Genomic DNA, 56,305 nt, shown 5'->3' on the forward strand with positions numbered 1-56,305 from the left:
ATTACTGTGGATATGTATAAGGACATATAGAACGACTTAAATTTGCTACTGCAGCACAAGCCTAAGCCCCATGCCACACGAGCCGCCGCCCACATGTCCCTTCATCAATCAACAATGTCAAAGAACCGACACCTTTAGGAGGACAGCCATCCTTCCTCGAAAATTCATCGAGGGAGTTGCTTCCCGTTCCTGTTGGCGACCAGCCGTTCGATGCCGCTGAAGGCCTCGTCCCGTCCGGTGAGGCGGCATATATGGACGGCAATCCGACCCGTCAAACCCTTTTTGCAATTTTATTTCAGAAAATTTTCGGAAGTTCCGCGCTACATCTGCCCCATGACCCACAGCCACCATGGAAAGGCGCACGGATGACCCTGCAGGATGCCGACGCCGAAGACGCAGGGTTCGGTTCCCGCATACGCAGCGCCATTTTCTGGCGTTCCGGAAGCCAGATCGTCTCGCAGATGGTGAGCTGGGTGGTGACATTGGCGGTCATCCGCCTGCTCGATCCCGCCGATTACGGCCTGTTCGCGATGACCCAGGTGATCCTGAACTTTGCCACCTTCCTCAACGGATATGGCCTGGTCAGCGCGCTGGTCCAATCCGCTACCGTCGAAATCCACAGGCTGCGCCAGGCCTTCACCATCATGCTGCTGCTGAATGGCGGACTGGCACTGGCGCAGTTGCTGATCGCCCCCCTGGCCGCCGACTATTACGACCAGCCGATGGTGGCGCATCTGCTTCGAGTGCAGGCGCTGCTCTATCTTTCGACGCCTTTCATCTCCGTTCCTGAGGCGATCATGGGACGCGCGCTCGACTTCAAGCGCCCTGCCCTCGTCAACCTGATCGCGGCGATCGCGTCAGCGGCGACGGCGCTGGTGGGTGCTTTGTCGGGATGGGGGGTGTGGACGCTGGTGTTCGCGCCGCTCGCGGGCTTCTGGATCAAGGCGGCCGGCTATGTCATCGCAACGGGTTTCCGCCCCATTCCAACCTTCGACTTCCGCGGCACGGGTGCGATGGTCGCCTATGGCGCTTCGCTCTTGGGCGGCCAACTGTTCTGGATCGTGCAGAGCCAGGCCGATATCTTCATCGGCGGCCGTATGCTGGAGCCACATCAGCTCGGCCTCTATGCCGAAGCGCTGTTCCTTACCCAGATTTTCGTCAGCAAGTTCGTGCCGCCGCTCAACGATGTCGCCTTCCCCGCCTATGCGCGCATGCAAAAAGACCTCAGCCGCGTCGCATGGTCCTTTTGCAAGGCGGTGAAGCTGCTGCTGCTGCTGACATGCCCCATCTATCTGGGCATGGCCGTGACGGCGGAACCGCTGGTGGAAACATTGTTCGGGCGCAAATGGCTGGACATGGCGCCTTTCGTGTCGATCCTCGCACTGGCCATGCCGTTCATGACGCTGCAGGTGATGTTCGCGCCGGTCAGCAATGCATTGGGCCGCCCAGGCACGACCGCCCGAGTCGCCGCCGTCGGCGCGGTGCTGATGCCGGTTGCTTTCCTGATCGGGATTCAGGCCGGCGCGATCGGACTGGCATGGGCATGGCTGGCAGCGTTCCCGGTGCTGACCGTGATGACCGCCGTCATGGCAGGCAGGCCAATGGGATTGCGCATCACTGACGTCGCGCGCGCCGCAGCGCCTGGGCTTGGCTGCGCCATCGTCATGGCGGCCATCGTCATGGCCGTGGACGCGATGTTGCCCCCCCTACCCGCTCCCGCACGCCTGGGGATATTGGTTCCAGCCGGCGGACTGGCCTTTCTGGCCGCGGTGTCCATGTTGGCGGGCGAAACACTCAGGGAACTGGTGGCGCTGGTCGTGCGGCGGGCTCCACCCATTCAGGCGGGATGATCCGCCCGGTCAGGCAGTCTGAATATAATCGCGCAGCGCCGCGGCTTCCGATTCGATGCTGTCGATTCGGAATTTGACCAGATCCCCGATAGATACCATGCCGGCGAGCGCGCCATCGACCACGACGGGCAAGTGACGGATGCGGCGCTTGGTCATCAGAGACAAGCCGTTCAGCACCGGCGTCCGATCGTCGATGGTGATCGCCGGCGCGGTCATGATCTCTCCCACATCATGCTCCAGCGCCGCAGCGCCGTCCCGGGCAATCAGATGGACCAGATCCCGTTCGGAAAAGATGCCGACGACCTCCCCATCCTCCACCACGGGGACGCAGCCGATCTTGCGATCGGCCAGCAACTGCACGGCGAATAGCACGCTGTCGGACGGCCGAACCTGGATGACGTCGCTTCCCTTACGCTGCAATATCGCCGCGATGGTCATGGCTGCTCTCCTATGTTGCCACAAAGGCTTCTGTCAGGACTTGATGATCCCACTTTCGCGGCCCAATGAAAAGGGATGACGCGCAGACAGGCCCTGGATGATCCCCAAATCGCCGCCATCGCCTGGAAACGGTTCCGGCGAATCATGGCATGGATGGCGGTGGGCGCGACGCTGTGCGTGGGACTGGCACTCCTGTTTCTTCACTGGAGCGTTGGTCAGTTGCCGATCCACATGGTGATCGCGACCGTTCTGGGTGTCTGGCTGACCTTCATGCTCGGAACGGGTCTGATGGCGCTGGCTTTCCTGTCCAGCGGGACGGGCCATGACGAACAGGTGATGGACAGGTTGAAGGACGAGGTGCCGCTGGATGACTGAACAAAGGGGTGAAGCAGCGTTGCGGGTCGTCCCTGGCCCGATGGACATCAACGCCAACGGGCATATTTTCGGCGGCTGGGTGCTCAGCCAAATGGACATTGCCGGTGGCATCATGGCGGCCCGGATAGCTCAGGGGCCCGTCGCCACCGTGGCGATCGAGGGCATGAAGTTCATCAGTCCCATCCTGCTGGGCGATGTCGTTTCGGTTTATGCGCGGGAGATGCGGCGCGGACGCACGTCGCTGGCGATCCACATCGACGTGGTGGCGACGCGCGGCGTCGCGCAGACGGAGGTGAATGTGACCAGCGGCGTCTACACTTTCGTCGCACTGGACGCCGATCATCGCCCCCGGCCGCTGCCTGAATAGGAGCAGCGCGGATACGGCAGATGCAAGAAGGGGACGGCGCCATGGACGCCGTCCCCTTTTCTTAATCCCTGCGGCGGGCCTTATTCGGCGGCTTCGGCCGTGGCAGCGCGGGGCCGGCGTCCACGCTTACGGGGCGCTTCTCCCTCGTCCGCCCCTGTGTCGTCGCTGCGGGCGATCGAGGGCGGGAGAACCGCCGCGTCGAAGCTCTCCGTCGACTCCGCAGGCACCGCCTTGCGCGGCCGGCCGCGGCGGGGACGGGCAGGCTCGGCAGCCTGCTCCGGCGCATCCGCGACGGGGGCCGGCGCTTCTGCCGCCTGAGGAGCGGATACCGGGTCCGCTGGCGTGCCGACCGGCCCTTCAAACCCTACCTCGGGCAGCAAACCGCCGTCCTCCTGAGGGGAGCCGCGGTCGCGGCGATTGCGGTCGCGGCGATTGTTGCGGTTGCCGTCGCGATTGTCGCGCGCCTCTTCCGGCCGGCGCTCCTGAGGGCGGGGAGCGCGGTCATAGGCCGGCTGCTCGCCACGGAAATCGTCCACGCCTTCATCCGCGCTGTCGAAATCGTCGCCATCTTCATCGAAACTGTCCTCACGCGGACGGAAGCGCTGCTGCTGCTCTTCCTGCCGGGCGCGATTGTCGGCCAGCACGCGGAAATAATGGTCGGCGAACTGCAGATAATATTCGGCGTTCACCCGGTCGCCCGCCATCTGCGCATCGCGCGCCATATTCTTGTATTTCTCAAGAAGCTGGGCCGCATTCCCGCGCGCGCGGTTGTCGATCCGGTTGCCGTTATCGCCGCCGCCCCGATTGTTGCCGTTGGGGCGACCATTATTATTCCGGCCGCGATTGCGGCGGCCGGCCTGCCGGTTGTTGATCAAGATATGATCCTTGCGTTCGCTGTGTCAAAGTTCACTGACAACACTGTTCAGTCGCCATCTCCAAGCACGGCCTGTCCTTCAGGCCGTATACGGCTCCGCCAGGCATGATCCTGCCCGGATCATCACCCCAGCTGCCAGCAGCGCTTGCGCAGCGAGCGCCGTCATGACTTTCAGGAGCAGGGAATCGGCTTTTTGTATCAATGGCCTAACAGGCCATGTCACAAGATAGAGCCGTCCCTGACGCTGATGTAGTGCCTTTTACCGCATAAACCAAGCCATTTTCGCCCGGAGAGGCGCAAATCAACATCAATCCCCCGTTACAATCAGGCAGCGGTCATGGCCGGCAAGGTCGCGCTTGACCCGAACATGCAGCCCTTCGGCCAAGATGAGCGCGGATACTCTATCCGCCTGACGATAGCCGATCTCGATCGCGGCCATACCGCCTGGCGCAATCAGACGAGGCAGGGCGGGCACGATCCGGCGGTAATCGTCCAGCCCATCCACCCCGGCGAACAAGGCTTTGGCGGGATCACGCAGCACATCGCCTGACAAGGGTTCGTCGAGAGCAATGTAGGGCGGGTTGATGAGCAGGAGATCAAACGGACCGTCCACGCCTACGGCCCAGTTACCCGGCCGAAAAGTCGCACGGTCATCCATGCCCAGACTTCCGGCGTTTTCCTGCGCAACCGCGAGCGCGGCAGGCGACGCGTCGATGCCGACGCCACGCGCCTGGGGCCATTGATCAAGCGCCGCCAACAGCAGCGCGCCCGACCCAGTGCCAAGATCCAGGATGGTAGACGGCGATCGGCCGGTAAAATGATCCACCGCCGCCTCTATCAGCGTTTCACTGTCGGGCCGGGGGATCAGCACATCAGGCGTCACGGCCAGGCTGATCGTCCAGAAATCGCGCGTGCCTGTGATATGCGCGATGGGTTCCCCCGCCAGACGACGATCTAGCAAGGCCAAGAAATCCTGAGGAACGGTCAGATCGCGCTGACGCAGCAGCATGTCCGCCCGGGACAGCCCGAGGGCATGCGCCATCAGCAATTCGGCATCGAGCCTCGGCGTGTCGCTGGAGGCCACGAGCCGGGCGGCCGCGGCGCGCAGCGCGTCTGGGATGGTCACCCCACTCCGTCCAGCTGCGCCAGCCGCGCGGCCTCGTCCTCCGCGATCAACGCATCGATCACCTCTGCAAGGCCGGGGCCTTCCAATATCTCGGGCAGCCGGTGCAGTGTCAGGTTGATACGGTGATCGGTCACGCGCCCTTGCGGAAAATTATAGGTGCGGATGCGTTCCGACCTGTCGCCCGACCCCACCATCGCCTTGCGCGCGCCGGCCTGCTCGCTCTGGGTGCGTTCCCGCTCGGCCTCGTAAAGACGCGCGCGCAGCACCTGCATCGCCTTCGCCTTGTTCTTGTGCTGCGACCGTTCGTCCTGCTGCGTCACGACGATGCCGCTGGGCAGGTGCGTGATGCGCACCGCCGAATCGGTGGTATTGACGTGCTGCCCCCCTGCCCCGCTGGCGCGGTAGATGTCGATCTTGAGGTCGGAATCGGCGATCTGAACGTCCACCTCCTCCGGCTCGGGGAGGACGGCGACGGTCGCGGCACTGGTGTGGATGCGTCCGCCGCTCTCCGTCACGGGCACGCGCTGGACGCGGTGGACGCCGCTTTCGAACTTCAGCCTCGCGAACACGCCAGCCCCGTTGATGCTGGCCACCACTTCCTTGAACCCGCCCTGTTCGGAGGCGTTGGCGGAGATCATCTCCATCTTCCACCCCTGGGTATCGGCATAGCGCTGATACATGCGGAACAGGTCGCCAGCGAACAGCGCGGCTTCGTCGCCCCCGGTGCCGGCCCGGATTTCCAGCATGGCGGGACGGGAGTCGGCGGCGTCGCGGGGCAAGAGCTGCAAGGCCAGTGCGCGCTCGGCGGCGGGCAGCTGGTTTTTCAGCAGCTGCATCTCCTCCTGCGCCATTTCGCGCATCAGGGGGTCGGCCTCTTCGCCGCCGGTCATCGTCTCGAGCGCGGACAGCTCCTGCCGCAGCCGGCGCAGTTCCCGCGCGGCATTGGCGACCGGTTCGATCTCCGCATATTCCTTGGAGAGTTTGACGAACGCATCGGCGGGAAGATCGGCGCGAGTCATCGACGCCTGCACCTCATCCCGGCGCGCCTCAATCTGCGCGATGCGTTCGGCGGAGATGTGCATTAGCCCTTGCGCTTCACCAGTGTGATGACCCGGCTTTCCTCATCTTCATCCAAAACAAAGCGCTGGCTAATCGCGTCTTTGAGAGTAGCCCGTATTGGCTTTGCTTCGTGCCAAATGTCACGCAATCTGAACGATCCTAAATTCCCTACGCCATCGCCGGCTTCAACAGAAACGACGCGCACCGCGCTTAGATCACGCTTTACTTTTTCAAATAGCTTTTTGGGAGATCCCCTGAACGCCATTTCGGCCATGATCCCGTTGCTGCGCGCAAGCCCTAGCAGCTCTGTCGCAAGTAAACGCGACTCTTCGTTAGCCGGAATGAAGTTGAGGTCAGGGGTTAGAATTGCAGGCTTACCCACCAGCATTGCCAGTCGTTCGATCCCAGCCGCCCAGCCGACCGCAGGCGTGCTAGGGCCGCCCAGATTCTCGATCAGCCCGTCATAGCGCCCGCCGCCCAGCACTGTGCCTTGCGCACCCAAGCGGTCGGTGACGAACTCGAAAGCGGTATGCCGATAATAGTCCAGCCCGCGCACCAGTCGGGCATTGCGTTCCCATGCCACGCCTGCCGCGTCGAGGCCCGTCGTCACCTTCTCGAAAAAAGCGCGCGCTTCGTCGGTCAGGTAAGCGTCGATATCCGGCGCGCTGTCAGCCACCGGGCGGTCGCGGGGATCTTTGCTGTCGAGGATGCGGAGCGGATTTTTCGCCAGCCGCTCGACGCTTTCCTCCGAAAGCTCGCCCCGGTGCGCCTCGAAATGGGCGATCAGCGCGGCGCGCCACGCGTCGCGGCTCGCCGCGTCGCCCAGCGTGTTGAGCGTCAGGGTCACGCCTTCGATGTTCAGCTCGCGCAGCAGCTGGTCGCCCATGACCAGCAGTTCCACGTCCGCGCCGGGCTCGGCCGCGCCGATGATTTCGGCGTCAAGCTGGTGGAACTGGCGAAAGCGGCCCTTTTGCGGCCGCTCGTAGCGGAACAGGGGGCCATGGGTCGCCACTTTAAGCGGCGCATATTGCTGCCAGCCTTCGGTGATGTAGGCGCGGCTGATACCGGCGGTGAACTCGGGCCGCAGCGTAATGGAATCGCCGCCGCGATCAAGGAACGTATACATTTCCTTGGAGACGACATCGGTGCTTTCGCCCAGAGAGCGAGCGAAAACGGCGGTCTGCTCGAACACCGGCACCTCGACCCGCTGGAAACCGTAGAGGCGGCGCACGCGATCGAAGGTCGCGACGACGTGCGCGAACCTCTCCTGAAACGCCTCGGCCGTTCCGCCCAGCAAGTCCTGCGTGCCGCGCACCGGGCGCGGCGTTTCTGTTTTTGCCATGGGGCTGCGCCTTTAACCGCAAAGCAACCCTGTCGAAAGCGCTTTTTCGAGCGCATCGTCTGGGGTGGACGCGTGCTTAAACCCGCGCCATGCTAAAGACCATAGGGCGCCCCCGCCTCCATTTCCTGTCGGAGACATCCATGATCCGCAGCCTTGCTGCCGCATTCTGCCTTTCCACCGCCATCTCGGCCCCGCTCCTGGCGCAGGAGGCCATCCGTTCGAAGCCGACCGCGCTGCCGGTGGACAGCGGGAAAGCTGAACCAAAGGACATCGCCTATCCCGGCGGCACGATCCGGCTGGAGGTCGACGCGAGCGACACCACGCAGCGCATCTTCCGTGTCAAGGAAACCATCCCGGTGGCGCAGGCCGGGCCGGTGACGCTGCGCATGCCCGAATGGCTGCCCGGCAACCATGCCCCGCGCGGGCAGATCGAGAAGCTGACTGGCCTTACCTTCACCGCCAACGGCCAGCCGGTCGCGTGGAAACGCGATCCGCTCAACGTCTACGCCGTCCAGATCGACGTGCCGCAGGGCGCGAGCGAAGTCGTGGCGCAGTTCCAGTTCCTGTCCGCCACGGCCGGGAATCAGGGCCGCGTGGTCGTGACGCCCAAGATGCTCAACATCCAGTGGGAAAGCGTCTCGCTCTATCCGGCGGGTTATTACACACGGCAGATTCCGATCCAGGCGACCGTGACCTATCCGGCAGGCTGGCAGGCGGCGACCGCGCTGCGCGGTACGCGCAACGGCAATGCTGTAGCCTATGAAACCATCGATTATGAAGCGCTTCAGGATTCGCCGGTCTTCGCCGGCCGCTATTTCAAGCCGGTGGACCTGGGCCATAACGTCACGCTGAACATCGTCGCCGACGACGCCGACGAACTGGATTTCAAACCGGAGCAGATCGCCAAGCACAAGAAACTGGTGGACGAAGCCGGGACGCTGTTCGGCACCTATCATTTCAACCATTATGACTTTCTGCTCGCCATCACCGACGAGATGGGCGGCATCGGCCTGGAACATCACCGATCGTCCGAGAATCAGGTCGAGCCGGGCTATTTCAAGAAATGGGATTCGGGCGACGCGCTGCTCGACCGCAATCTCTTGCCGCACGAATTCACCCATAGCTGGGATGGCAAGTTCCGCCGCCCCGACCTGCTCTGGACGCCCGATTTCAACGTGCCGATGCAGGACAATCTGCTGTGGGTCTATGAAGGGCAGACGCAATTCTGGGGCTATGTGCTGGGCGCACGCTCCGGCCTTTTCTCCAAGCAGGAGACGCTGGACGCCTATGCGCAGATCGCGGCGAAGCTCGACACGGCGGTCGGCCGCCAATGGCGCCCGATGGAAGACACCACGCACGATCCCATCATCTCCGCCCGACGGCCCAAGGGCTGGGTGAGCTGGCAGCGGTCGGAGGACTATTATAACGAAGGGCTGATGATCTGGCTTGAGGCAGACGCGATCATCGCCAAGGCGACCCGCGGCAAGAAGGGCCTCGATGATTTCGCCAAGGCCTTCTTCGGCATCAAGCCGGGCGACTGGGGCCAGGTCGTCTATAATCGCGGCGACGTCATCAAGACGCTCAATGACATCGCGCCCTATGACTGGGCCGGCTTCTTCCAGAAATATGTCGACAGCCCGACGCGCGAGACGCCCAAGGGCGGCTTCATCCTTGGGGGCTATAACCTGGTCTATGGGGAAGAACCGAACAGCATCACCAAGGCGTCCGAAGGTGCCAACAAGATGGTGGACCAGAGCTTCGGCATCGGCGCGATCGTCAAGAATGACGGCGAGGTGAGCGGCGTCATCTGGGACAGCGCGGCGTTCAAGGCCGGGCTGACGGTCGGCGCAAAGATCCTGGCGGTCAATGGCGACGAATTTTCCGGGGACGCATGGAAAGCGGCGATCAAGGCGAAGTCGCCGATCCAGATCATCCTGAAGCAGGACAAGTATTTTCGCACTTTGACGCTCGATTATTCGGGCGGCCTGCGCTATCCGCGCCTCGAAAAGACAGGAGGGGGTGAAGGCAGCCTGGACCGGCTGCTGAAACCGAGAACATAATCACCCGTAACCAAACAGGTAGGATAAGGGGTTTCCCATGAATATCGAACTGATCCCGGTCGGGGACGATCCGCCCAACAGCCTCAATGTCATCATCGAGGTTCCGACCGGCGGCGAGCCGGTGAAATATGAGTTCGACAAGGCGTCCGGCGCGCTATTCGTGGATCGCATCCTTCACACGCCGATGCGCTACCCGGCCAATTACGGCTTCGTGCCGCATACGCTGTCCCCCGACGGCGATCCGCTGGACGCGCTGGTCATCGCCCGATCGCCTTTCATCCCCGGGGCCGTGGTGGCCGCGCGCCCCATCGCGGTGCTCAATCTGGAGGATGAAGCAGGCGGCGACGAAAAGCTGGTCTGCGTGCCGGCCGACTCGGTCTTCCCCTATTATTCCAACGTGTCGGAGAAAGACGACCTGCCCGGCATCGTGATGGAGCAGATCGAGCATTTCTTCACCCACTATAAGGATCTGGAGAAGAAGAAGTGGGTCCGCGTCGGCACCTGGGGCGGCGCGGAAGACGCCAAGCGCATCACGCTGGAAGCGATCGAACGCTACAAGGAAAGCAAGAAGGCCGCCTGAGCCGCTCTTGCGACGAGTGACGAAAGGCCGCGCGGAGCGATTCGCGCGGCCTTTCTGTTCGTGCGCCTCCTCAGGCGGCTTGCGCTAGATCAGGCGATCCGCCTCCAGCGCCATGGCGAGCGAATCCCGCATGCGCGGCATCCGGGCATGCAGCCGGGCGTCGGCCTCCACCAGCCGGTCCACCCCCGCTTCAAGCTGCGCTTCGTCCAGCGTGAAGGGCAAGCGCAGGAAGCGTTCGAACGCTCCGCCCACCCCGAAACGGGGACCAGCGGCCACGCGCACCCCCATGCTCTCCGCAAGCGCGGCGAGCGCGGTCGCTTCCCCGCGCGGCAATTCGGCCCAGAGCGACAGGCCTCCCGACGGAGATTCCACGCGCCACTGTGGCAACCGCTGCTCGATCAGGCGCAACAGATGATCGCGTCGGTTGCGCAGCATATCGGCGCGCTCGCCCAGGCCGACATCGGCGTCGATAAGTTGCGCGGCCGCGATCTGCTCGATCACCGGACTCGCCATGTCCATCGTCGTGCGCAGGCGGCCCAATGCCGCTACCGTCTGCGCATCGGCCCTGATCCAGCCGACTCGCAGCCCACCCCAGAAAATCTTGCTGGCCGATCCAAGCGTGATGACCTGCCGCCCGGAAGGGTCATGGATCGCCACAGGTGGCGGCGGGGCGAAATCCAGTCCCATCGCCACCATCGTTTCGTCGATGATGAGCGGCGTGTGGCTGCGCGCCGCGGCGGCGACCAGCGCGCGCCGCGTGGCAGGGTCCATGCTCCGCCCGGTGGGGTTGTGGAAGTCCGCGATGACGTAGGCGAACCGGGGCGAGGTCTGCCGGAACGCCGCTTCCATCGCGTCGATGTCCCAGCCATGGGCGGGCAGGCCCACCGGCACCGGCACGACATGGGCGCGCTGCAACGCCTGAATGGCGTTATGGTAGGTCGGATGATCGATTACCGCCCTGTCGCCCGGTCCGGCCAGCCACTTGAGCAGCAGCGAAAAACCCTGCTGCGCGCCGTTGGTCACCATGATCTGGTCCGGGGAGGTAGGGCAGCCGCGCCGCTCATAATGCGCCGCGATCGCGCACCGCAGAACCTTGAGGCCAAGCGCGTCATAGCCAAGATCGCCAAGATAGGCGGGCAGGGCTTCCACCGCATGCGCATAGGCGCGCGCCACGCCCGGCGCGGCGGGGAGGGCGGCGTGCGTCCAGTTGAGCAGATTGCCGCCATGGGCGCTTTCCAGCTCCACGGGCGCGGTTTCCGCGCGTGCGGTCGGCAGGCGGGTGACGCTGCCGGATCCCTGCCGGCTTTCGAGAAATCCTTCGTCGCGCAGCCGGTCAAAGGCGGCCGCCACCGTGGTGCGGGACAGACCTAAAGCCGCCGCCAGTTCACGCTCGCCCGGCAAGCGCACGTTAAGGCCGATCCGCCCGTCCAGCACGAGCATTCGCAGCGCCTGGGCAAGCTGGCGATAGGCGGGCTCGGCGCTGTCGCGCGCGCGCCACGCGCCCAGCAGGCGCAGGAGAGAAGGGGGACGCAACAGCGAAGTGGACATGGCAGACTTCCCGCATGACTGTAGGCGACGTCCATCTACCGAGAATTGGCCTCTGTAAAAAAGGCCAATTATGCTGAACCTGCATTCCCCCTGTTCCACAGATCGCGCCATCAATACATCGAGCGGTTTTCACGCGATGGCGATTGACGGCTGCGAGCGGTGGGGCATGATCGACGGCCTCACCGTCTCCTTGCATGGAAAGTCCCGCATGCGCGCTTTCGTCCTTGCTGCCCTGCTCCTGTCCACACCCGCCGCTGCAGCCGATCCGCCGCAGCCGGCGCTAGCGCCGCTGGCGTTCGAGCAGGTCGCACCGGCGGGCACGAAGATGCCCCGGTTCAAGGTCGATGCAGCATGGCCAGCCATGCCTGGCGATCTACTGCTGGGGCAAGTCAGCGGCGTGGCGGTGGGGCCGGACGATTCGGTCTGGGTGGTTCACCGGCCTCATTCTCTCACCGACACGGATACCGGCCTCGCGCAGGATCCGCCGATCGCGATCTGCTGCAAGCCCGCTCCTCCGGTGGTGCGTTTCGGCAAGGACGGCCGCTACATGGCCGGCTGGGGCGGCACGGCGAGCGCACCCACCATCGAGGGCGTCAACCAATGGCCTGCCAGCCTGCACGGCGTGTTCGTCGACAAGGGCGGCACGGTCTGGTTCGGCGGCAACGGCAAGGGCGACCATGTCGTGATGAACTACACGCGGGACGGCAAATATCTTCGGCAGTTCGGGCGGCGGGACAAGACCGGCGGCAATGACGCCACCGACCAGCTCGGCAACCCATCCGACGTCAATCACTCGGACGGCATGGTGCTGATTTCCGACGGTTATGTGAATCGCCGGGTGATCGGCTTCGACGCCAGGACGTATGCATACAAGGGGCGATGGGGTGCCTACGGCAAACCACCTGCCGGGCCTGTTCTGCAGGGGGATTTCGACCAGAGCCACGCCGTCGACCCAAGCCGCACAGCCGATCCCAAGGCCGCGCTCTTCAACAGCATCGTCCATTGCGTGGTGCCGACGAAGGACGGCCATCTCTATATCTGCGACCGCAACAACAACCGCGCGCAGCTGTTCAAGCGGGAGAAGGATGGCGGGATGACTTTCGTGCGCGATCTCGCCATCGCGCCGGAAACCGGCGGCACTCACACCGTCACCGACATCGCCTTTTCGCCCGATCCCGAGCAGACCTATCTCTACGTTGCCGATATGATGAACGGCCGCATCTGGATCCTGCGCCGCAAGACGCATGAGGTGCTGGGCGCGATCGGCCGGGTGGGGCGGCAGGCGGGGCAGTTCACCTGGCTGCACAGCATCGACACCGACAGCGAAGGCAATATCTACGCGACCGAGGTGAACACCGGCAGACGCGTACAGAAGCTGGTGTTCACCGGTATCGAATAAGTTGGGTCAGCCGGCGATCAGCCGGACATAGGCGCTCGACACCCAGCCGCTGGGGCAAGGACCGGAGTAAGGCTGTTTTCGTTCGACGCGCCTTTTCAGGCCGCACTCCATTGCGGGAGTCGTAGCCGCTGGAACATTGGAAACGTCCAGCACAACGCCCAGCCACTTCTGGTCCAGCGTGCGTGAGCACACATATACCCGGCTGCCCGGAGCTAATCGCCCGGCACTTTTTGAATCCGCGAAAGGAGCCGCCCTCAATTGGGCCGGCAACTCGTCATCGCCTGCGGCAATGATCGTTCCCATTGTTTCACAAGCCGAAAAGCTCGCGCCGTCCTCGCCGATCATCACCGGCCGAGCCACCGGCGCGTCCATCCGACTTTCGGGCACATCCTCACGCGGCGCGCCAGCGAGCGAGCTGTTGGGCAGCTCCTCATAGATGTCGGTGCTTTTCGAGCAGGCCGACAGGAGCAGGAGAGGGATCAGGAGCGCGCATGACGCTGTGATAGACCGGCCCGAGCCCGCCCGAAAGACGCCATGTTTCGCTTTAGTTTCTTAGGGCGAGTCCCTATATGCTCGGCATGAGCGAAGAACCCATGAACTCCCCTAACAGCAATGATTATGGCGCCGACAGCATCAAGGTGCTGAAAGGGCTGGACGCCGTGCGCAAGCGGCCCGGCATGTATATCGGCGACACGGACGACGGCAGCGGCCTGCACCATATGGTGTTCGAGGTCAGCGACAATGCCATCGACGAGGCGCTGGCCGGGCATTGCGACCGGATCGTCATCACGTTGAACCCGGATGGGTCCGTCAGCGTCGAGGATAATGGCCGCGGCATCCCGACCGGCATCCACAAGGAAGAGGGCGTGTCGGCCGCCGAGGTCATCATGACCCAGCTGCATGCGGGCGGGAAGTTCGAGAATACCAGCGACGATAACGCCTATAAAGTGTCGGGTGGCCTGCACGGCGTGGGCGTGTCGGTCGTCAACGCCCTTTCCGAATGGCTGGACCTCAACATCTGGCGGGACGGCAAGGAACATTATATGCGCTTCGCCTATGGCGATGCGACCGCGCCCCTGAAGGTCATCGGCGACGCGCCCGAGGGCAAGAAGGGCACACGTGTCACTTTCCTCGCCTCGACCGAGAAGACGCCCGGCGACGGCGGCACCTTCAAGAACCAGACCGAGTACGACTTTGACAAGCTGGAGCATCGCTACCGCGAACTTGCTTTCCTGAATTCGGGCGTGCGCCTGTTCCTGGTCGATGCCCGACATGAGGAGAAGAGGGAGGTCGAGCTGTTCTACGAGGGCGGGATCGCCGCTTTCGTGAAGTGGCTGGATCGTAACAAGACGCCGCTGATGCCCGATCCAATCGCGATCGCCGGAACCCGCGACGACGTGACCATCGACGTCGCGCTGGAATGGAACGACAGCTATTATGAAAATGTGCTGTGTTTCACGAACAACATCCCGCAGCGCGATGGCGGCACGCACCTCGCCGCTTTCCGCGCGGCGCTGACGCGCACCCTCAACAATTATGCAGAGAAGTCGGGCGCGCTGAAGAAGGAGAAGGTGTCGCTCACCGGCGAGGATATGCGCGAAGGGCTGACCGCGATCGTCTCGGTCAAGCTGCCCGACCCCAAATTCTCCAGCCAGACCAAGGACAAGCTGGTGTCCTCGGAAGTTCGCCAGCCGCTTGAAAGCCTGATGGCAGACAAGATGGCCGAGTGGCTGGAGGAGAATCCGGCGCATGGCAAGATGATCGTGCAGAAGGTGATCGACGCCGCCGCCGCGCGCGAGGCCGCCAAGAAGGCGCGCGAACTGACGCGGCGCAAGGGCGCGATGGACATCGCCTCGCTGCCCGGCAAGCTCGCCGACTGCCAGGAGCGCGATCCTGCCAAATCCGAACTGTTCCTGGTCGAAGGCGACTCCGCCGGCGGCTCCGCCAAGCAGGGACGCAACCGCCACAATCAGGCGATCCTGCCGCTCAAGGGCAAGATCCTGAACGTCGAGCGCGCGCGCTTCGACCGGATGCTGTCCTCCAAGGAAGTCGGCACACTGATCCAGGCGATGGGCACGGGTATCCGCGACGACTTCAACCTGGAAAAGCTGCGCTACCATAAGATCGTCATCATGACCGACGCGGACGTGGACGGCGCGCATATCCGCACGCTGCTACTGACCTTCTTCTATCGCCAGATGCCCCAGATCATCGAGGCGGGGCACCTCTACATTGCGCAGCCGCCGCTCTACAAGGCAACGCGGGGCCGATCGGAGGTTTACCTCAAGAACGAAGCGGCGCTGGAGCAATATCTGGTCGACAATGGCGTCGACACGATGGTGCTGGAAACCAGCGGCGGCGCGCGCAGCGGCGACGATCTGCGCGGGCTGATCGAACATGGGCGACGGATGCGGGCAGTGATGCGCTATGTGCCGCGCCGCTACAATCCGCAGATCATCGAGGCACTCAGCCTCAACGGCGCGCTCGATCCGGAACTGTCGAAGGACGCGCAAGCGGAACGGCTGGCCGCGACCGTCGCCTGGATGGACGCGCAGGATTCCGAAGGCCGCTGGACCGGCCGCATCGCCGAGGAGGGGGGCTTCCATTTCGAGCGCCTATGGCGCGGCGTCACCGATCATCATGTGATCGAGGGCGGCTTCATCGGATCGGCCGAGGCGCGCAAACTGCACGCCATCGCCAGCGAGGAATCGGCAAATTATCGCAATGCCAGCCGCCTGGTCACCGCGAAGGCCGCTGCCGCAGCCGAAGAGGCGGGCGAGGATGAACTGCCGACCGCAACGAAGGGCGTCACCATCATTTCGCCCAGCGCACTGCTCGACGCCATCCTTGCCGCCGGGCGCAAGGGCCTTGCGATCCAGCGCTACAAGGGATTGGGCGAGATGAATGCGGAGCAGCTGTGGGAAACCACCCTCGATCCCGACAATCGCTCGATGCTGCGGGTCGAGGTCGAACAGGCCGACGTGGCCGACGAAATCTTTACCCAACTGATGGGCGATGTCGTCGAATCACGGCGCGAATTCATCCAGGACAATGCGCTGAACGTCGCAAACCTGGACGTCTAAGGCGATGACGCTGGCGGATCGTCCTCGCTGCAGCTGGGCGCAGGGCGATCCGCTCTACAGCGCCTATCATGACGAGGAATGGGGCGTTCCGCAGCGTGACTCGCGTATGCTCTGGGAAACGCTGATGCTGGAAGGCTTCCAGGCGGGACTCGCCTGGATCATCATCCTGCGCAAGCGGGACGCTTTCCGCGCTGCCTTCGCCGGATTCGATCCCGATAAAGTTGCCGCCTTCGGCGCGGCTGACGTCGAACGACTGATGGGCGATGCCGGCATCGTTCGGGCCCGCGCGAAGATCGGGGCGACGATTGCGGGCGCGCGCATTTTCTGCGCGATGCGCGACGCGGGGGAGGATTTCTCCGCCTATGTCTGGTCGTTCGTCCACGGCGTCCCGTTGCAGGGCGACGGCGTGACCGCCGCGACGCAGACAGCTTTGTCCGTCGCCATCTCCCAGGATCTGAAGAAGAAGGGGTTCAAGTTCGTCGGCCCGACCATTGTTTATGCCTGGATGCAGGCGGTCGGGCTGGTGAACGATCATGCCGCCTATTGCTTCCGCCGGGAGGCACTGAGCGCGTGAGGCGCGCGTCTATGCTCGCCTGCCTTGTTATGCTTGGTGGCTGCAGCGATAGGCAGGAGGCTGCTGAAACCAATCAGGCTGCGACGGCGAGCCAGGCGGACTCCGTCGTCGCCCCGATCCCCCATGGTGACGCAACCCACGACGTTCGCGAACCCGGACCTTCTAGCCTGACACCCAAGCCTTTGGTTTCACGTGGAACATCCACCACGGCGCAGACAAGCGTGGGCAAGGCAGTGCAGTATCGGGCGATCGGCACCGAGCCGTTCTGGGCCGTGACGGTACGTGGCACCATGGCGGTGCTGGAGCGGCCAGACCATATGCCGGTGCGCTTCGTGATCCAGCAAGACAGCGACGACAGGGCGATCCGCTATCAAGGTGATGGCTTTACCCTGACGGCGACGGAAGGCCCTTGCAGCGACGGGATGAGTGATGTCCTCTGGTCCGATCGGGTGCAGATTGCCTTTGGCGAAGGGACCCTGAAAGGATGCGGTGGCATTCGGGAGGACATGCGGGAAGAGCCACGCTGATCGTTATGCGGATTGGACCGCCTGAAAGAGGGACGATGCCATGACCGCCGATTCCACCCGTCGCGATGTGCTCATCGCCGCCGCCACGACCCTTTCGGCTTTGTCGATGACCACTGCCGCCGCCGCGCAGCTATCGACCCGGCCGCCCGTTCCGCCCAGCGGACCGAAGAAGACGTTGGGCATGATCCTGTTCGACGGCTTCGAACTGCTCGACGTGTTCGGACCGCTGGAAATGTTCGGGATGCTCAAGGACCGGGTGGAAATCGTCATGATCGCTCCGAAGGCAGGTCCGGTGAAAAGTGGCGCAGGCCCGGCGGCCATCGCCGATTTCGAATTCGCCGACGCGCCCAGGCTCGACATTGTGATGATCCCCGGCGGAATCGGCACACGGCGCGAGGTGAACAACGCTGATTTTCTGGCGGCGATCACGGCGATTGCACAAGCAACGCCCCAGGTGGCGACCATCTGCACGGGGTCGGGGCTATTGGCGAAAACCGGCCTGATCGACGGGATCAAGGCGACCAGCAACAAGATGGCATGGAAATGGGCGACGGCGCAGGGCGCAAAAGTCCTTTGGGTGCCGCATGCCCGGTGGGTCGAGGACGGCAAGTATATTTCCTCCTCCGGCATTTCCGCCGGGACGGACATGGCGCTCGGCCTGATCGCAAAGCTCTATGGCAAGGACATGGCCCAATGGGTCGCCCATCGCGCCGAATATCGCTGGAACGACAATGCCGGGGATGATCCCTTCGCGGCCATGAACGGCCTGACTGGCTAAGAGGGTCAGTCCGCGCGCATCGCTTCCGCGGCCAGCGTTTCGGCCTCCATCAGCAGCGCGTCTTCCGCCGCACTCTGCGCCACCTGCTCGCGCCCGATCAGAATCAGCACCGGCACTGCGAGCGGGCTCACCCGGTCGAGCGTGACGTGCAGCATCGTCTGGCTCGCCCGGTCGATCAGGTCGCCGAGCCGTCCCACATCGGTCATGCGCGCCCGCGCATCCGCCCAGGCGGCCTTGAGCAGCAGGTGATCGGGCTGATATTTGCGCAGCACGTCATAAATGAGGTCCGTGGAGAAAGTGACCTGCCGCCCCGTCTTGCGCTTGCCCGGATGCTGCCGCTCGATCAGGCCGGATATCACCGCGACATCGCGGAACGCTCGCTTCAACAGGCTCGACTGTTCGACCCAGTCGATAAATTCATGATCCAATATGTCGGCGGAAAACAGGCTCTGAGGATCAGTAACGGGCTTCATCCCGTAAACCGCAAGCGCATAGTCATTGGATACGAAACCGAGCGGCATCAGCCCCTGGCTTTCCATCCTGCGGGTAAGCAGCATCCCCAGCGACTGATGCGCGTTCCAGCCCTCGAAACTGTAGCAGACCAGATAGTGCCGCCCTTCGTGCGGGAAGGTTTCGACCAGCAATTGGCCCGGCTGGGGCAGGGCGGAGCGCAGCTTCTGCATCTCCAGCCATTCGCGCACGTCTGATGGGAATCGGAGCCATTCCTCCGGCTCCGCCAGAAAATGCCGCACCCGGTCTGCCAGCCGCGTCGACATCGCCATGCGGGTGCCGCCCCAGCTAGGGATGCGCGCTTGCTTGGACGTCGCCCGCACGACCAAGTCGGTGATATCCATCCGCACAACCTCCAAAGCCATGCCGGAAAAGAAGAAGCTGTCGCCGACACGAAGCTGCGCCGCAAACCCCTCTTCGACCGTACCAAGCTTCCGACCATTGGCGAAGCGAACGGAGAGGACCGGCTGATCGACGATGATGCCGGCATTCAGCCGATGCTGCTGCACGAAACGGGGATGGGACACGCGCCATGTCCCGTCCGCATCATGCGTCAGCCGCTTGAACCGATCATAGGCGCGCAGGGCGTAGCCGCCGCCCTCAATGAAGTGGAGGACGTTCTCGAAGGCGTCCTGGCTCAGCGCGCTATAAGGCGTCGCGGAGCGCACTTCCTCCAATAGCTCGTCCGCCCGGAACGGCCCGGCGCAGGCAAGGCCCATCACATGCTGGGCCAGTACGTCCAGGCTGCCCGCGCGGAAATCGTCGGCGTCCCGCTCTCCGGCCTCCACCGCGTCCAGCGCCGCGCGCGCCTCAAGATATTCGAACCGATTGCCCGGAATCAGGATCGCCTCACTGGCTTCATCCAGCCGGTGATTGGCGCGCCCAATCCGCTGCAGCAGGCGCGAACTGCCCTTCGGCGCCCCCATCTGGATCACGCAATCGACATTGCCCCAATCGACCCCCAGATCGAGCGAGGCCGTCGCGACCAAGGCCCTTAGCTTTCCGGCTGCCATCGCCGATTCGACCTTGCGCCGCGCTTCGATGGACAGGCTGCCATGGTGGATGGCGATGGGCAGGTTCGCCTCGTTCGCCGACCACAGTTCCTGGAAGATCAACTCGGCCAAGCCGCGGGTGTTGCAAAACACGAGCGTCGTCTGACGTGCGGCGATCTCTGCCATCACCTGGCTTGCTGCATATTTTCCCGAATGGCCGGACCAGGGGACGCGGCCTTCGGGAATCAATATGGTGACGTTCGGATCAACGCCGTCCTCCCCCAGAACGGCTTGTACCGCATCGATGTCCCCGTCCGGCGCAAGCCAGGCGCGATAGGCGTCCACGTCCGCGACGGTGGCGGATAAAGCAACACGGCGCAGGGCGGGGTTGATCGCCTGGAGCCGCGCCATGGACAGGCTCAGCAAATCCCCGCGTTTCTGCGTGGCGAAGGCATGGACCTCATCCACGATGACGGTGTTGAGGTCCGCGAAAAGCAGCGCGGCATCCGGATAACTGAGCAGCAGCGACAGCGACTCAGGGGTCGTCAGCAGGATTTGCGGCGGCTTCACCCGCTGGCGCGCCTTCCGGTCGGACGGCGTGTCGCCCGTGCGGGTCTCCACCCGGATAGGCAAGTCCATCTCAGCGATGGGAGTCAGCAAGTTGCGCTGCACATCCACGGCCAACGCCTTCAAGGGCGAAACGTACAGCGTGTGCAGGCGATCGACCGGGTTCCTGATCAGGTCGCAAAGCGTCGGCAGGAACCCTGCGAGCGTCTTCCCCGCGCCGGTCAGCGCGACGAGCAAGGCATGCGCACCCGCATCGGCAGCGCTCACCATTTCGATCTGATGCCGACGTGGCCGCCAGTCGCGTGACGCGAACCAGTGATCGAGGACCGGGGGAAGAGAAGGGGGCATCAGAAGGATGTAAGAACGACCGGGCCGGCAGGAAAGCTCCTCATGAGCCTCGAAATATAGATACGCCGCAGCGACAGTTTATTTCAAACCCCTCTGGCCCTTGGCACCTTGGAAGCCTATGTTTCGCATTATGATGAGCGGCGCAGCAGACGCCGCCCCAAGCAGGAGATTTGAGAATGACCGGCGAAACCGAAGCCGATCTGTCCGGCGCAGAACCCAGCCGCAATCGCCGCCGCCCCAAGGCCCCGATCATGGAGATCGATGGACGGCGATTGAAGCCGGCGACGCTGATGATGGGCCATGGCTATGATCCGACTCTCTCCGAAGGATCGCTCAAGCCGCCGATCTTCCTGACTTCCACCTTCGCCTTCGATAGCGCGGCCGCTGGCAAGCGGCACTTTGAGGGCGTGACAGGCATCCGGCCCGGCGGCGCGGAGGGCCTCGTCTATTCCCGCTTCAACGGCCCCAACCAGGAGATCTGCGAGGATCGCCTGTCGGTGTGGGAAGAGGCGGAGGATGCGCTGCTTTTTTCCAGCGGCATGTCGGCGATCGCGACGACATTGCTGGCGCTGGTGCAGCCGGGCGACGTGATCGTCCATAGCGCGCCACTCTATGCCGCGACCGAATCGCTGATCGGCCGGATCCTCGGCAAGTTCGGCGTCCAGTGGCTCGATTTCCCGGCCGGCGCGACCGAGGAAGAGATCGGCGCGGTCATCGAAAAGGCGAAGGGACTGGGCAGGGTGGCGCTGCTTTATCTCGAAAGCCCCGCCAATCCGACCAACGTCCTCGTCGATCTGGAGGCGGTTGTCGCGCGGCGCGACTCGCTCTTCGCGGGCGAAGACCATGTTCCGCCAATCGCCATCGACAATACCTTCCTCGGGCCGCTGTGGCACAATCCGATCGCCCATGGCGCGGATCTCGTCATCTACAGCCTCACCAAATATGCAGGCGGCCACAGTGATCTGGTGGCAGGCGGGGTGCTGGGCAGCAACGCGCTCATCAATCCCATCCGCCTGATGCGCAACACCATCGGCACCATCCTTGATCCGCACAGCGCCTGGATGCTGCTGCGCAGCCTGGAAACGCTGGAATTGCGCATGAGCCGCGCGGGCGAGAATGCCGCGAAAGTCTGCGCCTGGTTGAAGGAACAGCCGCAAGTGGAGAAGGTCATATATCTGGGCTTCCCGGAAACGGAGCGGCAGGCGGACATCTATCGCCGCCACTGCACCGGCGCGGGATCGACCTTCTCGCTTTATTTGAAGGGCGGCGAGGCGGAAGCCTTCGCCTTTCTCGACGCGCTGAAGATCGCCAAGCTGGCGGTCAGCCTTGGCGGCACCGAGACGCTGGCGAGCCACCCGGCGGCCATGACGCACCTGTCTGTTCCGGCCGAGCGCAAGAAGGCGCTGGCGATCAGCGACAATATGGTGCGCATATCCATCGGCTGCGAGGATGCGGACGACCTCATCGCCGATTTCGCCCAGGCGCTGCGGCAGGTCGGCTGACCCATGGCCCGACCGATGCTGCTGGTGGGCCAGCCGTTGCTGGCTCCCTTGCTACCCCTGCTGCGAAGCAACTATGACGTCATTGCGCTGTGGGAACCGCCCACGCCCGCCGAACTGGCGAAAGTTGATGCAGCCGTTTGGGCAGGGGAATTTCCCTTTCCCGGGGCGCTGATGGACGCGATGCCCCGGCTGGGACTGATCGCCTGCTTCACCGTGGGCTATGATGGCGTCGATCTCGACCTCGCCCGGCAACGCGGCGTCGCGGTCGCCCATGGAGGCAATGCCAATGCGGAGGATGTAGCCGACCATGCGATCGGCCTGATGATCGCTCACCGGCGCTGGATCGTCGGCGGTGACAGACATTTGCGGGCAGGCGAATGGACGATCGAGGCCAAGACCCGCACCCATTCGATGCGCAGCGCGCGCCTGGGTATCGTCGGGATGGGCGCGATCGGCATTGCTGTGGCGGAACGCGCGCAGGCGATGAAGATGCCTGTCGCCTGGTGGGGACCGCGCGACAAGCCGGGACTTGGCTGGCCACGCGCCGCTACGCTGGACGCCCTCGCGCGCGACAGCGACATATTGGTGATCGCGGCGCGCGCCGACGAAAGCAATCGTGGCATGATCGATGGGGGGATCATCGCGGCGCTTGGCCCCAATGGCCTCCTCGTGAATGTCGCGCGGGGTCAGTTGGTGGATGAGATGGCGCTTGTCGACGCGCTGAAGGCCGGCAGGCTCGGCGGCGCGGCGCTGGACGTGTTCGATCCCGAACCCACTGATCCTGCGCGCTGGGCCGATGTGCCCAATGTGGTGCTGACGCCGCATACCGGCGGGGCGACGCATGAAGCGGTCGCGCGCATGGCGGAGACGCTGATGGGCAATCTTGCGTCCCATTTCGCCGGCACGCCCATGCCCTCGCCGGTTCCGGAGATGGCTTGACCGGCGCGACGCCCTCTCTCGCTTCCAGCGTGATCATGGTCGCAGAGAGGCTGGGTCAGCGGGCGCGATCAACGCAATACCGCGTAAAGCCTAATCGGAAAGCGCCGGCCAAAAACGGCCGGATCAGAACTTGAAGATCGTGCCCAGATAGACGGCCTGGCTGTCCTGCCGCTCGTCCGTCATCGGCGTCAGCCGACCCGCCACGCTGTTATTGTAGCGCACGCCGGCCGTCACGTTCAGATTGCGCGTCAGCGAATAGGAACTGGCGAGATCCAGCGAATAATCCTTGTCAGCAGACGGATTGCGGACCGTCGCTGCCGGCTCGCGGCGGGTCTCCAGCAGCACCTTCGTACTGAACCGGTCCTTCTTGCCTTCTTCCAGCGCGAAATTCTTGGCGTCGACCATGGTTTCGACCGGAACAGGGTCCAAAGCCTTGCGGCCAACACTGTCGGGCAGCGCAAACTTACGCCAGTTATGCGCGCCGTTCAGGCTGAACGCGACTGGCGTGATATTGAGGGGATCGATCGTGCGGTTCACGGCAACGCGATCGTCGCTTGTGCGGACCATCACGGTAATCGACCGCTGGCCGCTCAATGAACCGCTGGTCGGCGTGAAACGGAAGCCCTGCCCGCTCGCCTTCGCCGCGATCTTCGCATAGGCGGCCGCCAGCCGGGGATCCTTGATGGTCGGCGTGAAGGAGGAAATGCTGCCCAGCGCGCCGAGCGACACCGGACTGTCACCCCGCATGCGGACCATATCGGCGGCGGCACCGAAGGCGGGAGACAGCATGAAGCCCGCAACGGCTACCGCCGTGCCTGCTACTGCCAGATGTCCCCTACGCATACCCATGACCCGAATCTGTCCCCGCCGATATATATTTCAAGACGGAATACACCCACAAAGCCGCCACTGGCTAGTGCCGTAACGCCTTTTTGTCGGAGCTGTTGCATCGAACACACAGAAGATGATCGGCGGTCCTGGCTCCCGTGCCATGGCCATGCACCGTCCCCCTTGCCCCGCGCGGCACGGCCACTATAGAAGCGGGCAGTTTCTCGTCTTTTCCAAGCTAGGACATGCCTGATGGTCCGCCGCCTTTCCGCCCCCGTTTCCGCCGGCCTGCTGCTGGCCGCGCTCCTGCCGCTCGCAGCCTGCGGCGGCGGGGCAAAGGACCGTCCGAAGGCGGATCTCGCTGCCTCTAAGGTCACGACCATCGGCGTCAACGCCTATCTATGGCGCGCGTCGCTCGACACCCTGTCCTTCATGCCGATGGTGCAGACCGATTCGAACGGCGGCGTGATCGTGACCGACTGGTATGCCAACCCCAGTTCGCCAGGCGAGCGGATGAAGCTGACCGTGTCCATCCTGGACCAGGATTTGCGCGCCGACGCCGTGCGTGTCGCCGCCAGCCGGCAGGTCAATCAGGGCGGCCAGTGGGTCGACGCGCCGGTGAAGGCCGCCACGACGCAGAAGCTGGAGGAGATCATCCTCACCAAGGCGCGCGACCTGCGCCGCATGGCGATCGCTGGCTGACCCGACCCCGATTCGGGGCACATGCGGCCCCGCGATCCGATCACATAATCCGATCACAAGGGGCTGGGCTTCGCAAAGGCCCAGCCTGACTGCATTTGTAAGGACGAGACATGCAAAGGCGCTTCAACCCGCTTGAGGCCGACGCCCGTTGGCAGGCGATCTGGGACGAGAAGCAGAGCTTCAAGGCGGAAGACGCGTCCCCGAAGCCGCGCAGCTATGTGCTGGAGATGTTCCCCTATCCCTCCGGGCGCATCCATATCGGCCATGTCCGCAACTATTCCATGGGCGACGTGCTGGCGCGTTTTCGTCGCATGACGGGTCATGAAGTGCTGCATCCGATGGGGTGGGACGCCTTCGGCATGCCGGCGGAAAATGCCGCGATGGAAAAAAAGGTCCATCCGGGCAGCTGGACCCGCGACAATATCGCCAACATGCGCGCGCAGCTGAAGAAGCTCGGCTTTGCGATCGACTGGAGCCGCGAACTCGCGACCTGTGAGCCGGACTATTACGGCCATGAGCAGGCGTTGTTCCTGGACATGCTGGAGGCGGGCCTCGTCTATCGCAAGGAGTCGGCGGTCAATTGGGATCCGGTCGATATGACCGTGCTGGCGAACGAGCAGGTCATCGACGGGCGCGGCTGGCGCTCGGGCGCACTGGTGGAAAAGCGCAAGCTTTCCCAGTGGTTCCTCAAGATCACCGCCTTTGCCGACGACCTGTTGGAGGGCCTCAAAAGCCTCGACCAGTGGCCGGACAAGGTGAAGCTGATGCAGGAGAACTGGATCGGCAAGTCGGTCGGCCTGCAATTCCGCTTCGACTTCGCGCCCTTCCCCGAGCGGGAAGAGCTGGAGGGACTGAATGCAGGCGCGGGGATCGAAGTCTATTCGACCCGTCCCGACACCATCTTCGGCGCCAGCTTCGTGGCCATCGCGGCCGACCATCCGGTCGCACAGGCGGTAGCGGCGAACAATGCGGATGCCGCCGCGTTCATCGAGAAGTGCAAGGAAGGCGGCACGACGGCGGCAGAGCTGGAAACGGCGGAGAAGCTGGGCTTCGATACGGGCCTTTCGGTCACGCACCCCTTCGACCCCGACTGGCAGCTTCCCGTCTTCATCGCCAATTTCGTGCTGATGGACTATGGCACCGGCGCCGTGATGGGCGTGCCCGCGCATGACCAGCGCGACCTCGATTTCGCGCGCAAATATATGCTCGCCGTGGAGCGCGTGGTCGCGGCCGAGGGCGAAGCAGACAAGCCTATCCACGACGAAGCCTATGTCGGCCCCGGCCGTCTGGTGAATTCCCGCTTCCTCGACGGCATGACCGTGGAGGAAGCGAAGGCGGCCGTCATCGCCCGCGCAGAAGGCGAAGGCTGGGGCGAGGGCAAGACAGTGTTCCGCCTGCGTGACTGGGGCGTGTCGCGCCAGCGCTATTGGGGGACGCCGATCCCGGTCATCCATTGCGAAGCTTGCGGCCCGGTCGGCGTGCCCAAGGATCAGTTGCCCGTCGTCCTGCCGGAGGATGTGAGCTTCGACATTCCGGGCAATCCGCTCGACCGGCATCCCACCTGGAAGCATGTCGACTGCCCGTCCTGCGGCAAGCCGGCGGTGCGCGAGACCGACACGCTCGACACTTTCGCCGATTCCAGCTGGTATTTCATCCGTTTCGCCAGCCAGCCCGACGACAAGCCGTTCGACCGGGCGACGGTCGAGCAATGGCTGCCGGTCGGCCAATATATCGGCGGGGTCGAACATGCGATCCTGCACCTGCTCTACGCCCGTTTCTGGACCCGCGCGCTCCAGCATATGGGGCAGCTGGGCTTCGCTGAACCGTTCACCGGCCTGTTCACCCAGGGCATGGTGACGCACGAGACGTACAAGGCCGGCGACGGCAGCTGGCTCAGCCCAGGCGAAGTGAAGAAGAACGGCGACGACTATACCCACATCGAAAGCGGCGCGCCGGTGACGGTCGGCCGCGTCGAAAAGATGTCCAAGTCCAAGAAGAATGTCGTCGATCCCGACGACATCATCGCCCAATATGGCGCGGATGCGGTGCGCTGGTTCATGCTGTCGGACAGCCCGCCCGAGCGCGACCTGCCCTGGACCGAAGCCGGGATCGAAGGCAGCTGGCGCTTCGTCAATCGCGTCTGGCGGCTGTTCGGCGAGGCGGACGCGTCGGCGGAAGGACAGGACAAGCCACTCGACCGCAAGCTGCACCAGACGATCGACGGCGTGGCCAAGGATATCGAGGCGCTGGGCTTCAACAAGGCGGTGGCCAAAATCTACGAGTTGGTGAACGCCATCGAGAAGGCGAAGCCCTCCGCGTCGCGCACTGGCGCGATCCGCGCGCTCGCGCTGCTGGTCGCGCCCATGACGCCGCACCTCGCCGAGGAAGGCTGGGCCGAAATGCGTGGAGAGGGCCTGATCGCCGATGCCCCTTGGCCCACCGTCGATCCGGCGCTGCTGGTGGAGGATGAGGTTACGATCGCCTGTCAGGTCATGGGCAAGTTGCGCGACACCATCACCGTGCCCAGGGGCACGCCGAAGGAGGAGCTGGAACGGCTCGCTACGGCAGCACCCAATGTCGCCCGCGTCCTGGACGGTGCTACGCCCAAGAAGGTGATTGTGGTTCCCGATCGGCTGGTCAATCTGGTCATCTGAACGCCATCGGCCGCCGGCCTGACGAAGGGCTTCGACAGGCCAGCGGCGAACGGTTATGGAGATTGGCATGAAGTCCTGGCTCCTGCTCCCCATCGCCCTTGCCACTCTCAGCGGCTGCGGTCTGCGCCCCGTCTATGGCGGCGGCACGCATGGCGCGGTCGCGCAGGCGCTGGGCAATGTCGAGGTCGCCCCGATCGAAGGGAAAGGTGGCTGGCTCGTCCGCAATGCCCTCAATGACCGGCTGGCCGCCCTGCGCAGCGGTGCTGGCCCACGCTATCGGCTGGTCGTGAAGCTTGACGATCAGATCAGCGGCTTCGGTTTGCGCGCGGACACCGCCGTCACGCGTGAACGTCGCACGCTGCGCGCCCGCTACCAGCTGGTGGACGAAGCGACCGGCGCACAGGTTCTGGACGCGACCGCAGGGTCGGACGCCGGCATCGACATCACATCCAGCGAATATGCAACCATCGCGGCGGAAGATACCGCACTTGAGCGTCTGTCGCAGACAGTGGCGGACCAGATCGTCACCCGGCTCGCCCTTTTTTCGCGCAAGGCCGGCAATCCTTGAAGGCCAATCGCGGCCAGATGGAGCGGGCGCTGGATGCACCGCCCGCCGATATCCGCTTCTTCCTGCTCTACGGCCCCGACGAGGCAGGAAGCGCCGCTCTTGCAAAGCGGCTGGAGCGCGGAATGGGACCGCAGGCCGAGCGGGTGGACCTCGACGGCGCCACGCTGAAGGATGATCCGGCCCGACTGGCGGATGAAGCCGCATCCTTCTCCATGTTCGGCGACCGGCGCTGGATTCGCATAACTGGCATGGGCGACGAATCCGCGCCGGCACTCTCTGCCCTGTTGGAAGCGGAGGCGGCCGGAAATCCGGTCATCGCGCTTGCCGGCGCGCTCAAGCCCACGTCGAAGCTGCTGAAACTGGCGCTCGACCACAAGGCGGCGATGGCGCTCATCTCCTATCAGCCCGATGCGCGAGAGGCGGAGCAGATCGCGATCGCCATCGCGCGCGAAGGCGGGCTGCGCCTGCCGACCGAACTGGCGCGGCGCATCGTCGATCTCGCCAATGGCGATCGGGCGTTGATGGCGGGCGAAGTCGAGAAGCTGATCCTCTACCTCGACGCGGCGCCGGAGCGCCCTTGCGAGGCCACCGCCGAAGCGCTGGAAGCGCTGTCCGCCGACAATCCCGATACGGAGATCGGACCGTTGGTCAACGCCGTGCTGGGCGGCGATCTCAAGGCGATGCACAAGGAGCTGCAGCGTCTTGCCGAAACGGGTGCGGCGATGGCGTCGGTCATTCGCCCGTTGCTCACGCGTGCGGTGCTGATCGCCAACATCCGTGCCGATTTCGACGGCAGCGGGCGTCTGGAAGGCGCAGTGGAGGCGGCAGGCAAGGCGGTATTCTGGAAGGAGAAGGGCCTCGTCACCCGCCAGGTGCGGCAATGGGATGCCGCTGGCATCGGCCGCGTGATCCAGCGGCTGCTGGATGCCGAACGCGCGACCCGGTCGGGCAGGGGAACGGGCGACCTGATGGTCAGGCAGGAGTTGCTGACAATCGCGCGTCAGGCGGCGCGGGAGCGGGCTTGATCGCCTTTCCCGCTGGCACCATATTGCAGTCCATGGACAAGCTCTCTCTTTCGGACGCCGAATGGCGCGCACGCCTCTCGCCGGAACAATATCATGTCTTGCGGGAAGCCGGCACCGAACGCGCCTTCACCGGCAAATATAACGGCAATAAGGCTGACGGGGTCTATTATTGCGCCGGCTGCGGCGCGGAGCTGTTCGATGCGGAAGAGAAATATGACAGCGGGTCGGGCTGGCCCAGCTTCACCGCCCCTGTCGATATCGACGCGGTAGAAGAGGTCCGCGACGCAAGCCACGGCATGATCCGCACCGAAGTCCGCTGCGCCAAGTGCGAGGGGCATCTGGGCCATGTCTTCCCCGATGGTCCGGGCGTCAATGGGCTGCGCTATTGCATGAACAGCGCCAGCCTCGACTTCAAGCCCCGCGAAGAGGCGGAATGATCCGCCTGTCCTGCGTTCATCGCTGATAAATGCGTCTTCGCGTGAAGGGGGCCTGCGTAGCTTTCACGCGCAGTTGCAGCATTTGCGCTGGCAGGCGCGGGGATTAGCGCCTATTCGGGGCGGCACAGATGGCAGGATCAAGCAAGAGCAGGGCAGCGCCGACGGGCGTCAGGAAATGGCTGGTGCGCGGGCTGAAGATCGGCCTCGCGGCGGCTGTGGCGGGTCTGCTGGCGGTCGTGATCGCCGTGATCATCGCCATGCAGTCGCTGCCCAGCTATGATAGCCTGAAATCCTCCCCTAACGGCCAGATGATCCGCGTCCATGCCGCAGACGGCAGCGTGATCGTGTCGCTGGGGCCGAGTTTTGGACGCTGGCTGAATTACGACCAGATCCCGCAAGTGATGGTCGACGCGATGATTTCCACCGAGGACAAGCGTTTCTACCTGCATCCCGGTGTCGATCCGGTCGGCATGGCGCGCGCGGCCTGGGTGGCGATCGAGCGGCGCGGGACGGGTCGGCGCTGGCAGGGCGCGTCCACCATCACGCAGCAGGTGACGCGCAACATCTTCCTGAACAACAGCTACAGCTTCGGCCGCAAGGTGCGGGAAATGGTGCTCGCCCTGGCGCTGGAGCGCAAATTCTCCAAGCGGCAGATCCTCGAACTCTACCTCAACAAGGTGTATTTCGGCGGCGGGGCCTACGGGATCGACGCCGCCAGCCGCAAATTCTTCGGTCATCCCGCCACCAGCCTGGACCTGCCGGAAGCCGCGATCATCGCGGGCTTGGTGAAGGCTCCGTCCAGCTATTCGCCGACCGCCGACGCCGACGCCGCGATCGGCCGCGCTGGCGTGGTGCTGGACCTGATGCAGGAAAATGACAAGATTTCGGCATCCGAGCGGGCGGCCGCCAACCTCGGCGGCGTGAAGATGGCGCCTGAGCCGCCACAGAACAGCGTGCGCTACTTCACCGACTGGGCCTTGCCACAGCTGGACGTGCTGATCGACGAATCCAACGAGCCGCTGGAAGTCTATACGACCATCGATCCGGCGATGCAGAATGCCGCAACCGCGGCGATCAAGGCCAACGTCCCGTCCGGGACGCAGGGCGCGCTGGTCAGCCTGGATCGCGACGGCGCGGTGCGGGCGATGGTCGGCGGGCTCGACTATGTGACGTCCAACTATAACCGCGCCACTACTGCGACCCGCCAGCCTGGATCGGCGTGGAAAATCTTCGTCTATATGGCCGCGCTCGAAGCGGGCTACACGCCCGACACCGGCGTCACCGACGAGCCGGTGACGATCAATGGATGGAGCCCGCGCAACGCCAACGGCAAGTTCGCGGGCGACATCGACGTTCGCACCGCCTTTGCCTATTCGATCAACACCGTCGCGGCCAAACTGGGCGTCGAAGTGGGCTTCCCGACCGTGGCTGATATGGCGCGCCGCTTCGGCATCTCGACCCCGATCAACACGCATCCCTCCATGGTGCTGGGAACCTCGGACGTGCGCCTGATCGACATGACGCGCGCCTTCGCGTCGATCGCGCGCAAGGGGATCGCGGTGACGCCTTACGGCATCACGAAGGTAACCACGGCGGACGGGCGTCTCCTCTACAGCCATCAGGACGACACCAGCCGCGTGCTGGTCGCGCCTTGGGTCGCCGCCGGCATGACCGATCTGATGCAGACCGCCGTCAGCACCGGCACCGGCCGCGCGGCGCAGATCGGCCGGCCGGTCGCAGGCAAGACCGGCACCACCAGCAGCAACAAGGATGGCTGGTTCCTTGGCTTTTCCAGCGGCATCACCACCGGCGTCTGGATGGGCCGCGACGATGCCCGGGCTGTCGGCGTGCTGCAGGGTGGCCGCGCGCCGGCTCGCGCCTTCGCCGACTATATGAAGGTCGCCGTCGCCAAGCGTCCCGTGGAACAGTTCGAAACGGAAGTCACGCTCCCGGAATGGCAGCTGGAGCCTGACGAGGAGGCCTATTTCAACACGCCGGACGCGGGCATGATGGTCGATGAAAATGGCCTGCCCATCGAAAGGCCGCAGCCCCGCGAACCCGAAGACGAGTCGGACGAGCCGCAGGTGGAGGTGGACCCACAGGACCGGCCGCAGCCGCCCCGCATAGACCAGCAGTGGATCGATAACGTGCTGGGTCGCGATCGCCAGCGTCAGCAGCCGCGGCCCACGCCTAACCCCTGACGCCTCCTACGGCTAACGGGAATCACCGTCTCGGCTGATCGTTGACCGCCATCTGCATGCTTTGCGCTGCGCTCGCATCGGGCATCAGGAAGTCGACCCTGCCGCGGCCGAAATCGATCGCCACCCGGTCGAATATGCGTAGCGCGCTGATGCCCAGCATCAGCGCCGGCTTGTCCTGCAACCCCAGTTCGGCGAACGGGCTGGCGTCGGCGAATATCACCGGCACACGATTGAGGTTGACGCGGCCCAGACGCACGGACTGGATCTGCCCGATCTGCCCCGTCAGCGTGCCGCCGGTGACGCTGGTGAGGGACGCCGTCAGCATATCGGGCGCGCGCTTCTTCGCGACCAGCTTGTCGCGGAGCGCGATGTTGCCGACGCTGTAGAGCGATCCGGTGTCGAGCATGATGTTGACCCGCATGCCGTTCACTTCGGAATCGAGCAGAATCAATTGTCCACGCTTCCGCCGCGCCTCCACGACGATCGTATCTTTGTCGGGCGCTTGTGCGCGCCGACTGCTGCGGGCGATCTCCATGCGGCCCGTGCGGAAGTTCATCGTGACGCGCTTGGCGTGCAGGCTGTCCAGCCCCAGCAGCCCCGGCGCGCCCAGATGTTCCCCTTCCAGCACCGGCGCCTCGATGTCGTCCAGCGTTCCGCCGGCAAAGTCCAGCTTCGGCACCGCCACCGTGCTGGCTTCGGATCGGCCAGTCATGCTTAGGATCGTCACATTGCTACGGGGCGGCAGGGCCAGGCGTTGCGCCAGTTCGCGCGCGATGACCGTCCTCTGCGATCCGGTGTCGACGACGAAGTTCCACGGCCCCTTGCCGTCGATCCGGATCGGCACGGTCACCCGGTCATCGGCGGACGGACCGGTCCGAACCACCGTTGGCGGCACATCGGGGTCCAGCGCCGGCGCGACCTGCGCCACCGACGGTCCGGCAACTGCCAGCGCCACGCCCACAAGCACAGGGAACTGCGTCATGGCCTTTTCCATCCTCTCCGCCATCCTATATCATGGTTGCCGGCCATCGCGCCAGCACCACCGCTGGTCGCCGTGGATGAGAGAACAGGCGCAATTCGATCCCCTCCGGCCTCGATCGCGCCTTGACGACATAGGCGGCCTGCCGCTACACGCAGTTCCGTCTCATCCTCGTCCATCCGGAGCGAGGATCCTCGGCTTCCTGCCAGACCATCTCCCTCTTTTCCGGCCCATTATCCCACCTTCCGCATCGGACCGACTCGCACATGCATCTCAAGGACCTCAAGAAAACAGTGCCCGCAGACCTCGTCACCATGGCTGAGGAACTCGGCGTGGAAGGCGCGTCGACACTGCGCAAGCAGGACTTGATGTTCGCGATCCTGAAGGCCGAGGCGGAAAATGGTGAACAGATCATGGGCGAGGGCACGATCGAGGTGCTGCCCGACGGCTTCGGCTTCCTGCGCAGCCCTGAGGCCAATTTCCTGGCTGGGCCCGACGACATCTATGTCTCGCCCAATCAGGTGCGCAAGTTCGGTCTTCGCACCGGCGACACTGTCGAAGGGGAAATCCGCGCACCCAAGGATGGCGAGCGCTATTTTGCACTGACGAAGCTTACCACGGTCAACTTCGACGATCCGGACGCGGTGCGCCATCGCGTGAACTTCGACAACCTGACGCCGCTCTATCCCGAACAAAAGCTGCGGCTCGACACGCTCGATCCCACGATCAAGGACAAGTCGGCGCGGGTCATCGACATCGTCTCGCCCCAGGGCAAGGGTCAGCGCACGCTGATCGTCGCGCCGCCCCGCGTCGGCAAGACGGTGATGCTGCAGAATATCGCCAAGGCGATCACTGACAATCATCCTGAAGTCTTCCTGATCGTCCTCCTGATCGACGAACGTCCGGAAGAAGTCACCGACATGCAGCGCAGCGTGAAGGGCGAGGTCGTGTCCTCGACCTTCGACGAACCCGCCACGCGCCACGTCCAGGTGGCCGAGATGGTGATCGAAAAGGCCAAGCGCCTCGTGGAACACAAGAAGGACGTGGTGATCCTGCTCGACTCGATCACCCGCCTTGGCCGCGCCTACAACACGGTCGTTCCGTCGTCGGGCAAGGTTCTGACCGGCGGTGTCGATGCCAACGCGCTCCAACGGCCCAAGCGCTTCTTCGGCGCCGCGCGCAATATCGAGGAGGGCGGCTCGCTCTCGATTATCGCCACCGCGCTGATCGACACCGGGAGCCGCATGGACGAAGTCATCTTCGAAGAATTCAAGGGGACCGGCAACTCCGAAATCGTGCTGGACCGCAAGGTCGCGGACAAGCGCATTTTTCCGGCGCTGGATGTCGGCAAGTCCGGCACCCGCAAGGAGGAATTGCTGGTCGAGAAGCCGACGCTCAGCAAGATGTGGGTTCTGCGCCGCATCCTCATGCAGATGGGCACGGTGGACGCCATGGAGTTCCTGCTCGACAAGATGAAGGACTCCAAGACCAACGAGGATTTCTTCGCGACGATGAACCAGTAAGAGAAGGAGACGTTAGACCGCGATGTTCGACCTTCTCGCCACTGCTGCATCCGCTGCTCAGGGTATCGGCTCTCCCGCCGAAATCTGGCAGCATATCATCAACGATTTCAGCAATATAACCTCGCCGTCGGCTCTATCTGCCTTCGTCCAGGTGTTGATGATCGACGTGCTGCTGGCGGGCGACAATGCCATTGTCGTTGGCGCTCTGGCGGCCGGCCTGCCTGCGGACCAGCGCAAGAAGGTGATCCTGATCGGCATTCTTGCCGCGCTGGTGCTGCGCATTGCCTTCGCGCTGGTGGTCAGCCAACTGATGCAGATCGTCGGGCTGATCTTGGCGGGCGGCTTACTGCTGCTGTGGGTGAGTTGGAAGATGTGGCGCGAGCTGCATCCCAAACGCGGCGCAGAAACGGCGGATCCGAGCGACGATGACGTATCCGGCCTGCGCCCTGCCAAGAGCTTTGCTGGCGCGGCATGGGCGGTCGCGGTGGCTGACGTGTCGATGAGCCTCGACAATGTGCTGGCAGTCGCAGGGGCCGCGCGGGATCATCCGGGCATATTGATGATCGGCCTGGTTCTGTCCGTCGCACTGATGGGCATCGCCGCCAACGTCATCGCCCATTATATCGAACGATTCCGGTGGATCGCCTATCTCGGGCTTGCGGTTATCGTCTATGTCGCGATGAAGATGATCTATGATGGCTTTGTGGATCAGCAAGTGGGCCTGCTGACCCTCTTCGCCTGATCTGGGCGATCCAATAAGAAGGGGGCGGCGCCGTCATGGCGCTGCCCCCTTTTTTTATAGACACGGCAACTCAGGGGATCAGCAGGGTCGATCCCGTCGTCTGTCGCGATTCCAGCGCGCGATGTGCGTCCGCTGCGTCGGCAAGCGCGTAGCGTTGGCCGATCACCGCCTTCACAACGCCCTTCTCCATCTGGTCGAACAGGCGTCTCGCTGTGTGCGCCAATTCTGCCGGCGTAGCGACATAATGGAACAGCGTGGGGCGTGTCACATAGAGCGATCCGCCCCGGCTGAGGTCGAGCAGGTTGACCGGCGGAACCGCGCCCGACGCATTGCCGTAACTGACAAGCAGGCCGCGCGGCTTCACGGACGCAAGTGACGCGCTCCAGCCCGCCTTGCCGACCCCGTCATAAACAATGTCGACACCTTTCGCCCCAGTCAGATCGCGTACCTGGGCGGCTAGATCGTCCATGGGGCCGTGCAGGCTGTAGTCGGCGGCGACCGATGCGGCCTTTGCCGCCGACCCGCTATGAGCAATCACCGTGACGCCCTTATCCCGCAGCCAAGGAACCAGGATCGAACCGACCCCGCCTGCCGCAGCGTGGACCAACGCCGTTTGCCCGGACGTCAGCGGCCAGATATCCTCCGCCAGGAAACAGGCCGTCATGCCCTTCAGCATCATTGCCGCGGCATCTTCAAAGCTGATGCCATTCGGCAGATGCACAAGCTGCGCCGCCGGAACCCGCCAATGCGTGCAATAGCTGCCGCGCGCGGTAGCACAAGCGACGCGGTCGCCTACCGCAAAACCGGTTACGCCAGCGCCAACCGCAACGATCTCACCGGCCGCTTCAGACCCGAGCGTCAGCGGCAGATCGGCAGGATAGAGCCCGCTTCGGAAATAGGTATCGATATAGTTGAGTCCGACCGCCTTATTCTCGATGATGACTTCGCTCTCGCCCGGCGTGCCTGGATCAAAGGACTGTCGCTCTATGACGTCCGGGGCGCCATGGGTGCGAACGACCATGCGCCACGGTGTGTCGCTCACGCCAGATGCTCGGCAAAAAAGTCCGCTGTCCGTCGATCGGCCAACTGCGCTGCGTCTTCCACGCGGCGATCGCCCATTTCGGCAGCGAAGCCATGATTCAGCCCCTCATAATCATGAAGCGTCACATGCCGGTTCTCAGCCAGGCCGGCATGCATGGCCTGTTGCGTCTCTACGGGAACAAAATGATCGGCCGTCGGAATATGGAGCATCGTCGGCTTGCCGATCGCATGCTGCTCGCCCAACAGGCCGTCGATGCCGACACCATAATAGCCGACGAATGCGTCACCATCGGTCCGGCAAGCGGTCATGAAGGCGAGCCGGCCGCCCAGGCAATAGCCGACAACCCCAACCTTGCCCGCGCCGCCCAGCGCAGCCCGCGCCGCCTTGATCGATGCTTCCAGGTCGCGAATGCCCTGGTCCTGGTCGAACTGCGGAATATAGCCGAGCGCCTGCTCCATCTCTGCCGGTACATCCGCATCCAGCTCGATATGCGGCGCGATCCTCCAGAACAGGTCCGGCGCGTAGGCGAGGTAGCCCGCCTTGGCCCAGCTGTCGCACTTGTGTCGGATCCCTTCATTCACACCAAAGATTTCCTGGATCACGATAATCGCTGCTTGTGCCTGGCCTTCCGGAACCGCCACATAGGCGTCGAACTGCGCATCTCCTTCCAGAGTCTTCACCGCCACGAATTCGCCCATCACAATGTCCTTTGCAGCTTGGATCAGATCATATTGGCGGATCATGCAGCCCGCGCAACGCCCAATTCTTTTAAATTTGCGTTGGCGCGCCCTATTGCGGCATGACCATGGAAGATCGTGCCGGAAAGTATTGAAAGGCGGGACATGAAAGTAACCGTAGATGTCGATTGTACCCCCGCCGAGGCGCGCGCCTTTCTCGGCCTTCCAGACGTGACGCCCATCCATGACAAATATATCAAGACCATGCTGGACGGGTTCGACGGCGTCGGCAGCGTCGAGCAGATGGAGACGTTGTTCAAGAGCTTCTCTCCCCTCGGAGATGCGGGGATGCGCCTGTTCCAGCAGATGATGAATGTTGGTCTGGCAGGCATGGGCACGACCAAGGACGAGAGGAAATAGCAGCACCGTGACCGACAGCATCTTCGCCCTGTCGAGCGGGCGACCGCCCGCTGGCATTGCCGTCATCCGCGTCAGCGGACCCCATGCACGGCAGGCGATCCAGGCGCTTGCGGGCAGGCTCCCGCCGCCGCGCGTCGTCAGCCTTGCCCTGTTGAAGAATCCGCAGGACGGGTCAGCGCTTGATCGCGGCCTGGTGCTGTGGTTGCCGGGGCCGTCCACCGTCACCGGCGAGGATATGGCGGAATTGCACTGCCATGGCGGACGCGCCGTCATCTGGGCGGTGGAGGATGCCCTGGGGCGGATGGACGGCTTGAGGCGAGCGGACGCGGGCGAATTTACACGGCGCGCCTTCGCGAACGGTCGGATGGACCTCAACGCGGTGGAAGGTCTGTCCGATCTGCTGGCTGCTGAAACGCAGAGCCAGCGCCGATCGGCTCTCCTCATGGCAGAAGGGCATTTTTCGAGAAGAATCGCCGGATGGCGAGCGCGCCTGTTGCAATTGTCCGCGATGACAGAAGCAGCGCTCGATTTTTCCGACGAAGATGATGTGCCGGCGGACGGCATCGAGGCGGAAATTTCGACCCATGTGGCTGTGTTGAGAGATGATGTTGCGGGGGCGCTGGCTGCCCCTTCCGCGGAGCGGCTGCGCGACGGCATCCGGCTGGTGATGGCCGGCCCGCCCAATGCGGGCAAATCGACGCTGCTCAATGCGCTTGCGGGGCGGGAGGCGGCGATCGTGTCCGATATCGCCGGGACGACACGGGACCGCATCGAGGTTCCGGCAGCAATTGGCGGCGTGGCCTTTTTGCTCACGGACACCGCGGGACTTCGGGAGGAGACCGACGATCCCGTGGAGGCAATAGGGATTGATCGGGCAAAGGCAGCGCTAGATGCCGCCGATCTCATCCTCTGGCTGGGCGACGCCCGCGATCTTCCTCGGGCTGACGCAATATTGATCGCGGCGCAGGCAGACCGGATCAAGGAGGAGAGGCCGGGCCTGCCGCTATCGGCGGTCACCGGAGAGGGTATGCAGGCGCTCGTCGCACTTCTGCTCGAACGGGCATCCCTGTTGCTGCCAGGCGAGGGTGACTATGCCTTGCACGATCGGCAGCGGCACCATCTCGGCCGCATCGCACATCATCTGGACGCTGCTCTCTCCGTAGAAAGGGACATGTTGCTAGTGGCGGAGGAGCTTCGTCTGGCCCGAGCGATTATCGACAAACTCACAGGATTGGCAGGCACCGAAGACATGCTGGACCAGCTTTTCTCCGGTTTCTGCATCGGAAAATGATCGATGTTCCACGTGGAACGCTTTTGACCGGAGCCTCACTTTGCTGGTAAGGGGGCACCATGCGAACAAGTTATGATGTGATCATCGTGGGCGGCGGCCATGCCGGTTGCGAAGCAGCCGCCGCCGCTGCGCGCAAGGGTGCTTCCGTTGCACTTCTTACCTTCAAGCGTGACACGGTGGGGGCGATGTCCTGCAACCCCGCGATCGGGGGCTTGGGGAAGGGACACCTCGTCCGGGAAGTTGACGCGCTGGACGGCCTGATGGCGCGCGCGGCGGACGCAGCCGCGATCCACTACCGCATGCTCAACAGCAGCAAGGGCGCTGCTGTTCAAGGCCCGCGTATCCAGGCCGACAGAAAGCGATATCGTGCGGCAATCCACCAGATGATGGAAGCGGTCGAGGGACTGGATATTATCGAGGGAGAGGCAAGTGCTCTCCTGCTATCCAATGGCGCAGTGGCGGGACTGACGCTCGCCGATGGGCACGCCTTGCATGCACCCGCAGTTGTGCTGGCCACCGGCACCTTCCTCGGCGGCAAACTGTTCCGTGGGGAAGAGCGGGCAGCAGGAGGGCGCGTCGGCGAGCAGGCTGCGACTTTACTCGGTCAGCAGCTGAGGGCGCTCGACCTACCGATCGGCCGCCTCAAAACCGGCACGCCACCGCGGCTCGACGGCCGAACGATTGATTGGGCACGGCTGGAGAACCAGGCTTCCGACATGCTGGACTGGACAATGTCCAGCCTTTCGGCCGGCCGGGCTTTGCCGCAGCTGGCCTGTGCCATTACGCGCACCAACGAGGAAACGCATGCAGTCATTCGTGCTGGGCTCGACCGCTCCCCATTATTCGGTGGCGCGATTGAGGGTAGGGGGCCGCGCTACTGCCCCTCGATAGAAGACAAGGTGCTGCGGTTCGGCGACCGGGACGGTCATCAGATATTTTTGGAACCGGAAGGACTGGATGATCATCTCGTCTATCCCAACGGCATCAGCACATCTCTTCCAATTGATGTTCAGATTGCCATGATCCGGTCCATGACAGGTCTGGAGCGAGCGGATATCGTGACGCCCGGCTATGCGGTCGAATATGATCACATCGACCCGCGCGCTCTTGACGCTTCGCTGCAGCTTCAAGCGCTCCCGGGTTTATTTTGTGCCGGCCAGATCAACGGCACCACCGGCTATGAGGAGGCGGCGGCGCAGGGTCTGGTGGCCGGCGTCAATGCGGCCGCCTTCGCCCAGAATGTTCCGCCCATGATTCTTGATCGCGCAAGCTCCTACATCGGCGTCATGATCGACGATCTGGTGCTTCAGGGCGTAACGGAGCCTTACCGCATGCTCACCGCGCGTGCCGAGTATCGGTTGCGCCTACGGGCAGATAACGCGGAAACCCGTCTCGGCTCCTTTGGGTTGGCGCATGGCATCATCGGCCCGGAGCGCACCCGTCGATTTACCGAACGTGACAGATTTCGTGCAGCGGCTCAGCATGATCTTGCAACCGAAAAAACCTCCGCTGATCTTGCGCGATTGGGCGCGGCGGTCCGGCAGGATGGTTCGCGCCGAAGCCTCTTCGAATGGGCGCGGTTCCCCGAAGTCGAGCCTTCCCTTCTGCTCGAACTTGCGCCCGCCCTTCGCGAAGCGCCCGCCGACCTTCAACAGGAGATATTGGAGGATGCCCATTATGCCCCCTATATCCAAAGGCAGGAGGCGGAGGTGGCCGAGCTGCGGCGCAACGAACGCGTCTCGCTACCGGCAGATATGGATTATAGCAGCATCGGCGGTCTTTCGTTGGAGATGATCGAACGTTTCGAGGCCGCCCGCCCCGAAACATTGGCAGCCGCTTCCCGCATCCGCGGCGTCACCCCCGCAGCGTTAGCAGCCATACTCGTCCATGCGCGACGCGAGGCCGCGTGACCGAAGAGGAAGCTAAGTCCTGGTTACAGACCAAGTTCGATGTTCCACGTGAAACATGGACACGGCTGGAAGGCTATGTCTCGCTATTGCTGGAAGCTTCGGCTGGACAGAATCTTATTGCCGCTTCGACCATTCCCAATATTTGGGCGAGACATATCGTAGATTCCGCTCAGCTCCTAAGGCTTACCAAAGATGTAAAAGACGGAATGTGGGTCGACCTGGGGGCAGGCGCAGGACTCCCGGCCATCGTCATCGCCTGCCTCTCTCCAAGGCCGATGTTGATGATCGAAACGCGTCGCAAGCGCGTCGACTTCTTGAACGACGTCGTCGCGCATCTCGGCCTTGGCCACGCTCAGGTCTTCGGAGGCAGGGTGGAAGCGGCACCGGCCATGAAAGCGGCGGTCATAAGTGCGAGAGCCTATGCCCCACTTCCCAAACTTTTGGAGTCGGCTGTCCACTTGGCCGATAAAAATAGCTGTTGGGTGTTGCCGAAAGGCCGAAGCGCTGAAAATGAACTGGAGGCGGTGCGCGGGTCGTGGCAAGGTGTGTTCCACGTGGAACCCAGCGTAACGGATCAACACAGCGCGATCATCGTTGCCCATGGCGTTCATCCGGTTGGCAAAGGGAAACATCGTCCATGATCCGTATCGCTATTGCCAATCAGAAGGGTGGGGTGGGCAAGACGACGACCGCGATCAACCTTGCCACGGGTCTTGCGGCCACCGGCCTGCGTGTGTTGCTTGTCGATCTTGATCCGCAGGGAAACGCGTCGACAGGGCTGGGCGTCGGACAGGCGGAGCGCAACTATTCCAGCTACGATCTGCTGGTAGGCAATTGCGCGCTGGAAGACAGCATCGTCACCACGCGCGTACCGAAGCTGGACCTGGTGCCCGCTACGCAGGATTTGTCCGGCGCCGAGATCGAATTGATCGAATATGAAGAACGGACTCACAGGCTGGAGAGGGTCTTGGCGGAAGCCCCGTCCGGCCGGTGGGACATATGCCTTATCGATTGCCCGCCCTCCCTTGGCCTATTGACCATCAACGCGATGGTTGCCGCGCAATCGCTTCTCGTCCCGCTGCAGTGCGAGTTTTTCGCACTCGAAGGTCTGTCGCAATTGTTGCAGACGGTTGAGCGTATCAGGGGCCGCTTCAATCCTGGCCTGTCGATCATGGGGGTGGCCCTGACCATGTATGATCGCCGCAACAGGTTGACTGATCAGGTGGCAGATGACGTGCGGGCCTGTCTTGGCGAACTCGTCTTCTCGACCGTCATCCCCCGCAACGTTCGCCTGTCCGAAGCGCCGAGCCATGGCGTACCCGCGCTGATCTACGACTTCCGCTGCTCTGGGTCGGAGGCCTATATGCGCCTTGCAAGAGAATTGATTGCCCGCTTGCCCCGCCAGGAGGTCGCCGCTTGAGCGAGAATATGACTGATAAGCCGAAGACGGCCAAGCGCCCTCAGGGATTGGGCCGTGGTCTGTCCGCCCTGCTGGGCGACGTTTCGCGCGAAGAGCCGGTCGCCTCGGCCACGGCCCCGGCGAATGGCAAGGCGGTACAGAGCATTGAGGTGGCGTTGATCCACCCCCATCCAGAGCAGCCGCGCCGGCACTTTGACGACGGCGCCCTTCAGGAGCTTGCCGACAGCATAGCGAAGCGGGGCGTGATCCAGCCCATCATCGTGCGCCCACATGGCGGCGGGTTTCAGATCATCGCAGGCGAGCGCCGCTGGCGCGCCGCGCAACGGGCGCAGCTGCACCGTATTCCCGCCATCGTGCGCGACTTTGACGAGCAGGAGACGCTCGAAATCGCGCTCATCGAAAATATCCAGCGTGAAGACCTGAATCCGATTGAGGAGGCCGAGGCCTACCGCAAGCTGATCGCGGAGTTCCACCACAGCCAGGAAGCACTTGGCCGCATCGTGGGGAAGTCGCGCAGTCATGTTGCCAATCTCATGCGACTGCTCGACTTGCCCAAGCCGGTGCAGGAACAGGTCATGTTCAACCGCATCAGCATGGGCCATGCACGCGCGTTGATTGGCGCTCCAGACTGCGAGCGGCTTGCACAACAAGTTGAATCAAAAGGCTTATCTGTTCGGGACACGGAACAGTTGGTCCGGCGCGTGAAGACCGGCGACGATGCACCTGCGGCGCGCCGGCGTGCCGGAAGCTCGCTGGACAAAGATCCCGACATCGCCGCACTGGAACAGCATCTTGCCGACATATTGGGCCTGAAGGTCGAGATCGCGCATGATGGCGCATCCGCTGGTGGCAGCCTGTCTCTGCGCTATTCCAATCTGGACCAGCTCGACATGCTGTGTCAGCGCCTGTCTGGCGAGCGTATCTGACACAAGGCGGCCAGGGGTTAGGAGTCACGGATAAAAGCCGTCGCGCCACTGGCTTTTTCCGGCACCGTCCCTAGGTTGGAAAGCATGGCCGACATGCTCTCAACCACCACCGCCGCGCCCTCCGTCATCCGTCGCAGCGACTATCGCTCTCCGGACTGGCTCGTCCCTCATATCGATCTGGAATTTGACCTCGACCCCGCCCTGACGCGTGTCCGCGCGCAATTGTCGGTGACCCGTAATGGCGGTCACGACCATCCGCTCAGGCTGGACGGCGATGGCATCGTCCCTCTCGAAGTAATGGTCGACGGCCGGCCGGTCTCGCCCGACAGCTGGCATCTTGAAGCCGGCGCGCTGATCCTCACTCTCCCAGGCGACGCCCATCTGGTAGAAACGTTGGTCGAGCTGGTGCCTGAAAGCAACAGCAAGCTTATGGGGCTCTATGCCAGCGGTGGCCTGCTTTGCACCCAGTGCGAGGCCGAAGGGTTTCGCCGCATCACTTTCTTCCCAGACCGTCCGGATGTGCTGTCGCGCTATAGCGTGCGCATGACCGCCGACAAGGCGCGTTTCCCGATATTGCTGGCCAATGGCGACCCGATCGATAGGGGCGATCTGGACGACGGGCGGCATTGGGCCGTGTGGCACGATCCGTTTCCGAAGCCTTGTTATCTGTTCGCCCTGGTCGCGGGCGATCTTGCCTGCAATGCCGACCAGTTCGTCACCGCTAGCGGCCGCACGGTTCAACTCGGCATCTGGGTAAAGGAAAGCGACCTGCCGCGCACCGGCCACGCAATGACGGCGCTCAAGAACAGCATGGCCTGGGATGAACGCGTCTATGGCCGGGAATATGATCTCGACGTGTTCAACATCGTCGCAGTCGCAGACTTCAACTTCGGCGCGATGGAAAATAAGGGCCTCAACATCTTCAACTCGCGCTACATCCTGGCCGACCCCGAAACGGCTACCGACATTGATTATGACGGTGTCGAGGGGGTGGTTGCGCACGAATATTTCCACAATTGGTCGGGCAACCGCGTCACGTGCCGTGACTGGTTCCAGCTTTCTTTAAAGGAAGGCTTCACCGTTTTTCGCGACCAGAATTTCTCGGCCGACATGGGGTCTCATGCGGTGAAGCGGATAGAGGATGTGCGCGTGCTGCGCGCGGCGCAATTTCCGGAGGACAGTGGCCCGCTTGCCCATCCTGTCCGGCCGGAATCCTACATGGAGATCAGCAACTTCTACACGGCGACCATCTACAATAAGGGTGCGGAGCTTATCCGCATGATAGCGCTGATTGCTGGTCCGGAACGGTTTCGTGCAGGCGCCGATCTCTATTTCGATCGCCATGACGGGGAAGCGGCGACCTGCGAGGATTTCGTTCAGGCGATGGAGGATGGCGCAGGTCTGGATTTGGGCCAGTTCCGCCTCTGGTATGAGCAGGCCGGCACGCCTCGGGTGCAGGCGTCCCTCATCCACGACCCTGTCACCGAAAGCGTCGAACTGGTTCTGGAACAATCCTTGCCGCCGACACCGGGTCAGCCCGTCAAGCAACCGATGGCGATCCCCTTGCGCGTGGCGTTGTTCAATCCCGTCACGGCAACGCATCATGGCGACGAATTGCTGATCCTCACGGACGCGCGCGAAAGTTTCGCATTTTCCGGCTTTGCCACGCCGCCAATATTGTCGATCAATCGCGGCTTTTCGGCGCCGGTGATCATCCAGACGGACCGCAGCCAAGCCGATCTCGCTTTCCTGTCGGCGCATGATGATGACCCGTTCGCCCGCTACGAAGCGATGCAGCAGTTGATGGTCAACGTGCTCATCGCCCGCACCTCGGGCCGGCCGGCCGATGAGCAGGCCGTGGTAGATGCCATCCGCTACACGCTAACCGATACCGCGCTCGATCCGGCGTTCGTGGCAGAGGTGATCCGCCTGCCCAGCGAAGCCTATCTCGGCGACCAGATGACGCGCGTGGAGCCGGACGCCATTCACACCGCTCGGGAAGCGCTCCAGACACGCATCGGTGTCGATCTGGAGCATATGTGGCGCGACATCCACGCCGGAACGAAGGCCAATATATTCTCCACCTCGCCCGCCGCGAAAGGCGCGCGCAAGCTGCGCAACGCGGCGCTTCATTATCTCGCCGCCTCCGGCGCATCGGACGGACCGGCCATCGCCTTCGCGCAGTTCAGCGAGGCGGACAATATGACGGAGCGTCAGGCGGCGCTGGGGACGCTGGCCAACGGACACAGCGCGGAGCGGGACGCAGCGCTCGACATCTTCTATAATCGCTATTGCGATGACGCGCTGACGCTGGACAAATGGTTCCAGACGCAAGCCTTTTCGCTGCACCCCGACACGGCAGACCACGTCGCGGCCTTGGCCCTGCACAAGGATTTCACGCTCGCCAATCCCAATCGGGTACGTGCGCTGTTCGGCGCCTTCTCCGCCAATCAGTGGGCATTCCACCATAGATCGGGCAAGGGATACCGCATGGTCGCTGACTGCATCATCGCGCTCGACAAGCTCAATCCGCAAACCGCCGCTCGTCTCGTGCCGCCGCTCGGCCGGTGGAAGCGATTCGACGAGGGGCGCGCCTCGCTGATGCGCGCGGAGCTTCAGCGCATCTTGGCGGAGCCGGGCCTGTCAAAGGATGTAACTGAACAAGCAAGCAAAAGCTTGAACTGACGGCCAACCCAAGGCTCGCGGCCTAAGAGGGCCGGGGCAGGAAACGGTCTTCAGTCCTTCACCGCCGCTGCCCATGCAGCGACGTCGGCCGCAACCCTGTTCGCCGCAGCGTTCAGCGGCGCTCCGACCGTCGCCGCCTCGATCTTCCCGCCGACAGGCGCGCTGGCGGTGAAGCGCTGCCGCGCCAGCGCCTTGCCCGCCGGCGTGGTCAGGACGGCATCATAGGTGACGATCGCGCTGCTGCTCGGCTCGTCGATCTGGAAAGCGACCAGCTCGCCGGACAGGCGCTGTCCCCCGTCACCCGAAAACTGACCGCTGTCCAGCACGACCCGGTCCGTCGTCGCCGAAATCGTTTCCGCCAGCAGGCGGCGGAAAAGATGGCGCGGAGTGTCAGCCCATTGCACCTTGGTGACATAGGCGACCGATGTCGCGCCAAGCTGCACCGGCACGCGCACCGTGTCCAGCATGCGGGGCGCTTCGGGATCGGCGACGATCAGCGTGCGTCCGTCTCCGGCCACGCGCGACGCTCCGGCTGCGACCTTGTGCGCTGCATCCAGCGTCAGCAGCCGTTGCGGCGGCTTCCCGCCGATCGACACGCATCCTGACAACAGCAAGGCAGCAACAACGGCCCCCGACAGGCCCGACGCCTTCAAGCCCCGGTGTTTCGCATGGATCATGGTGCGCATCTCTCTCATCATGGCTTGTAATCCGGCAGCTTGGGCGATCCGACCAGCGAGCTGGCGCCCTGCTGGTCCAGCTTCTCCGCGACGCCGCGGAAGGAACGGGACATTTCGCGCAGATCGCGAACCAGCTGGTTGACTTCCGGCATGGTCTGGCTGCTGAAGCTGCGCACGCCGGGCTGCGCCTCGGCGATCGTCTTGTTGAGTGTATCGATGCTCTGCGACGCGGCCTGCACGCTCTTGCGCAGGTCCGCCATCAAGGGCCGCCCCTCATCGTTCAGCAACGTGTCGGTGGTCGCAGCCAGCTTGCCGATCTGTTCGACCGCAATGCCGGTCTTTTGCACCGTGACGCGCGCTTCCGCCAGAGTCGCGGCGATTTCCGGGCTGCGGTCCGCAAGTGCATCGGATACCCGCTCGACATTCGCCAGGATTCCGGCGATCGACTGCTGGTTCTTGTCGTTCAACAGCTCCGTCAGGCGCTCGGTCAGCGTGGACAGCCGCTCCAGCAGCTGTGGCGCGTTATTGAGCAGTTCGCCCAGCGCACCGGGCTTGGTGGGGATCACGGGCACGCCGTCGGGGCAGGCGGCCAACACATTTTCGGCCGGGCAAATGATCGGCGGCGCGCCCTTGACCGCGCCATCCAGCACGATTTCGCTCACGCCCGTAAAGCCGACGCCCGAAATGGTCGCGGTCGTGCCCTGCAGAACGGGCGTACCGTCCTTCACGGAAATCCGCACCTTCACGAAGCTGGGATCGCGCTTCCACAGTTCGATCTTCTCGACCTGTCCGGACGGCACGCCCGAATAGTTGACCGCCGACCCCTTCGCGAGGCCGTTCACGGACTGTTTGAAGAAGATGTCATATTCCTGGCTGTCGCCCTGCGACAGGCGGGAGAACCAGAAGGCTGCAGCCATGATGGCCGCCAGCAGCAGCAGCGTGACGGTGCCCACCAGTACATGGTTGGAACGGGTTTCCATATCCTATCGCCTTCCGTCCGGCGGGCCGTCCGCCGCCTTGTTCTTTTCCCGCGTGACTGCGGCCGTTGCGGCGCGGCCGCGCGGGCCGTTGAAATATTCCTGGATCCATGGATGATCGGTCGCCAGCAGTTCCTCGATGCTGCCGACGGCGATCACCTTGCGGTCGGCCAGCACCGCCACCCGATCGCAGATCGAATAGAGCGTATCGAGATCGTGGGTGATGAGGAAGACGGTGAGGCCCAGCGTCTGCTGCAACTGGCGCGTCTGCTCGTCGAACGCCGCCGCCCCGATCGGGTCCAGCCCGGCGGTCGGTTCGTCCAGGAAGAGGAGGTCGGGATCGAGCGCAAGCGCCCGGGCCAGGCCAGCGCGCTTCTTCATGCCCCCGGACAGTTCCGCCGGATATTTGGGGCCGGCTTCGGTCGGCAGGCCGGTCATGCGGATCTTGTAAGCGGCGATCTCGTCGCGCAACTGCGGGCCGATATTGGGGTAATATTCGCGGATCGGCACTTCGACATTTTCCGCCACGGTCAGCGTCGAAAACAATGCGCCGCCTTGGAACAGCACGCCCCAGCGCTTGCGGATCGCCAGCGCCTCGTCATCCAGCCGCCCGATCATCGATTCGCCGAACACGCAGATTTCGCCTTCATCGGGCGTCTGCAGGCCGATGATGGAGCGCATCAGCACCGACTTGCCGGTGCCCGATCCGCCCACCACGCCCAATATCTCACCCTTCCGGACATCTAGGTCCAGATTCTCGTGCACCAACTGGTCGGCGAAGCTGTTGCGCAGCCCCCGCACCTTGATGGCGATGTCGCTATGCTCGAACGCTTGCTCGACGCGCTGCTCCTCGGCTTCCTGGATGTCCTCCTCGCTCATCAATTCCACCCGAGCCAGGTGAAGAAGACAGCGAAGAAAGCGTCGATGACGATGACGAGGAAGATCGCCTGTACCACCGCAGCAGTGGTCCGCAGTCCGACCTCCTCGGCATTGGCCTTGACCTGCATCCCCTGGAAACAGCCAGCCAGGGCAATGATGATGCCGAAGACCGGGGCCTTTATCAGGCCGACCCACAGGTCAGTGATCGGCACCACCTCCCGCAAACGCTGCACGAAGGTGATGGGCGGGATTTCCAGCGCCACCGCGCACAAAAAGCCGCCGCCGATCACGGCGACGATGGACGAATAGAAACCGAGCAACGGCATCATCACGATGACGGCGAGCGTGCGCGGCAGCACCAGCGCTTCCATGGGAGAGACGCCGATCGTCCGCATCGCGTCGATCTCCTCCGTCAGCTTCATCGTCCCCAATTGCGCGGCAAAGGCGGAGCCGGACCGCCCCGCCACCATGATCGCGGTCATCAGCACGCCCAGTTCGCGGAAGGTGAGCCGGCCGACCAGGTTGATGGTCAGCATCTCCATGCCGAACTGACGCAGCTGCACCGACCCCTGTTGGGCGATGACGATGCCGATCAGGAAGCTCATCAGGCCGATGATGCCCAGCGCCGAAACGCCCACCACCTCGAACCGCTGCACCACGGCATTGACGCGAAAGCGATGCGGGTGGCGCAGGACGTTCCAACTCGCGACCAGCGTGCCGCCGAAAAATCCGACCAGCCCGACCAGCGTCGATCCCGCCGCCGTCACCGCCTCACCGATCTGGCCGACGACGCGGCGCATGGGATGGACATGGTCGGGCCGGATAGACACCGGCTCGTCCAGCTCGCCCACCGCGGCGATCAGCCGCGCGGCGTCGTCATTGGCGCCGGTGACTTCGCAGCCCAGGCGACGGGCGGTGCGATGCACCGTCCATGCGCCGATCGTATCCATATGATCGACCCCGCTCAGGTCGATTGCCTGCACCGGACCCTGCACCGCGTCCAGCCGGTTCGGCAGATCGCGCAGACAGGCAATGGCGAGCGCCCCGGACAGGCGGAGCACGCTGCCGCCATCGCGCGCGTCCTCGGCAAGATCAGCGGCTTTGTTCATGCGATGGATTTAGTGGTCCATTATCGGTTGCACGGCAAGCCGAAACGGCCCATCCGCAAGCCAGAACGAAGGGCATGGGCAAAAGTTTCGGATACGGCATGACGACGCATCGGCTGGCGATTTACGATATGGACCGCACGGTCACGTTCAGCGGCACCTATACGGGCTTCCTCCTCCATGTGGCGCGCCACATGGCACCTTGGCGGCTGCTGCTGTTCCCCTGCGTCATCCTGCTGATGCTGGCCTATGTGGTGAAGCTGATCACGCGCCAGCGGCTCAAGGAATTCAATCAGGCGCTGATGATCGGCTATCATGTGGAGCGGGCGAAGCTCATGCCGCATGTCGAAAGCTATGCCGACAAGGTGATCGCCACCAATCTGCGCCAGGGCGCGGTGGCGCAGATCGCGCGGGACCGGGCCGACGGCTACCGGCTGGTCCTCGCCACCGCCTCCTACCGCCTCTATGTCGAGCCGATCGCGCGGCGGCTCGGCTTCGATGCCGTGATCGCCACCGATCATCTGAGCCAGGATCTGCGCTACGTCCGCGCTAAGATCGCCGGGGAAAATTGCTACGACACCGGCAAGCTGCGGATGATCAAGGCGTGGATGACGGCCGAGGCGATCGACCGGGGGCAGGCCCATATCCGGGCCTATTCCGATCATGTGTCGGACGCGCCCATGCTCGAATTCGCCGACCTCGCCTTTGCTGCCAATCCGCACAAACCGTTGGCGAAGCTGGCGGCGGGGCGCGGCTGGACGCGGGTGGACTGGACCTAAAAAGCCACCAATCCGTCGATCGCCGCCCATCCGTCAGCGCCGATGCCGCGCAGCATGTGCCGGTGCGTAGCCTTCACGCCTCCTAGCGCCATTACCGGCTCGTCCATCCTGCCGGCCAGCATCGCAAATCGCACCCGCCCGAGCGCACGGCCACCCGGATGCGATCGCGTGGAAAAGAGCGGCGAAAGGAAACAGAGATCGACACCCCGTGCCGCGACCGCTTCCCGCACATCATGCACCGGCGCACTGCGCAGGAGCGGCCGGCTTGCGCGCCGCCGGTCGCGACCATGTACGCCATCGGCCCGCCACGCCGCTGCATGCTGCGCCGTCCCACCAAGCAGCAGAAGCAGCCGTCGCCGCGTCGCGATCCGCCCAAGCGCTTCGAACAAGGCGCGCCGCTGCTCGGCCGGCGTCGCATAATGGCGGAAAACAATCCCTGCCGCGCCCTTGGGCAGCCGTTCCGCCGCCGCGAGCAGGGCGACGTCCGATACCCGCTCATCCGTCATCAACCAAAGGGTAGGCGGCTTTTTGCGGTGGCGGGCGGACATGGCCATCGCCTATAGCAGCGCCGATGACGACCGACACCCCCATCGATGCCGCCGCCCAGCGCCTTGCCGTCGTCCGCGACGCCATGGATCGCGCCGCCCGCCTGACGGACCGCAGCGGCGACGACATCCGCCTCATCGCCGTGTCCAAGACGCACGACGCCACCGCCATCCGCCCGCTCATCGAAGCGGGCCAGCGGATCTTCGGTGAAAATCGCGTCCAGGAAAGCCAGGAAAAATGGCCGGAGCTGCGGGCACAATGGCCCGACGTGGAACTGCATCTGGTCGGCCAACTGCAATCGAACAAGGCGGCCGAGGCGGTGGCCCTGTTTGACGTCATCCACGGCCTCGACCGCCCGTCGTTGTTGAGCGCCTTGGCGAAGGCGATGGACGCAGTGGGCAAGCGTGTCCCCTGCTTCATTCAGGTCAATATCGGCGCGGAGGATCAGAAGGGCGGCTGCGCCATAGCCGACACGCCTGCGCTGATCGCCGCTGCCCGCGAGGCCGATATTCCGGTCCTCGGCCTCATGTGCGTACCGCCCGCCGATCTGGAGCCCGCCCCCTTCTTCGCGCTGCTCGCGAAAATGGCGCGGGAGGAGGGCCTCCCGCGCCTGTCGATGGGCATGTCTGGCGATTATGAAACGGCGATCATGCTGGGCGCGACCGACATCCGCGTCGGCACCGCGCTGTTCGGATCAAGACCCGCGCCCGCCCGCCCGATCCCGGGCAGCGGGCGCGGCATGATCAGAAACTCCCGCGCAACGTAATGCCGTAGGTGCGCGGTTCCGCCAGATAGGCGGAGATCAGCTGGTTCGCCATCGGCGCGCCCAGCGCGAACTGACCGGTTGTCGACGTCGCCGGGCTGCTCGACTGGAGCGGGCTGGAGAAGGCGACCTGCGTATAATCCTGGTTGAAGATATTCTGGCCCCAGAATTCCACCGCCCAGCGCTGGTTCGGGCCGCGAATGCCGACGCGCGCGTTCACCACGGCAAAGCCGTCCTGCCGCTTTTCGGGGAACAGGTCGGACCCGGTGTTGAAGTCGCTGGTCAATCGCCCGTCGACGTAGAAGAGCGCCGACAGGCCACTTGACCCCAGTTCCGGGGTCCAGGCGGCACTGGCCGTGGTCACGACCTTCGGTGCATTGGAATTGATCGATCCCGGCAGCAGGAACAGCGCCGGGTCAAGCGGCACGCGTCCGTCGCTGCTGCCGACCAGCCGGTCGGCGAACTTGGCCCTGGCATAGGTCATGCCGCCGGAAACCCGGAAGTTGCGCGCCGGGCTGGCTGTCAGTTCCAGTTCCACGCCCTGGCTGATCAGGCCCGGCGCAACGTCGCCTTCCGCGCAGGTCCGCGCGCCCGACAACGCGCCATCGCACCCGTTGATGTTCTGGACGACGAAGCTGGTGCCGTTGAAGGTGTTGAGCTGGAAATTCTTGAACTCCTGCCGGAACGCCGCGATGTTGGCGCTCCATTTGGGCTGGCTGTATTTCAGGCCCACCTCGAACGCGTTCACCTTCTCTGCCGCGAAGCGCAGGCTGACCGCATCCGCATTGGTGCGGGGGGCGAACACGGCGGGCACGGCATTGAGGCCGGTCGATCCCAGCTGGAAACGGTCGAGATTATAGCCGCCGGCCTTATAGCCCCTGGAATAGCTGCCATAAACCAGCAGTTCGTCCACCGGCTTCCAGGACAGCACTGCCGTGCCGCTGAATTCGCCGTCGCTGATCCGATCATTGAGGTCGAGCGCGTTGAGGCTGGTCGACGCATTGCCCAGGCACCCCAGCGTCAGGATGCCGCCGGCCAGCGCCGCCGCGCTGCCCAGCGCCGCGTTGCTGGCGATCGGCGCAAGCCCAGGCTGCAACGCCGCGCAGGCGGCATTGTTGTTGTTGAGATCGGCCGAGAAACGCTTGCGTTCCCGCGTGTAACGCAGGCCCAAAGTCAAATCGAGCTGTTTGGTGATGTGGACGATATTGTGCGTGAACAGCGCCCAATTCTTGCTGCGCTGATAATAGAGCGAGCCGGTATCGCCCGTTCCCGTCGGAATAGCCGCCAGCGCGCGCAACCCGTTGCCAAGCCCGGTCGAAATGGCCGCTGCCTGCCCGTTGGCGATGGCCGTCGCCTGCGGTGCGGGAACGCCCTGCGCGATCAGGCTCGCGCGGATCGCGGGAGCAAGACCGGCATTGAGCTGCGCCTGAGTCCCTGTAATCAGTGCCTGTGTGGCGAGCCCGCTGCCGCACGCCGCCAGCTGCTGTGCGGTGAAGTTGCTGGTCGCGCCGGCCCCCGCCATCAAGCGGCAGGCCGCGAACCGGCCATAATCCGCGCCGAAGCGGATATTGTCCTGCAACGTCAGCTTCTCGTCGGCATAATAGCCGCCCACCAGCCAGTCGAGCGCATCGCCTAACGCGCTGCCCTGCAACCGCAATTCTTGCGTGAAGGTCTTGAACCGCCGCTGCGTGTTGGGATCGCGATAGAGCAGGTCGGCGCGGTTATAGTCATAATCGCCATAGTCGCGCGAATGATAGTCGCGGTAGGCGGTGATGCTGGTCAGCTTGGCGTTGCCGAAGTCGTAATTGACTTCGCCCGAAACGCCCCAGTCCTTGAGCTTGCTCACATAGTCGCGACCCGGCGTGATGGTGAGTTCGCGATCATAGGGGTCGGCCGCAATCACGCTGCCCTGACCGGCCAGGATCGCGGCGATCCGGTTGAACGGGGCGGTGTTGTAGCCGCCGCCCGCTACCGGCGTCCGCTCGCGCGCCTCGACATAGGCCGCACCGCAGCAGCTTTCGTCGCGGTTGGTATAGTCGCCGATCAGCCGGATGGAGAGCGCGTCATTGGGTTCGATCAGCGCCTGTCCGCGCAGGAAATAACGGTCGCGGTCGTTGGTCTCGCCCACCTTGTTGCCAGCAGTGTCGACCAGTTTGTAGAAGCCGTCGCGCTTGCTCCACACGCCGTCCAGCGCCAGCGCGATGCTGTCGCTGATCGGCCCGGTCACGCGGCCCGACAGCCGCCAGTAATCATAATTGCCGTAAGTGACCTCGCCCTTGGCGCTGAAGGTCTTTTCCGGCGCCTTGCTGATGATGTTGATGAGGCCCGCCGAGGCATTGCGACCGAACAGCGTGCCTTGAGGCCCACGCAGCACCTCGACCCTTTCGATCTCGCCCAGTTCGTTGAGGCCGGCACCGGTGCGCGAGCGATAGACGCCGTCGATGAACACCGCGACGGAGCTTTCGAGACCCGGATTGTCGCCCACGGTGCCGATGCCGCGGATTCGGGCGGAGGCATTGGCTTCCGACCCTGTGGAAGACACCAGCAGCGAAGGAGCGAGTTGGTTCAGCGTACGGATGTCGCTCGCGCCGCTATTCTGCATCGCCTGGCTCGATACCGCCGACACGGCGATGGGAACGTCCGACAAGGGGCTGGCGCGGCGGGTGGCGGTGACGATGATCTGCGCTTCGCCTTGATCGGCGGCAGCATCCTGGGGCGCGCTTTGGGAAGAGGCGCTCTCCTGCGCCATCGCGGGCGCACCGGCGCTCAGCGCCACGGCCCCCACAGTCGTCAACCACAGACTCTTGTCGGTCATCATCATGTCCTCTCCTGGCCCGCGCGACTTTCTGCCACGTCGGGACTTAACGGAGTATGCTGATACAACAGCAGAAGCGCAAGAGACTGACGCATTTCCGTGCTTTTTCCGCATGTGCTGCGCATAATGCGACGACACCGTTGCAACTTTGCAACGACCACACCTCCCGTTTACGTAAGGGAAGTTTACGATAAGGGAAAGCGGAGCAGCCGGTCGGCGACCGGCACCAACGCAGCCGCACCCGGTCCCACCGCGCGGCGGATCTCCCCATGCCCCGCATCTAACCCTCCGGTAAGCGCACCCAGCGCCGGCAGGATCAGCTTGGTTGCCGATCCGACGAAGCAGCGGCGTGACACATGCCGCCCGCGCAGCGACAGGCGCAGCTTGGGATGGAAATGGCCGGAAATTTCGGGGCGGCTATCCTGCGCCTCCGCTTCATGACGCAGCCAGATGCCGGCCACCTCCGCCTCCGCCACGCGCCTGCCGCCGGGCATGGCCGCGACGCCCGCATCATGATTGCCAGTGATCCAGACCCAGTCCAGCCGGCCGGTCAGTGCCGCAAGCCGCGCGCGCGCGCTTGCCTCAAGCCGCGCAGCGCCTTCGGCATCATGGAAGCTGTCCCCCAGCGACCAGAGCCGCGTCGCGCCCGTCCGCGCCACCAGCGCCTCGATCAGGTCCAGCGTCGCCACGCTGTCATGCGGGGGCAGGAACTGGCCGAACCGGGCATACCAGCTCGCTTTCTCGAAATGCAGGTCAGCAACCAGCAAGGCGCGCTGGGCCGGCCAGTAGAGCGCCGCTTCGGGCAGCGCGAGAAAGTCCTGGCCAGCGAACGAAAGGGGAACCATGCCCCGCCTATGCGCTTCTCCGCCCCGCCTTTCAAGAGGGCGCTCGACCGCCTATAGGCGTCGCCATGCCCGCATTCACGATCGCCGCCCTCTACCGGTTCGCCCGTTTCCCGGATCCGCAGGTGATCGCCGCCGATCTGCGAACCCTGTGTGCCGACCTGGAAACATGCGGCACGCTGATCCTGGCGGGCGAGGGGATCAACGGCACCGTCGCCGGCAGTGCCGACGCCGTCACGACGCTCATCGGCCATATTCGCGCGCTGCCTGGCTGCGCCGACCTCGACGTCAAATATAGCTTTAGTGAAGACGCCCCCTTCGCCCGCATGAAGGTGAAGGTGAAGGCGGAGATCGTGACGCTGGGCGCTGGCGATCTCGATCCCGCGACGCAGGCCGGCGTCCACCTCGACCCCCAGGACTGGAACGCCCTTCTTGCCGATCCCGACACCGTCGTCATCGACACGCGCAACGCCTATGAGGTCGCCTGTGGCACGTTCAATGGCGCGATCGACCCGGAAACCCGATCCTTCCGCGATTTCCCAGCCTGGTTCGACGCCTTCGCAGCAGGCTTGCGCGAAGAAGGGCGGACGCCGAAAATCGCCATGTTCTGCACCGGGGGCATACGCTGCGAAAAATCCACCGCGCTGGTGAAGGCGCGGGGCTTCGAAGATGTCTATCATCTCAAGGGCGGCATCCTGCGCTACCTGGAGGAGGTGCCCGAAGCGGAAAGCCGCTGGCAGGGCCAATGCTATGTCTTCGACGAACGGGTGACGGTGGGACATGGCCTCAAGCCCGGCGACCACGTCACCTGCCGCGCCTGCGGCCTACCCCATCCGCGCAATACCGTGCATGACTGTCCGGGCGACGGGGTCTGGCCGCACCGGGCCTAATCGTCGCTCTCGACCAGTTCGGCTATCTCGAAGGCATAGTTTTTCCAGCCACGCATCCGCGCGCCGTCCGCCGCCGCGCCGCGCAGCTTGCGCGCTTCGGCCAGCGAGCGCGTATGGCCCCAGAAGACTTCGCTCTTTCCGTTTTCCAGCAAAGCGACGATGCGCCAATAATGGGTCAGCGGGTCCGCCGTCGGGCCGATCCGCTTCACATAGCCGTCAGGCATGATCGCGGTCAGGTAACGCTTGCGCCGCGCCACCTGTCTCTCACTCGCTGTAGCGGTGCAGACCCCCGCCATGGGCACGCAACCAGGCGCGGGCAGGGCGGGGATCGCTGCCCAGGATGCGCGCATGGGCGGCATGGAAGGCCGGGCTGTGATCCATGTGCAGCAGATGCGCCAGTTCGTGCGCAACCGTCGCCCGCCGCACGTCGGGCGGGGCGAGGATCAGCCGCCAGCTATACCGGATCGCCCCGGCCGATGTGCAACTGCCCCAGCGGCTGCGCGGATCGCCCACGCCAACCGAGAGGAGGGTCAGCCCATGCGCCCGCGCCAGTTCCCGGCTTTCCGCTTCCAACACCGCCTTCGCCCGGCTGCGCAGCCAGCGCATCACCCGCGCTCCCACCGACTCCGCCGCGCCGCCCAGCATCAGTCGGTCGCCCTCCAGCCGGATCGTGCGCATCGCCCCCTCCATCCAGCAGATGCGCACCTCGCGCCCCTCCAGCGGGAAGACCGCGCCATCCGTCAGGCGGGTCGCGGCCGGCTGCTTCGCCATCTGCGCGCGCACCCAGCCTTCATGATCCTGCGCCCAGCCCAATGCCTTTTTCAGGTTCGCGCGCACAGGCATCGACAGGCGCAATTCACCCCGCGCCCCGTCCAGCGTCAGCCGATAGGCGCGGGCGCGGGCCGATCGTCGCACCCGCACCGGCATCGCCACGCCGTCGATCAGGATGGTCGCCCCGGCGTCAAAGCTCGCGGTCGACAAGATGATTCTCCCAGTCGCCGGCATCCGCCTCCGCCACCGTCCAGCCGCGCACGGACTCGCCCGCGCGATGCACCGCTTCCCGGTCGCCGCTGATCAGATAATGCCATTGCGGCAGCGGCAAGCCCTCACCCCGCAAGCGATAGGCGCAGGTGCGCGGCAGCCAGCCGATCTGCTGCACCTTG

Annotated in this window: 52 protein-coding genes (1 of these 52 cut by a window edge); 30 read left to right on the plus strand and 22 right to left on the minus strand. The window is 64.0% G+C overall.

Features of this window, described 5'->3' with window-relative positions:
• Positions 1-365 precede the first annotated feature (365 nt).
• Positions 366-1,850: a lipopolysaccharide biosynthesis protein gene (locus ACFQ24_RS14245; RefSeq protein ID WP_380912321.1), complete on the plus strand. Its 1,485-nt coding sequence runs from the start codon at positions 366-368 to the stop codon at positions 1,848-1,850.
• Positions 1,851-1,859: 9 nt separating this feature from the next.
• On the opposite strand, the gene ACFQ24_RS14250 is transcribed toward ACFQ24_RS14245, so the two are convergent.
• Positions 1,860-2,288, minus strand: coding sequence for a CBS domain-containing protein (locus ACFQ24_RS14250; RefSeq protein WP_380912323.1), 429 nt, complete (start codon positions 2,286-2,288; stop codon positions 1,860-1,862).
• 75 nt (positions 2,289-2,363) lie between these two features.
• On the opposite strand from ACFQ24_RS14250, the gene ACFQ24_RS14255 reads away from it, so the two are divergent.
• Positions 2,364-2,663, plus strand: a complete 300-nt coding sequence (locus tag ACFQ24_RS14255; protein WP_380912325.1) for a hypothetical protein — start codon at positions 2,364-2,366, stop codon at positions 2,661-2,663.
• Positions 2,656-3,030, plus strand: coding sequence for an acyl-CoA thioesterase (locus tag ACFQ24_RS14260; protein ID WP_380912327.1), 375 nt, complete (start codon positions 2,656-2,658; stop codon positions 3,028-3,030). The genes ACFQ24_RS14255 and ACFQ24_RS14260 overlap by 8 nt, the downstream gene beginning before the upstream one ends.
• 80 nt (positions 3,031-3,110) lie before the next feature.
• Here the strand turns inward: ACFQ24_RS14260 and ACFQ24_RS14265 are convergent, their stop codons facing one another.
• The 4 genes from ACFQ24_RS14265 to hisS all read right to left on the minus strand — a co-directional run bounded on the left by ACFQ24_RS14265 (position 3,111) and on the right by hisS (position 7,431).
• Complete coding sequence (locus tag ACFQ24_RS14265) at positions 3,111-3,905, minus strand: DUF4167 domain-containing protein (protein WP_380912329.1); 795 nt, start codon at positions 3,903-3,905, stop codon at positions 3,111-3,113.
• 306 nt (positions 3,906-4,211) lie between these two features.
• Positions 4,212-5,030, minus strand: a complete 819-nt coding sequence (gene prmC / locus ACFQ24_RS14270; RefSeq protein ID WP_380912331.1) for a peptide chain release factor N(5)-glutamine methyltransferase — start codon at positions 5,028-5,030, stop codon at positions 4,212-4,214.
• The gene (prfA, locus tag ACFQ24_RS14275; protein ID WP_380912333.1) at positions 5,027-6,112 is read right to left on the minus strand and encodes a peptide chain release factor 1; all 1,086 of its coding nucleotides are present in this window, start codon (positions 6,110-6,112) and stop codon (positions 5,027-5,029) included. Before prfA ends, prmC begins: the two co-directional genes overlap by 4 nt.
• Entirely contained in the window at positions 6,112-7,431 is a 1,320-nt protein-coding gene (hisS, locus tag ACFQ24_RS14280; RefSeq protein ID WP_380912335.1) for a histidine--tRNA ligase, read from the minus strand. Before hisS ends, prfA begins: the two co-directional genes overlap by 1 nt.
• A 140-nt stretch (positions 7,432-7,571) precedes the next feature.
• Between hisS and ACFQ24_RS14285 the strand changes: the two genes are divergently transcribed.
• Positions 7,572-9,491: a M61 family metallopeptidase gene (locus ACFQ24_RS14285; RefSeq protein ID WP_380912337.1), complete on the plus strand. Its 1,920-nt coding sequence runs from the start codon at positions 7,572-7,574 to the stop codon at positions 9,489-9,491.
• 37 nt (positions 9,492-9,528) lie between these two features.
• Entirely contained in the window at positions 9,529-10,071 is a 543-nt protein-coding gene (ppa, locus tag ACFQ24_RS14290; RefSeq protein ID WP_380912339.1) for an inorganic diphosphatase, read from the plus strand.
• Positions 10,072-10,155: 84 nt separating this feature from the next.
• Here the strand turns inward: ppa and yczR are convergent, their stop codons facing one another.
• A complete protein-coding gene (gene yczR, locus ACFQ24_RS14295) occupies positions 10,156-11,619 on the minus strand; it encodes a MocR-like transcription factor YczR (protein ID WP_380912341.1) in 1,464 nt (487 codons plus the stop codon).
• 208 nt (positions 11,620-11,827) lie between these two features.
• Here yczR and ACFQ24_RS14300 point away from each other — a divergent pair, with 208 nt between their 5' ends.
• The gene (locus ACFQ24_RS14300; RefSeq protein ID WP_380912343.1) at positions 11,828-13,018 is read left to right on the plus strand and encodes a hypothetical protein; all 1,191 of its coding nucleotides are present in this window, start codon (positions 11,828-11,830) and stop codon (positions 13,016-13,018) included.
• 6 nt (positions 13,019-13,024) lie between these two features.
• Here the strand turns inward: ACFQ24_RS14300 and ACFQ24_RS14305 are convergent, their stop codons facing one another.
• Positions 13,025-13,363, minus strand: coding sequence for a hypothetical protein (locus tag ACFQ24_RS14305; RefSeq protein WP_380912345.1), 339 nt, complete (start codon positions 13,361-13,363; stop codon positions 13,025-13,027).
• 233 nt (positions 13,364-13,596) lie between these two features.
• Here ACFQ24_RS14305 and gyrB point away from each other — a divergent pair, with 233 nt between their 5' ends.
• Genes gyrB through ACFQ24_RS14325 form a run of 4 tightly spaced genes read left to right on the plus strand, consistent with a single transcriptional unit; the run spans position 13,597 to position 17,980 of the window.
• Positions 13,597-16,101, plus strand: coding sequence for a DNA topoisomerase (ATP-hydrolyzing) subunit B (gene gyrB / locus ACFQ24_RS14310; protein ID WP_380912346.1), 2,505 nt, complete (start codon positions 13,597-13,599; stop codon positions 16,099-16,101).
• A gap of 4 nt (positions 16,102-16,105) precedes the next feature.
• A complete protein-coding gene (locus tag ACFQ24_RS14315) occupies positions 16,106-16,675 on the plus strand; it encodes a DNA-3-methyladenine glycosylase I (protein WP_380912348.1) in 570 nt (189 codons plus the stop codon).
• 11 nt (positions 16,676-16,686) lie between these two features.
• Positions 16,687-17,202 (plus strand): membrane-like protein, encoded by a 516-nt coding sequence (locus tag ACFQ24_RS14320; RefSeq protein ID WP_380912350.1) that lies wholly within the window; start codon positions 16,687-16,689, stop codon positions 17,200-17,202.
• A gap of 40 nt (positions 17,203-17,242) precedes the next feature.
• Positions 17,243-17,980 (plus strand): DJ-1/PfpI family protein, encoded by a 738-nt coding sequence (locus ACFQ24_RS14325; RefSeq protein WP_380912352.1) that lies wholly within the window; start codon positions 17,243-17,245, stop codon positions 17,978-17,980.
• A gap of 5 nt (positions 17,981-17,985) precedes the next feature.
• Here ACFQ24_RS14325 and ACFQ24_RS14330 read toward each other — a convergent pair whose 3' ends face one another.
• Positions 17,986-20,397, minus strand: coding sequence for a ligase-associated DNA damage response DEXH box helicase (locus ACFQ24_RS14330; RefSeq protein WP_380912354.1), 2,412 nt, complete (start codon positions 20,395-20,397; stop codon positions 17,986-17,988).
• 176 nt (positions 20,398-20,573) lie between these two features.
• Between ACFQ24_RS14330 and ACFQ24_RS14335 the strand changes: the two genes are divergently transcribed.
• Positions 20,574-21,899 carry a cystathionine gamma-synthase family protein gene (locus ACFQ24_RS14335; RefSeq protein ID WP_380912356.1) on the plus strand — a complete coding sequence of 442 codons (1,326 nt, stop codon included), beginning with the start codon at positions 20,574-20,576 and terminating at the stop codon, positions 21,897-21,899.
• Positions 21,900-21,902: 3 nt separating this feature from the next.
• Positions 21,903-22,838: a 2-hydroxyacid dehydrogenase gene (locus tag ACFQ24_RS14340; RefSeq protein WP_380912358.1), complete on the plus strand. Its 936-nt coding sequence runs from the start codon at positions 21,903-21,905 to the stop codon at positions 22,836-22,838.
• A 123-nt stretch (positions 22,839-22,961) separates the two neighbouring features.
• Here the strand turns inward: ACFQ24_RS14340 and ACFQ24_RS14345 are convergent, their stop codons facing one another.
• Positions 22,962-23,687 (minus strand): hypothetical protein, encoded by a 726-nt coding sequence (locus tag ACFQ24_RS14345; RefSeq protein WP_380912360.1) that lies wholly within the window; start codon positions 23,685-23,687, stop codon positions 22,962-22,964.
• Positions 23,688-23,918: 231 nt separating this feature from the next.
• On the opposite strand from ACFQ24_RS14345, the gene ACFQ24_RS14350 reads away from it, so the two are divergent.
• From ACFQ24_RS14350 to ACFQ24_RS14375, 6 genes are all read left to right on the plus strand, one after another.
• Positions 23,919-24,368 (plus strand): DUF3576 domain-containing protein, encoded by a 450-nt coding sequence (locus ACFQ24_RS14350; RefSeq protein ID WP_380912362.1) that lies wholly within the window; start codon positions 23,919-23,921, stop codon positions 24,366-24,368.
• Between the two features lie 110 nt (positions 24,369-24,478).
• A complete protein-coding gene (gene leuS / locus ACFQ24_RS14355) occupies positions 24,479-27,022 on the plus strand; it encodes a leucine--tRNA ligase (RefSeq protein ID WP_380912364.1) in 2,544 nt (847 codons plus the stop codon).
• 67 nt (positions 27,023-27,089) lie between these two features.
• A complete protein-coding gene (lptE, locus tag ACFQ24_RS14360; protein WP_380912366.1) occupies positions 27,090-27,590 on the plus strand; it encodes an LPS assembly lipoprotein LptE in 501 nt (166 codons plus the stop codon).
• A complete protein-coding gene (holA, locus tag ACFQ24_RS14365) occupies positions 27,587-28,615 on the plus strand; it encodes a DNA polymerase III subunit delta (RefSeq protein ID WP_380912368.1) in 1,029 nt (342 codons plus the stop codon). The genes lptE and holA overlap by 4 nt, the downstream gene beginning before the upstream one ends.
• 32 nt (positions 28,616-28,647) lie before the next feature.
• Complete coding sequence (msrB, locus tag ACFQ24_RS14370; RefSeq protein WP_380912626.1) at positions 28,648-29,052, plus strand: peptide-methionine (R)-S-oxide reductase MsrB; 405 nt, start codon at positions 28,648-28,650, stop codon at positions 29,050-29,052.
• 128 nt (positions 29,053-29,180) lie between these two features.
• Positions 29,181-31,253 carry a transglycosylase domain-containing protein gene (locus ACFQ24_RS14375; protein ID WP_380912370.1) on the plus strand — a complete coding sequence of 691 codons (2,073 nt, stop codon included), beginning with the start codon at positions 29,181-29,183 and terminating at the stop codon, positions 31,251-31,253.
• A gap of 22 nt (positions 31,254-31,275) precedes the next feature.
• Here the strand turns inward: ACFQ24_RS14375 and ACFQ24_RS14380 are convergent, their stop codons facing one another.
• Positions 31,276-32,235, minus strand: a complete 960-nt coding sequence (locus ACFQ24_RS14380) for an aspartyl protease family protein (RefSeq protein ID WP_380912372.1) — start codon at positions 32,233-32,235, stop codon at positions 31,276-31,278.
• Between the two features lie 263 nt (positions 32,236-32,498).
• Between ACFQ24_RS14380 and rho the strand changes: the two genes are divergently transcribed.
• Positions 32,499-33,755: a transcription termination factor Rho gene (gene rho / locus ACFQ24_RS14385; RefSeq protein ID WP_066767058.1), complete on the plus strand. Its 1,257-nt coding sequence runs from the start codon at positions 32,499-32,501 to the stop codon at positions 33,753-33,755.
• 22 nt (positions 33,756-33,777) lie between these two features.
• On the plus strand, positions 33,778-34,497 hold the full coding sequence (locus tag ACFQ24_RS14390; RefSeq protein WP_380912375.1) for a YjbE family putative metal transport protein: 720 nt from the start codon (positions 33,778-33,780) through the stop codon (positions 34,495-34,497).
• Between the two features lie 70 nt (positions 34,498-34,567).
• Here the strand turns inward: ACFQ24_RS14390 and ACFQ24_RS14395 are convergent, their stop codons facing one another.
• Both ACFQ24_RS14395 and ACFQ24_RS14400 read right to left on the minus strand, forming a co-directional pair.
• Entirely contained in the window at positions 34,568-35,518 is a 951-nt protein-coding gene (locus tag ACFQ24_RS14395) for a quinone oxidoreductase family protein (RefSeq protein WP_380912628.1), read from the minus strand.
• A 17-nt stretch (positions 35,519-35,535) separates the two neighbouring features.
• Positions 35,536-36,237, minus strand: a complete 702-nt coding sequence (locus ACFQ24_RS14400) for a dienelactone hydrolase family protein (RefSeq protein WP_380912377.1) — start codon at positions 36,235-36,237, stop codon at positions 35,536-35,538.
• Between the two features lie 144 nt (positions 36,238-36,381).
• Here ACFQ24_RS14400 and ACFQ24_RS14405 point away from each other — a divergent pair, with 144 nt between their 5' ends.
• The 7 genes from ACFQ24_RS14405 (at position 36,382) to pepN (ending at position 44,868) form a co-directional block, all read left to right on the plus strand.
• The gene (locus ACFQ24_RS14405) at positions 36,382-36,636 is read left to right on the plus strand and encodes a DUF6489 family protein (RefSeq protein WP_380912379.1); all 255 of its coding nucleotides are present in this window, start codon (positions 36,382-36,384) and stop codon (positions 36,634-36,636) included.
• 7 nt (positions 36,637-36,643) lie between these two features.
• Positions 36,644-37,927, plus strand: a complete 1,284-nt coding sequence (gene mnmE / locus ACFQ24_RS14410; protein WP_380912381.1) for a tRNA uridine-5-carboxymethylaminomethyl(34) synthesis GTPase MnmE — start codon at positions 36,644-36,646, stop codon at positions 37,925-37,927.
• 59 nt (positions 37,928-37,986) lie between these two features.
• The gene (gene mnmG / locus ACFQ24_RS14415) at positions 37,987-39,837 is read left to right on the plus strand and encodes a tRNA uridine-5-carboxymethylaminomethyl(34) synthesis enzyme MnmG (protein WP_380912383.1); all 1,851 of its coding nucleotides are present in this window, start codon (positions 37,987-37,989) and stop codon (positions 39,835-39,837) included.
• Positions 39,834-40,478 (plus strand): 16S rRNA (guanine(527)-N(7))-methyltransferase RsmG, encoded by a 645-nt coding sequence (rsmG, locus tag ACFQ24_RS14420; protein WP_380912385.1) that lies wholly within the window; start codon positions 39,834-39,836, stop codon positions 40,476-40,478. The genes mnmG and rsmG overlap by 4 nt, the downstream gene beginning before the upstream one ends.
• Positions 40,475-41,257 carry a ParA family protein gene (locus ACFQ24_RS14425; RefSeq protein ID WP_380912387.1) on the plus strand — a complete coding sequence of 261 codons (783 nt, stop codon included), beginning with the start codon at positions 40,475-40,477 and terminating at the stop codon, positions 41,255-41,257. Before rsmG ends, ACFQ24_RS14425 begins: the two co-directional genes overlap by 4 nt.
• A gap of 8 nt (positions 41,258-41,265) precedes the next feature.
• Positions 41,266-42,183 carry a ParB/RepB/Spo0J family partition protein gene (locus ACFQ24_RS14430; protein ID WP_380912630.1) on the plus strand — a complete coding sequence of 306 codons (918 nt, stop codon included), beginning with the start codon at positions 41,266-41,268 and terminating at the stop codon, positions 42,181-42,183.
• Positions 42,184-42,267: 84 nt separating this feature from the next.
• Entirely contained in the window at positions 42,268-44,868 is a 2,601-nt protein-coding gene (pepN, locus tag ACFQ24_RS14435; protein WP_380912389.1) for an aminopeptidase N, read from the plus strand.
• A gap of 50 nt (positions 44,869-44,918) precedes the next feature.
• Here pepN and ACFQ24_RS14440 read toward each other — a convergent pair whose 3' ends face one another.
• Genes ACFQ24_RS14440 through ACFQ24_RS14455 form a run of 4 tightly spaced genes read right to left on the minus strand, consistent with a single transcriptional unit; the run spans position 44,919 to position 48,510 of the window.
• Positions 44,919-45,545 carry an ABC-type transport auxiliary lipoprotein family protein gene (locus ACFQ24_RS14440; protein WP_380912391.1) on the minus strand — a complete coding sequence of 209 codons (627 nt, stop codon included), beginning with the start codon at positions 45,543-45,545 and terminating at the stop codon, positions 44,919-44,921.
• 17 nt (positions 45,546-45,562) lie between these two features.
• On the minus strand, positions 45,563-46,525 hold the full coding sequence (locus tag ACFQ24_RS14445) for an MlaD family protein (protein ID WP_380912393.1): 963 nt from the start codon (positions 46,523-46,525) through the stop codon (positions 45,563-45,565).
• Positions 46,526-46,528: 3 nt separating this feature from the next.
• Positions 46,529-47,401 carry an ABC transporter ATP-binding protein gene (locus ACFQ24_RS14450; protein ID WP_380912395.1) on the minus strand — a complete coding sequence of 291 codons (873 nt, stop codon included), beginning with the start codon at positions 47,399-47,401 and terminating at the stop codon, positions 46,529-46,531.
• Positions 47,401-48,510 carry an ABC transporter permease gene (locus ACFQ24_RS14455; protein WP_380912397.1) on the minus strand — a complete coding sequence of 370 codons (1,110 nt, stop codon included), beginning with the start codon at positions 48,508-48,510 and terminating at the stop codon, positions 47,401-47,403. Before ACFQ24_RS14455 ends, ACFQ24_RS14450 begins: the two co-directional genes overlap by 1 nt.
• 128 nt (positions 48,511-48,638) lie before the next feature.
• On the opposite strand from ACFQ24_RS14455, the gene ACFQ24_RS14460 reads away from it, so the two are divergent.
• The gene (locus ACFQ24_RS14460; RefSeq protein ID WP_380912632.1) at positions 48,639-49,286 is read left to right on the plus strand and encodes an HAD family hydrolase; all 648 of its coding nucleotides are present in this window, start codon (positions 48,639-48,641) and stop codon (positions 49,284-49,286) included.
• On the opposite strand, the gene ACFQ24_RS14465 is transcribed toward ACFQ24_RS14460, so the two are convergent.
• Complete coding sequence (locus ACFQ24_RS14465) at positions 49,283-49,834, minus strand: thiamine phosphate synthase (protein ID WP_380912399.1); 552 nt, start codon at positions 49,832-49,834, stop codon at positions 49,283-49,285. The genes ACFQ24_RS14460 and ACFQ24_RS14465 overlap by 4 nt on opposite strands.
• A 23-nt stretch (positions 49,835-49,857) precedes the next feature.
• On the opposite strand from ACFQ24_RS14465, the gene ACFQ24_RS14470 reads away from it, so the two are divergent.
• Positions 49,858-50,598, plus strand: coding sequence for a YggS family pyridoxal phosphate-dependent enzyme (locus ACFQ24_RS14470; protein ID WP_380912401.1), 741 nt, complete (start codon positions 49,858-49,860; stop codon positions 50,596-50,598).
• Here the strand turns inward: ACFQ24_RS14470 and ACFQ24_RS14475 are convergent.
• Together ACFQ24_RS14475 and pdeM are read right to left on the minus strand one after the other, a co-directional pair.
• The gene (locus ACFQ24_RS14475) at positions 50,576-53,410 is read right to left on the minus strand and encodes a TonB-dependent receptor (protein ID WP_380912403.1); all 2,835 of its coding nucleotides are present in this window, start codon (positions 53,408-53,410) and stop codon (positions 50,576-50,578) included. The genes ACFQ24_RS14470 and ACFQ24_RS14475 overlap by 23 nt on opposite strands.
• A gap of 185 nt (positions 53,411-53,595) precedes the next feature.
• Complete coding sequence (gene pdeM, locus ACFQ24_RS14480) at positions 53,596-54,255, minus strand: ligase-associated DNA damage response endonuclease PdeM (protein ID WP_380912405.1); 660 nt, start codon at positions 54,253-54,255, stop codon at positions 53,596-53,598.
• A gap of 65 nt (positions 54,256-54,320) precedes the next feature.
• Between pdeM and trhO the strand changes: the two genes are divergently transcribed.
• Entirely contained in the window at positions 54,321-55,142 is an 822-nt protein-coding gene (gene trhO / locus ACFQ24_RS14485; RefSeq protein WP_380912407.1) for an oxygen-dependent tRNA uridine(34) hydroxylase TrhO, read from the plus strand.
• Here trhO and ACFQ24_RS14490 read toward each other — a convergent pair.
• The 3 genes in view from ACFQ24_RS14490 to ACFQ24_RS14500 are tightly spaced (at most 7 nt apart) and all read right to left on the minus strand, a layout consistent with a single transcriptional unit that may run on beyond the window.
• Positions 55,139-55,399 carry a hypothetical protein gene (locus ACFQ24_RS14490; protein ID WP_380912409.1) on the minus strand — a complete coding sequence of 87 codons (261 nt, stop codon included), beginning with the start codon at positions 55,397-55,399 and terminating at the stop codon, positions 55,139-55,141. The two genes, trhO and ACFQ24_RS14490, sit on opposite strands and share 4 nt — an antisense overlap.
• A gap of 7 nt (positions 55,400-55,406) precedes the next feature.
• Entirely contained in the window at positions 55,407-56,147 is a 741-nt protein-coding gene (locus ACFQ24_RS14495) for a M48 family metallopeptidase (RefSeq protein WP_380912411.1), read from the minus strand.
• Positions 56,104-56,305, minus strand: partial view of a YcgN family cysteine cluster protein gene (locus tag ACFQ24_RS14500; RefSeq protein WP_380912413.1) — the final stretch only. Its footprint extends 236 nt past the window's final position; 202 of the gene's 438 nt are visible here — the last part of the coding sequence; its start codon lies beyond the right edge, outside the window; it ends in the stop codon at positions 56,104-56,106. The genes ACFQ24_RS14495 and ACFQ24_RS14500 overlap by 44 nt, the downstream gene beginning before the upstream one ends.

It is taken from the genome of Sphingobium olei, assembly GCF_042678845.1.
Classification (GTDB): Bacteria; Pseudomonadota; Alphaproteobacteria; order Sphingomonadales; family Sphingomonadaceae; genus Sphingobium; species Sphingobium olei.

Coding starts and splice junctions, on each gene's coding strand:
- ACFQ24_RS14345 (WP_380912360.1), bottom strand. CDS start 23,687: ATGGGTATGCGTAGGGGACATCTGGCAGTAGCAGGCACGGCGGTAGCC.
- gyrB (WP_380912346.1), top strand. CDS start 13,597: ATGAGCGAAGAACCCATGAACTCCCCTAACAGCAATGATTATGGCGCC.
- hisS (WP_380912335.1), bottom strand. CDS start 7,431: ATGGCAAAAACAGAAACGCCGCGCCCGGTGCGCGGCACGCAGGACTTG.
- ACFQ24_RS14405 (WP_380912379.1), top strand. CDS start 36,382: ATGAAAGTAACCGTAGATGTCGATTGTACCCCCGCCGAGGCGCGCGCC.
- ACFQ24_RS14375 (WP_380912370.1), top strand. CDS start 29,181: ATGGCAGGATCAAGCAAGAGCAGGGCAGCGCCGACGGGCGTCAGGAAA.
- prfA (WP_380912333.1), bottom strand. CDS start 6,112: ATGCACATCTCCGCCGAACGCATCGCGCAGATTGAGGCGCGCCGGGAT.
- ACFQ24_RS14255 (WP_380912325.1), top strand. CDS start 2,364: ATGACGCGCAGACAGGCCCTGGATGATCCCCAAATCGCCGCCATCGCC.
- ACFQ24_RS14340 (WP_380912358.1), top strand. CDS start 21,903: ATGGCCCGACCGATGCTGCTGGTGGGCCAGCCGTTGCTGGCTCCCTTG.
- ACFQ24_RS14430 (WP_380912630.1), top strand. CDS start 41,266: ATGACTGATAAGCCGAAGACGGCCAAGCGCCCTCAGGGATTGGGCCGT.
- ACFQ24_RS14250 (WP_380912323.1), bottom strand. CDS start 2,288: ATGACCATCGCGGCGATATTGCAGCGTAAGGGAAGCGACGTCATCCAG.
- ACFQ24_RS14395 (WP_380912628.1), bottom strand. CDS start 35,518: ATGGTCGTTCGCACCCATGGCGCCCCGGACGTCATAGAGCGACAGTCC.
- ACFQ24_RS14460 (WP_380912632.1), top strand. CDS start 48,639: ATGGACCGCACGGTCACGTTCAGCGGCACCTATACGGGCTTCCTCCTC.
- ACFQ24_RS14390 (WP_380912375.1), top strand. CDS start 33,778: ATGTTCGACCTTCTCGCCACTGCTGCATCCGCTGCTCAGGGTATCGGC.
- rho (WP_066767058.1), top strand. CDS start 32,499: ATGCATCTCAAGGACCTCAAGAAAACAGTGCCCGCAGACCTCGTCACC.
- ACFQ24_RS14330 (WP_380912354.1), bottom strand. CDS start 20,397: ATGCCCCCTTCTCTTCCCCCGGTCCTCGATCACTGGTTCGCGTCACGC.
- ACFQ24_RS14400 (WP_380912377.1), bottom strand. CDS start 36,237: ATGGGCGAATTCGTGGCGGTGAAGACTCTGGAAGGAGATGCGCAGTTC.
- ACFQ24_RS14315 (WP_380912348.1), top strand. CDS start 16,106: ATGACGCTGGCGGATCGTCCTCGCTGCAGCTGGGCGCAGGGCGATCCG.
- trhO (WP_380912407.1), top strand. CDS start 54,321: ATGCCCGCATTCACGATCGCCGCCCTCTACCGGTTCGCCCGTTTCCCG.
- ppa (WP_380912339.1), top strand. CDS start 9,529: ATGAATATCGAACTGATCCCGGTCGGGGACGATCCGCCCAACAGCCTC.
- yczR (WP_380912341.1), bottom strand. CDS start 11,619: ATGTCCACTTCGCTGTTGCGTCCCCCTTCTCTCCTGCGCCTGCTGGGC.
- ACFQ24_RS14320 (WP_380912350.1), top strand. CDS start 16,687: ATGCTCGCCTGCCTTGTTATGCTTGGTGGCTGCAGCGATAGGCAGGAG.
- mnmG (WP_380912383.1), top strand. CDS start 37,987: ATGCGAACAAGTTATGATGTGATCATCGTGGGCGGCGGCCATGCCGGT.
- ACFQ24_RS14455 (WP_380912397.1), bottom strand. CDS start 48,510: ATGAACAAAGCCGCTGATCTTGCCGAGGACGCGCGCGATGGCGGCAGC.
- ACFQ24_RS14450 (WP_380912395.1), bottom strand. CDS start 47,401: ATGAGCGAGGAGGACATCCAGGAAGCCGAGGAGCAGCGCGTCGAGCAA.
- ACFQ24_RS14245 (WP_380912321.1), top strand. CDS start 366: ATGACCCTGCAGGATGCCGACGCCGAAGACGCAGGGTTCGGTTCCCGC.
- leuS (WP_380912364.1), top strand. CDS start 24,479: ATGCAAAGGCGCTTCAACCCGCTTGAGGCCGACGCCCGTTGGCAGGCG.
- pepN (WP_380912389.1), top strand. CDS start 42,268: ATGGCCGACATGCTCTCAACCACCACCGCCGCGCCCTCCGTCATCCGT.
- ACFQ24_RS14380 (WP_380912372.1), bottom strand. CDS start 32,235: ATGACGCAGTTCCCTGTGCTTGTGGGCGTGGCGCTGGCAGTTGCCGGA.
- ACFQ24_RS14305 (WP_380912345.1), bottom strand. CDS start 13,363: ATGATCGGCGAGGACGGCGCGAGCTTTTCGGCTTGTGAAACAATGGGA.
- ACFQ24_RS14260 (WP_380912327.1), top strand. CDS start 2,656: ATGACTGAACAAAGGGGTGAAGCAGCGTTGCGGGTCGTCCCTGGCCCG.
- msrB (WP_380912626.1), top strand. CDS start 28,648: ATGGACAAGCTCTCTCTTTCGGACGCCGAATGGCGCGCACGCCTCTCG.
- ACFQ24_RS14465 (WP_380912399.1), bottom strand. CDS start 49,834: ATGTCCGCCCGCCACCGCAAAAAGCCGCCTACCCTTTGGTTGATGACG.
- ACFQ24_RS14335 (WP_380912356.1), top strand. CDS start 20,574: ATGACCGGCGAAACCGAAGCCGATCTGTCCGGCGCAGAACCCAGCCGC.
- ACFQ24_RS14350 (WP_380912362.1), top strand. CDS start 23,919: ATGGTCCGCCGCCTTTCCGCCCCCGTTTCCGCCGGCCTGCTGCTGGCC.
- ACFQ24_RS14325 (WP_380912352.1), top strand. CDS start 17,243: ATGACCGCCGATTCCACCCGTCGCGATGTGCTCATCGCCGCCGCCACG.
- ACFQ24_RS14285 (WP_380912337.1), top strand. CDS start 7,572: ATGATCCGCAGCCTTGCTGCCGCATTCTGCCTTTCCACCGCCATCTCG.
- ACFQ24_RS14445 (WP_380912393.1), bottom strand. CDS start 46,525: ATGGAAACCCGTTCCAACCATGTACTGGTGGGCACCGTCACGCTGCTG.
- ACFQ24_RS14475 (WP_380912403.1), bottom strand. CDS start 53,410: ATGACCGACAAGAGTCTGTGGTTGACGACTGTGGGGGCCGTGGCGCTG.
- lptE (WP_380912366.1), top strand. CDS start 27,090: ATGAAGTCCTGGCTCCTGCTCCCCATCGCCCTTGCCACTCTCAGCGGC.
- ACFQ24_RS14495 (WP_380912411.1), bottom strand. CDS start 56,147: ATGCCGGCGACTGGGAGAATCATCTTGTCGACCGCGAGCTTTGACGCC.
- ACFQ24_RS14440 (WP_380912391.1), bottom strand. CDS start 45,545: ATGATCCATGCGAAACACCGGGGCTTGAAGGCGTCGGGCCTGTCGGGG.
- ACFQ24_RS14425 (WP_380912387.1), top strand. CDS start 40,475: ATGATCCGTATCGCTATTGCCAATCAGAAGGGTGGGGTGGGCAAGACG.
- ACFQ24_RS14300 (WP_380912343.1), top strand. CDS start 11,828: ATGCGCGCTTTCGTCCTTGCTGCCCTGCTCCTGTCCACACCCGCCGCT.
- ACFQ24_RS14470 (WP_380912401.1), top strand. CDS start 49,858: ATGACGACCGACACCCCCATCGATGCCGCCGCCCAGCGCCTTGCCGTC.
- pdeM (WP_380912405.1), bottom strand. CDS start 54,255: ATGGTTCCCCTTTCGTTCGCTGGCCAGGACTTTCTCGCGCTGCCCGAA.